Source organism: Mycoplasmopsis opalescens ATCC 27921 (genome assembly GCF_000712185.1).
GTDB lineage: Bacteria > Bacillota_I > Bacilli_A > Mycoplasmatales > Metamycoplasmataceae > Mycoplasmopsis > Mycoplasmopsis opalescens.
In genome coordinates this window covers 243,641-299,947 of sequence record NZ_KL544019.1, presented here as the reverse complement: position 1 = coordinate 299,947, position 56,307 = coordinate 243,641, and the positions used below count along the sequence as shown (strand labels likewise).

The window sequence follows — 56,307 nt, the reverse complement described above, 5'->3', positions numbered from 1 at the left end:
TGAAGGCTTAATATTTCACTCTGATCAAGGGTGACAGTATCAACATGCTTATTACAGAAGCAGATTAAAAGAAAAAGGGATTATTCAATCAATGTCTAGAAAGGGAAACTGTTATGACAATTGTATTATGGAGACTTTCTTTGGTAGAATGAAAAATGAGATGTATTATGGTTTTGAAAAAGACTTTGAATCTTTCCAATCTTTTTCAAAAGCTGTAGATGAATATATGGATTATTATAACAATAAAAGAATTCAGGCAAAAACAAAATGGATGCCTCCTGTAAAATACAGGAAAACATCCATTTGTGTTGTTGCCTAGTTAATAAATATGTGTCCAGGATTCTGGGTACATATCATTTTTTTGTGTTTTTTAATTTCAAATTCAAGATCTACAAAATATTAATATTCTCTTTGGCACATGATTCAATTACTTCATCTGGCCACAAACTAGCCTGCACTTCGCCAATATGTTTTTTTTCTAAAATGTACATACATAGTCGGCTTTGACCGATTCCTCCGCCGATAGTGAGAGGCAATTCATTGTTCAAAATTTGCATGTGGTATGATGAAAAAGCAATTGGATCTATATTTTTAAATTTAGCTTGATTTAACAATGATTCTCGATTAACTCTGATTCCCATTGATGATATTTCAATATTACGATCATTTAATTCGTCATAGAAGATTAGATCACCGTTTAATAGCCAGTCATCGTAGTCAAAAGCACGGCTAGAATGTGGTTTTCCATTTTTTAAATTAAATCCGATTTCACTTATAAAAACAGCTTTATGTTTTTTTACTATTTCATCTTCTCTTTGTTCAGGGGACAAGTCCGGATATTTTTTTTCCAGTTCATTTGTAGAAATGTAAAAAAGTTTTTTAGGTAGTTTAGATTTTAAGGTCGGGAACTCACTAATAATTTTGGATTCAACTTCTAAAATAGATGAATAAATTTTATCAACAATTTTTTCCAAAAATGCTGTAGTACGGTCATTTTTGTCAATTATCATTTCTCAATCTCATTGATCGACATAAATACTATGAGTATTATCAAGAACCTCGTGCTGGCGAATAGCATTCATATCCGTCCATATTCCCTCATATAAATTAAAATTATATTTTTTTAGCGCAGTTCTTTTTCATTTGGCTAAAGAGTGAACTATTTCCACTTGCTTATTAAGAGCCGGAGGTAAAAAAAGCACGGGGGTTTCACCGTTCAAACCATCGTTTATCTTGGATTCAGAGGTAACAAATAATGGAGCTGATACTCGAACTAAATTTAAGTTTTTATTTAATCGCTTAGTAAAATAAAATTTTAAATTTTGTATGGCTAGCTGAGTTTCTTTTATTGATAATTTGCTTTTATACATATTTCCTCCATAAAAAAATATTCCAGTTAGGAATATATTATAGTTATTTTTTTAAACTTTTATGTTTTTTTGGTTGATATTTAATAATTCCAAAAAGTATTGATGCATAAATTAATAATGAAAATGTTTGCCATATTATGGTTGAAATCAAAGCGGGAGTCAACCCTTTTATAGCCACCATTGAGAATCAATAGCAATTTCAAAACACATTTGTTGTTATAAATAATCCACACATTCATTCAGAAATACCATCAAATTTTTTATTTTGGAAGCCTTTAATTAAATGAGGGAAAAATGATAAAGTGGTAACAACCGGAACAATTTGAATTACAACTGTGAATATTTTTTCATTCATATGGAATTCGTAAACTATACCTATAATCGCCAATATCGAAGATGTTAGAGTGATTGCTACGGTAATAATTAGGGGAATATATCAGAATTTTCTTCGTTTTCCAGTTGAATATCTATAAAGAAAAATCATAGTTAAGGTGTAAATTAGGCCAGCTATAATATTTGTATATGCTGAAGCTAATAATTTTGGGTCTGAATAATCATATGAACCAATAAAAATTCAACCAATTAAACCTACATAAAAAATTCAATAAGAATAATAAGGTGTATTTGCAGATGTTTTTTTGTTTTTAAGAAGCACAATAAGTTGAGGCAACCCAATAAAAGCGGTTGTAAAAATAGCAATAACACCGAAAACGAGCGCTACAGTACCTTTTGAGTCATTATTTAAATTAAATAAATTGTAAAGCCACATTAGTACATTCCCTCTTTTTTAATAATCATAAAATTAACGAATTTACAAATTCGTGCTGCACCTTTATAAAACATAGCGTGCCCAAGATCATTTAATTCAATAAAATCAATCTTATATTTTTTAAGCAAATGAATATCTTCGCTGTAATTTGTGAAATTATCTTGCTTACTTAAAAAAACTGTGCAATTAGAAGTATTTTTCAAATATTTTTGCATAAATTTGGATACTTTAACACTATCCATTAGTTCTGTTGTCAACATTCTACTGAATTTTCTTGACCTCTCTTCAAAGAAGATTTTAGGAGTATTGAGTAGTCTATTTTTTGTTTCAGATGAAAATGATGATTTCCTTTCTTCCTCGCTAAAAAGTAATTCATATGTTTTCAAAAAAGATAAACCATCTTTAGGAAGCATAATATTGATTACCATTTGTTTTTCTTCATCATTTAAAACTTTTATAGTTAAAGGAGGAGCCACAAGGAATATATGTTTAATATTTTTTAAAGTTTTATTGCAGTAAAGACCACTATATAAACCCATCGAGTGAGTCATTATATAAATATTTTTGTCTTTAAAAACTTCTTGAATAAATAACGACGCAGTTTCTTGAAAATGCTGTAGCATAGGAGTTTTAGTAATGTTTGAACTCTCTCCACAACCAGGAAAATCTATAGCAAAAATTTGAAAATTTCTTTTGATTGGGAATAAACTTAAAGCCCTTTGGCTGTCATCCCCGAAACCATGAAAAAACAATAGAATTGGTAAATTGGAATTTTCAAATTCACCAATATAGTTAATTATCTCACCATTTATTTCTATTTTCTTTTTAAACATTCTATCCTAATAACAACTCAATAATTTCATCTTTTGTGACTGTGCCAAAGTAGTTTTCGAAATCAAATTTCTCAAAAATTTCTCTCAAATTAGTTTCCCTAAGGGGAACATTTTTAAACAATCCTTCAATGTCGTGAATATTTTTTTTCGATAAGAAGTCGCCTTCAAAGACTAACTCTTTAATTTCGCCTTCTTCAATATTTCCTTTAACAACCACAACACCTCCAGGGAATTTTGCTCCATTTTGGAAGGTAAAAGTAGCTGCTCTATTAAAAATTCAATCATCTTTTGAAAATTTTTCTGTTAATTCTTTTAATTTTGTTTCATATTTTGCATATGGAATTTCCAAAAATTCACCATTAGCGTGACTAACAAAATAATTAATAAGTTTGGTGATGAATTCTTCTGCGCTAATTTTCTCTTTTAACTCATCTAAAATATTGGTTACATGGGATCTAATCGATTGAATACCACGTGATTCATATTTGATTTTAGCTGGGTTTAAAGCTAATGAAAGCTTAGTTAAATCAACATCGAAAAGTAGGGTTCCGTGGCTTATTATTCTATTTTTAGCCAAATATTGAGCATTTCCACTAATTTTGCAACCGTTAACATGAACGTCATTACGTCCATGAAATTCAGCATTTAAGCCTAGTGAACGCAAGAAATCGATAATTGGAGCTAAGAATTTTTCATAACCTCCCTTATGATCATAGTCAGTAATGAAACTAAAGTTAATATTTCCTAAATCGTGGTAAACTGCTCCACCACCAGATAATCTACGGGCTAATTTAATTTGTTTTTCTTGAACATATTGGCGATTAATTTCTTCATATGCGTTTTGGTTATTACCAATAATTATGGCATTATCGTGTTGATAAATGAGCAAAATATCACCGGTTAAATCAGGGTCATTAGCCATTAGATTTTCAATAGGCAAAGTGATGTATGGACTTGTTTCTTTAACTCTAAAGATTTTCATTTTATATTCTCCTTAATGATTTTTTAATTATTATTATTTTATTATTTTTTTATATTTATAGCTTGTAAAAATGGAGTTTTTTAATATTTTTTTGTTTTCTAGGTTTAAAAAAATAGCAAGCTAGCTTGCTATAAAATTGGTTTAACGGCGTATTTTTTTCTAAATCAATCTGATCTCTTGATGTAATGAATTGTGATTGTCTGAATAATTTGTCATGTTGAAGTTAAGATTCAATAAACTTGAACACCACAAGAGAATGCTACAGACATAAATACAAACATAACCATCATAATATATTGCATTCTGTTGCTTTTGCGCATTGCGGCTTTTTCTTCCACTGTTGTACGCTGTTTAGCTTTTTTGTAAGTTAAAATTCTAGGCATAAATTGTGAAAGAACTTGAACAACTGCGGAAACAATTAGTATTCATAAATACTGCCATTCACCATTAAATAATTGTTTATATGATGTGGCTGAGAAACTCATTCCCAACCAGTGGGTTGATTTCATTTCAGGGATTGATTGAATAACCCGCCACATAGCAAAGAAAACAGGGAAGGCGATCAAGATTGATAAGAACGAATCAAATGGATTTACTCCATGCTTTTTATAAAGTTCCTGAATTTCCATTTGTTGACGTTGCTTCATTTGTTTATTGTTTTGGAATTCTGCGTATTTAGCATCAATTTTCGCTTTTTTAACACGCAAGTCTTCTTGTCTTGATTGAGTAACTGTTGCCTTTCAAGTGAAAGCTAAAACAATTATACGAGTTATTAAAACAGCTAATACTAAGGCACCAACTGTGGTTCAACCACCTGCATCTGCAGCATTTTCACGAAGAGAAGCAGTTAAGAAACCAATTGGATATGAGAATATCCAGAAGAATGGACCATATGGAAAAACAGATTTATAACTATAGAATGCTATTTGTTCAGCTTCCGAATGTGGCAATTTACTATCTAATTTGGTAAATTCATGACCAAACGAAGTTTTGTCTGGGTTAGCTTTAAGTTGTTCAAATCCAACATTTTTTAAATATGCATTTAAAGTTGTAATGTAATTATTTAAAGCATGATATTTATCAGGCGAAAGCTGATAAACATTTCCATCAGCAACACCTTTAATTAATTTGTTAATTTCTTCTGGTGTTCCCAAAACATCTGTGTAATAGGTATTTTCGACGAAAGTTTTCTTGTATAAAGTTTCCAAAATATCTCGAGCATAAATTAATGAAGGGTTATTAGCCGCTAATTCTGGTTTAAAGAAAACTCCAACAGATTTAACGTGATAAGCCTTTTCTTGGTCTTTATTTTCACTATCTTTAAATTTGCTTACAATAATGTAGTTATGACCTTGTTTTCGATAAGTGTCAGTTAACTTATCATAGTAGAAAAGGTTTTCGAACTTAAAGTTACTGTCTATAGTTTGGATATTGCTATAGTTTTGGTTATAAATACTTGTGTATTTAGTTGATGTTGAGTTTAAATATAAGTAACGTTTTTGTGCACCTTCGCCAAGTGCATAAATAGGTTGATTTTTATTTTCTAATTCTTGTTTTTCATTAACGAATTGTATAGCTGAGTTGGTTGATTTAATTTTTCCATATTCTCCGTCATCAGCCTTTGTTTGTTTTTGTAATGCCTCTAATTCATCTTTGAAATTTTTATATGCTAAATGATAGTTGATGTCAGTATTGTATTCATATGAAATAAATTGTCCATCTTTTAATTTAACATTGTGTTTTGTGGCTTTTTTGCCGTCAGTAGAAGGGCATGATGATTTGCTTTTTGTTGATTTTTGGTAAGAAGCAACTAAAGGAGCAATTTTTTCTTTGCTTGTATAAAATTCAGTTCCTGCACCAGTAAAACTTGAACTTCTAATCACAAACGACTGAACACAGCCTGTTAAAGTTAGAGCAAATAAAAGGACATAGATGACTACTTTTATTCAAAACCAGATTCGTTTTCATGTTTTTTTTGATTTTTCTTTTTTATTGGTTGACCCTGGCGTTCCACTATTAAAAAAGTTAAATTTTTCTGACCTTGTTTGATTCATTTTCAATTGTCTCTAATAAGTTTTTAACTATATTTTTTTTCTTTGCAAATTCTAAATTTAAAAAATCTTTACGCAAGATTACAACCATATGGAATTTTCAGTTATAAATATTGAGATCGTGAATAATTGATTTCATTTGCCTTTTGTAATAATTTCTTAATACCGCATTACAAAACTTTTTTGGCGTAACAATACCCACTTTAAGTTCTTTAGCAGGTAAAAAATAAATTATCAAGTGCCGGTTAAGAACTTGATGGTTTGTTTCCATAATGTTTGCGAACTCTCAATTTTTTCTTAAACGATAGATCTTTTTCATTTAAAACTCACTATTTGAAAATTATTTAGCGTCTGAAACAGTCAATCTCTTTCTTCCTTTTGCACGACGCGCTGCTAAGACTTTACGACCATTAGCAGTAGCCATTCTTGCACGGAAGCCATGAACTTTAATATGTTTTCTTTTGTTGGGTTGGTATGTTCTGATACTCATTGTTCCTCCTTATTGATGGTTTTGTGCTTTAACTCAAGTGCTATTATATAATAAAAAATAAAGTACAATAGTATATATTAAATTTAAATATATAAAGATGTAAAATATAACATTAGGAGGATCTATGTTGAATCTTAAAGCAATACTAGCAAATAAAAATTTATATCGCCAAGGATTGATTAACAAAGGAGTTGATGCTAAATTATTCGATGAACTTTATGATTTAGCTACCGAACGAGGAACTTTAATGTATGAAGCACAACAAAAAAAATCTGAGCTCGGTAAAATTAGCAAATTATTTGGAAGTTTTAAAAATAATCCAGCAAAGTTAAATGAAATTAAGTCAAAAAGTGCAACTATTAAGGCTGAATTTAACAAATTACAAGAAAAAGCAGAGTTAAACACGAATAGAATCGATGAACTACTAAATATGTTGCCAAATATCCCGGCCGAGGATGTTATTGTTGGAGCGGATGAAAACGAAAATAAAGTTTTAAAAACTCATGATAAATTAGGGAGAGGATTAGTTCGACACAACAAACACCATTACGAAATTGCTAATGAATTAGGCATTTTGGACACAGAAAGAGGTGTTAAATTAGCTGGTTCGCGTTTTGTTTTATACAAAGGATATGGAGCAAAATTGGCACGCGCCATTCAAAACTTTTTGCTTGATTTACATGAAAAAGACGGATACATCGAATATTCAGTTCCTGTGCTAAACAAGCCTAATATTTTATATGGAACTGGACAATTACCCAAATTCAAAGAAGACTTATATGAGGTTAACAATGGTGAATGATATTTAATACCAACAGCAGAAGTTCCATTGACAAATATTTATAATAATGAAATTATAGATTTAACCAATCCATTACGTTTTACAGCCTTTACAGAATGTTTCAGATCCGAAGCGGGTAGTGGCGGAAAAGATACTAAAGGAATAATAAGATTACACCAATTTAAAAAAGTTGAGTTAGTAAAAATTTGTTCTATTAAAGACGCTGAGGCTGAATTTAAACAACTTTGAGAGCAAGCTACAAAAGCATTAAAAATTTTAGAAATTCCTTTTAGGGAGCTAATGCTTTGTACAGGCGATTTAGGTTTTTCATCGCATAAAACTATTGATTTAGAAGTTTGATTACCAAGCGATATTCAATTTAGAGAAATTTCTTCAATCTCACATATGGGTGATTTTCAATCGCGCAGAGCAATGATAAGGTATAAAGATGAAAATGGAGAGAGCCAATATGCTCACACAATGAATGCCTCGGGAGTTGCAATTGATCGTTTAATTGCTGCAATTTTAGAAAATTATTACAACGAAGAAGAAGGTTCTGTTTCAGTTCCTAAAGCTTTAATTCCATATATGGGAATTAAAAAAATAACTAAACAATAAAAAAAGGCAATTTGCCTTTTTTTATTGTACCACAGTGTTTTTAGATATGATGTTGTTCATCGCCAACGTTTATTGAAACATCAGTTGGAATGCTAATTTTTTCAAATTTTATTCCAGCAGTTGTTAAAATTTTTCTTGCAATATCATCATCAAGAGTTCCAGTATATTTATCGTCTTCATAGATAACTTTTTCTATACCTGATTGCGCAACAGTTTTTGCACAATTAGAGCAAGGGAAAAGCGAGGTATATAAGGTGCAACCTTTTAATGACTGGTGGTTATTTAAGATTGCGTTCATTTCAGCATGGATAACATAGGCATATTTAGTTTTTGAACTATCCTCCCCTTCTCTTTCTCAAGGGAATGAATCATCAATACCTTTAGGCATGCCGTTATATCCAAGTGAAATTACCCTTTTATCTTCATTTACTATGCAAGCGCCAACTCTTGTTGATGGATCCTTGCTTCTTAATGCGGATACTTTAGCTAAAGCCATAAAATATCCGTCTCAATATAATGCATCTTTTTTCATAAAAAAATTATATTATTTTATCTTGTTTCTTAAATACTTGTTTTATGGTGTTTTTAGTTCCAAGGCTTTTAAATATTTTTATAAAAAAATAGTGCCAAACACTATTCATTTTCCTTGCTTTTTATAACTTTATATTCAAAATCTGTTGGGGTTTTTCTACCATAGTATTCGATTTCAACGGTTGCTCTTTGATTTTTTTCATCAACGTGGATGACTTTTCCTTCGTTGCCAATAAAAGGTCCATTATTAATTTCAACTATTTCGCCAACCTTAAATGTTGTTTCGTTACGACCGGCTTCGAAGTCCTCTCTAATTTTTTGCTCTTGTCTAAAGCTTTTTTTAATTTCTAAAAGAGGAACAGGTGTAGGTTTAGCCCCCTTACCAGAAGAACCAATCAAACCGGTTACATATTGTGTATTACGAACCACATATCAAGCCCTATCGGTCATATCCATATGAATAAAAATATATCCACTATACATATTTGCTCATTTAATTTTATATGGTTCACCATTTAATTTTTTAGCAGCTTCTTTTGGTGTTAAAACTGGTTTTTTAAATATTTTGAATGCTCCATCTTCCGTTGCATCCATATCAAAAGATTCTTCAACTTGCTCTGAAATAATTCTATTTTTTAATGATTCTACAACTTGATCTTCTTTGCCAGTGATGGTGCTAACCATATATCATAAATATTTTTTATCCATAAAAACCTCCAATTATTTAACTCCAATTACATTTCATAAAAGTGACACTAATGTTGAAAAAATTGTAACAACAGCAGTAAAAATAACTGCAAAAATTAGTATTTGAGCAAATGAAACTCAATTAGTCTTTTGAGAAGGATAACGAACACGTTTAATTTCTTTCACAAAACGTCTAATTCAATATTTACGTTTTTTATTTTTTACTTTTTCAACCTTTGTCATTATTTTTCCTCCTTGTGAAGTGTCTTAGCTCTACAATATGAACAAAATTTATTCATTACCAATCTTTGCTCATTTCCTCTGCTTTTATTCGTTACATAATTCATTCTTAAACAATTTTCGCAGCACAGTGTTACTTTTCTTTTTTCCATAAAACTATTATATATTTATTTTAATAAACTCCATTTGAAAAAGTGCCCAAGGCACTTTGTTATATTTTACATAATCTTTCTATTTTTCATTATAGAAATAATTAAATTTATTTTTAAAAGATTGTATTATTTTATTTTGTAGTTGTGCAGACATAAACCTACGTTTATTTTCATCTAAAACTAGGTTTAGTTTTTTTAGCAACTCAGGATTTTTTTTATTTAAAAATGATAAAAATAATTTTTTGTCCAAAAGCGCTATGGTACGGTTGATTTGCTGCAAGGAACTTTTATCAATAAATTCCTCATGTTCTAATTGTCTATAGAAAGATGTTTCGAATTTTAATTGCTTCTTTTGAAGCTTTTTGAATTCAGAAAAAACGAAAAATTTAATACTATTTTTAATATATGTTTTAAAAGAGGCGCTACCATGGTTATATGAAAATTTCGAACAAATTTCATGTGCCATTGATAAAAAATTATTATATAAATCTTCATCATCTAAGCAAAAAGGTTGGTTTTTAAAAAGTCAAAACTTTATATCTTGACGAATTGATTCGCCAAAAATTATATGAAAAAAATAAGCACAATATTTTTTAGGAATGCTATTTATAAAATAAGCGATATTTTGGTTTTTTTGAGAATAATCTCAATTAAAAAATGAACTAATTTTAAATTTTTCTTGTTGCCTCATAAAGGACAATGCCGGTCGCAACTGAAACGTTTAATGATTGCACAGAACCGAATTGTGGAATATGTATTAAACAATCAGATTCTTTTTCAACAGCTTTTGAGATACCTTTTTCTTCATTTCCAACAACAATAACAGCAGGTTTATTAAATTTTACATTTGAAATACTTTGTGATTTTTCACTTAAAGTTGTTGAATAAATTCAATATGATCAATCTTTTAATTTTCTTAATGCAGTTGCAATATTTGAAACTTTTATAAATTTAATTCCAAGAAAACCACCAGATGAAATTTTGAGAACTGTTGAATTAATGTCGGCCGCTCTATCTTTTGGGAAGATTATAGTGTCTATACCAAAAATATTGGCTGTTCGAATAATTGCCCCAAAATTATGGACATCTTGAATATGATCTAAAACTAAAATAGTTTCAGGCCTATGTTTATTCATTGCTTCTAAAGGATAAATTGGAAAATTTGTTAATTCAGCCACAATTCCCTGATGGTTGTCATTATTGGTTAATGCATCCAGAAACTGTTTTTCTTTGCTTACAACGCGACAAGAAACAGAATTTAGCATTTCTGTTGTGTGTGAAAAATTAGGTGTAACGTAAATGCAATTAATTTTTATTTTGTTTCTTATAGCATCAAGTACCGTATTTTTTCCACACATAAATAATTGTTTCATATATAAAACTCCAAAAATCTATTTTTTTCCTATTTTTTCCTAAATTAGATTTAGTTCCATTAATTTACTTCTCAATATATCTGCAGCTTCATAATTTTTAGACAAAACCATGTTTTGTCATTCAAAATAAGTTGGCAACTGTTTTAAATATGGCTGTAGGACAGCTAATTTAGGTAAAATGATATTTAAGATTGTATATATTTGTTTAGCTATTAAAATTGATGGGCTAATATTGTATTTTTTGATTAATCCATTAAATCTAAAGTTAAATTCACTGAAATTGTGGTCAGTTAGGGGGTTTATTATTTCGCAAATTTCTTTGTCTTCATTAGTTAATAATGGGTTATCTATAAAATTATCTTGATATTTTGTGATGAAGCTAAAAATTAACTTTTTATATTTATTTACAGTGTTTTTGGCATTATTTAAAATAGAATCATTAATATCAACAGGGGCTAACATATTTGTGTTTAAGATTATGGTTCGAAAAACCTCGCTGCCATGTTCTTTGATAAAATCCTTAGCTCAAATAATATTACCAAGAGATTTAGACATTTTTTCGCCTTTAAACATAATTTGGCCACAACGAAGTCATTTTTTAGCCAATGGCTTTCCAAAAAGAGCTCTATGTTGAATATTTTCGTTTTCATGGTGTGGGAATGTTAAATCAGTTCCACCCCCATGAATATCAACACCTTCTGATCCAAAATGCTTATTAATTAAAGCTACACATTCAGTGTGTCAGCCGGGTCTTCCATGACCAAATCGCGAAGGATATTTTACTCCGTCAACAGTATCCTTTCACAATGCGAAATCTGCTTCAAAGCGCTTAAGATTAGATTGTTCCGAAAATTCCATTTTGGATAGTTTTTGCCCGGACACTTCGCCGTAGAAATTGATATTTTTCTTTACATCAAATCAAACATTTACACCATCAACATAAGCAGATTCTTTTTTTACTAAAAAGGCTATATATCTTTCGATTTCATCGATATTGTCTGTAACTTTTTCTATATGGGTAATTGTATCAATACTTAATTGCTCTAATAATTCTAAGTATCCAGCTGTATATTTTTCTGAAATCACTGTTTCACTGACGTTTTCGTCTTTTGCTCGATTAATAATTTTATCATCTATATCCGTAATATTATTAATGAATTTGTATTCATGACCTAAGAAACGATGAGCTTTCATAATAAAATCAAAAGATAAAATTGGCCTCATATTACCAATGTGAACATCATTATAAACGGTTGGACCGCAAACATATATTTTAAGCATAATTCAATTATAAATATTTTATGCTTAATAAAATGAAAATTAATACTTTTAATTTATCTTACTATTTTACTTAAATAAATAATGTAATATATTTATATGATGCAAAAATATGACGAGTCAAGTATCCAACAATTAGTTGGATTAGAAGCGGTAAGAAAAAGACCTGGAATGTATATTGGTTCTACAGATGTTAATGGCCTACATCACTTAATTTGAGAGATTGTGGATAATTCTATTGACGAAGCATTAGCGGGATATGCAAATGAGATTAATGTTGTTTTAACAAAAGAGGGAAGCGTTATTGTTTCTGACAATGGCAGAGGCATACCGGTCGGTAAAACAAAAAGTGGTAAAAGTGCTGTAGAATTAGTGTTTACGGAACTTCATGCTGGTGGAAAATTCAATGAAGGTGCATATAAAACTAGTGGTGGTCTCCATGGTGTTGGTTCTTCTGTGGTAAATGCATTAAGCGATAAATTAATAGCAACGATAATGAGGGAGGGCCAAATTTATGAAACTATTTTTGAGCAAGGTGGCTCAAAAATAGTTCAACGTACAAAAGCTATTGGAAAAACAAACAAAAAAGGAACTAAGGTTGAATTCTGGCCAAATTATGAAACATTTAAGAATGCTAAGTTTAATTTTGAGGTTATAGCAGAAAGACTAAGGGAAAGTTGTTTTTTAATTGGCGGATTAAAAATAACCTTAGATGACTATAACACCGGCAAAAAAGCTGAATATAAATTTGAAAATGGCTTGCAAGCATTTGTTGAATTTATAAATGATTCTAAAAATGTTATTTCTCCAATTATTTATTTTAAAGAGTCAAGAAAAGAAATTGAAGTCGAAGTTGGTATGCAATACACAGACAGCTATAATGAAACCTTGCTTTCATTTGTAAATAATGTTAAAACAAAAGATGGTGGAACTCATGAGGCCGGTTTAAAAACAGCATTGACTAAAATTTTTAATGATTTTGCCGTTGAGGAAAAGGCTGTAAAAGGCAAGAATTCACTTGATGGAGAAGATATTCGTGAAGGTTTAACCATAATTCTAAGTTTAAAGATTCCTGAAAAATTCTTAGAGTTTGTAAGCCAAACCAAAGATAAATTAGGTACACCAGAGGCTAAGCCTGTAGTCGAGGAAATTGTAAGTAAGTGCGTACGCCAATGGATAAATGAAAATAGACAAATAGCTAAAAAAATATTAGAAAAAATTCGCAAAGCAGCTGAGTCAAGAGTTGCCGCTCGTAAAGCACGGCAAGAAGCGAGAAGTACCAAAAATGCATTAAAAGAAAGAGTAGTTTTATCTGGAAAATTAACTCCTGCACAATCAAAAAAAGCTGAAGAAAAAGAATTATTTTTAGTTGAGGGAGATAGTGCCGGTGGTTCGGCTAAACTTGGCCGAGATCGTAGAACACAAGCAATTTTGCCACTTCGTGGTAAAGTGATAAATACAGAAAAAGCTCGCTTATTTGAAATTCTAAAAAACGAAGAAATTTCAACAATTATTAATACAATAGGTGCTGGTGTTGGTGACGAATTTGACTATAAGAAAGCAGAATACGGCAAAATCGTTATTATGACAGACGCCGATACCGATGGCGCTCATATTCAAATATTATTACTCACTTTCTTCTTCAGACAGATGCGTCAATTAATTGAAAGAGGTATGATTTATATTGCTATGCCTCCATTATATAAGCTAACTTCTACAGGTTCTAAAAAACAAATTTTATATGCTTGAGATGAAAATGAACTTAGAAGCCACTTAAAGTTAAACTCATTTAAAAACGCAGATATTCAGCGTTATAAAGGGCTCGGCGAAATGAATCCAGATCAACTTTGAGAAACTACAATGAATCCGCAAACTAGAACATTAATACAAGTTAAAATTGAAGACGCAGCTTTAGTTGAAAGAAGAGTTTCAACTTTAATGGGAGACAATGTTGAGCCAAGAAAAGAATGAATTAATAAAAACGTGGAATTTTCAATGGAAGATGATTATTTAACTGAAATTAGAGGTATAGATGAGTAAGACAACAAATAAAATCAATGAGTTTATTGATAAGATTATCGCAGAAAATCTTGACTCGATTATGGCTGATCGATTTAGTCGCTATTCTAAATATATCATCCAACAGCGCGCGCTTCCAGATGTTAGAGACGGGTTAAAACCTGTACAAAGAAGAATTTTGTTTTCAATGTTTAATTTAGGTTTGCAATTTAATAAACCTTATAAAAAATCGGCTCGTGTGGTTGGTGACGTTATTGGTAAATATCACCCGCATGGTGATAGTTCTATTTATGAAGCTTTAGTGAGAATGGCTCAAGATTGAAAAATGGGTCATACTTTAGTTGAGATGCATGGTAATATTGGTTCTATTGATGATGATCCAGCGGCAGCAATGCGTTATACTGAGGCCAGATTAGCTAAAATTAGTGAGCTAGTATTAGGTGATATCAAAAAGAACACTGTTAAATTTGCACCCAATTTTGATGATAGTGAAATAGAACCAGTTGTTCTACCTTCAATGATTCCAAACTTATTAATTAATGGAGCAAAAGGTATAGCATCAGGGTTTGCTACAGAAATGCCCCCGCATAATTTAGGTGAAGTTTTAGATGGCGCTATAGCTAAAATTAAAAATCCAGCACTTACCTTGGAAAAATTAATGAAAATTATAAAAGGCCCAGATTTTCCAACCGGTGGCGTTATTTATGGCTCTAAAGGCATTTATGAATCATTTGAACGCGGAAGAGGTCGTATCACTTTAGCAAGCAAATACAGAACTTTTAAAGACAATAAAAATAAATTTATTGAAATATTAGAAATTCCATATGGAGTGATTAAAAATAAACTTGTGCATGATATTGATACAAAAATTAGCACTAATTCAATTAATGGTTTATTAGAAATCAAGGATCAAAGTGACCGTAATGGTATTAGTATTTTAATAACATGCGAGAAAGATGCAAACACCGATGCCATTTTAAATTATCTTTTCCAAAAAACAGAGTTAAAAATATACTATTCTTACAATAACGTGGCAATTTTAGAAAATTCGCCAAGATTATTAAGCTTGCAAAATTTACTAGATGAATACATTAAGCATATTAAAGATGTTAAGAAAAAAACATTACTTTTTGACTTAGCTAAATATGAAACTCGCTTAGAAATTGTCGACGGATTCATTAAAGTTAGTGAGATTACAGATGCAGTTATAAAAGTAATACGTGAAAGCTACGATTCCAAGAACGGAGTAATTCAAAATTTAATTAAAAGTTTTGATTTCACCTTAAATCAAGCAACTGCAATTGCAGAATTAAGATTATATAAATTATCAAGAACTGATAAAGAAGCTTTTTTATTAGAAAAAGAAGAATTGTTGAAAAATATTGCTCTATGTAAACTTTATTTAAATGATGAGGGCGAATTTAATAAATTTTTAATAAGCATTTTAAGTGAAATTAAAAGAGAATTTGCCACACCAAGAAAAACAGAAATTCTTGATGAAGAAATGCATATAAAAATTGAAGAATCGGAACTTATTAAAAGTGAAGTCGCTTATGTTTCCGTTACGAAAAGCGGCTATTTAAAGAGGTTTAATAAAAAAACATATGATTCAAATTCCTTAATTAATTTTGGAATAAAAGAAGATGATCAGTTAATTTATTTTGCAGAAAATAATACTATTAATCAGCTATTGTTGTTTACTAATTTTGGTAATTATGCACAAATTCCAGTGTATAAAATTCCTGAAAGCAAGTGAAAAGAAAACGGCTTACACATTTCAAGTTTAGTAGCTATGGAACCGGGGGAAGAATTTGTTTCAGTAGTTAACGTAACTGATTTCAAAATCAATAATTATATAATTTTAATGAGTAGTAAAGGCCAAGCAAAACGTACATTGTTAAGCGATTTTGAAGTGCAAAGAGCTAATAAAACATTTACAGCAATTGGCTTAAAAAAGGGAGATACGCTAGTTTCAGCAAAAATTAGTAACGGATATAAAGATATTTTTGTTATTAGTGAAAAAGGTTTAGCTTCACTTTATCCTGAAACTGAAATTCAAGTTTATGGCACAAAAAGCAATGGAACGATTTCATCGGGAATTGCTTCGTCAGATAAAGTTTCGGCCTTCGTTCCTGTTAATAATGATGATGAAATAGTTATGTTAGCTAATAACAAATTTTTAAAACGTTTAAAAGTAAACCAAGTAATTAAAATAGGTCGGAAAAATCGTGGTAAACCAGTATTTATGAGCAATAAATTTAATCAAATGATTATCAATGAAGTTGTTGCCAATAATTCTGTAGCACAGTTATTTTCGATAAATGATGCAAATGATATTTATAATGAAAAAATAGCAGATTATCCATTAACCACTAAAGAGGAAGGATTTAAAAAGGCTAAAAAATCCGACACTATCCAAATGTTCTTATTTGCAAATATGAGTACAGACAACCAAGAGACTAAAGTTGAAGAAGTAAGCTATGAAAAGCCAACACAAAGTGAAGAAAGGATACTGGAAGAAAATAAAAAAACAACAGAAAGCATTTTGGACTTGGATATTGATAGCATTCTTGCAAAGTTTAAAAAATAATAAATTTTAAATTGCCAAACAAGGCAATTTTTATTTTTGCTTATAGTCATAAAAAACTATGAAAATTAAAATTAAGAAAATAAAATTTTTTATCAAATTCCAAACTTATTTTTATTTTTTTGCATTATAAAAAAAAGACTTATCTATAGTAATTATGGTAATGTACAGTTTAAATTTTTTTATTTTATTATTTATCTTAGAAAATATTCACTTTTTAGTTTCGATGAATCATTTTTATATAATTAAAAAAAATTTAAGGGGTGAATTATGTTAATAGGCATAAGTGGTATGATAGGCAGCGGTAAAAGCGTTTTAACAAAGAAATTATTAAATCACTATACAAACTCAATGATGTTAAAAGAATTTGATGAAAACGATGAAGTTTTTAATCAATTTCTTGAATGGCTTTACAATAAAACACCAAATTTAACAATTGGTTTTCAGTCTTATGTTGTGGAATCTCATTCAACGAAACTATCTGAATTATTAGAAGAATTTACAAAGAAAGGTAAAAAACACTCAGAAAACCATGTTTTTATTGATAGATTTAGTATTGAGCACTACATTTTTGCTAGTGTAATTTTAAAATCTAAAGATGAAAAGTATTTAAAAGGTTATGATGCTATGTTTAATGAAATCATTACTAAAGATGAAACACCGGATTTAGCTATTTTCCTAGATATGAGTTTTGAGACATTTAAAAATAGACTTTTTTCTAGAGGTAGAGAAGTAGAAACTGAAAATTATGCTCTAAACGAAGAATATTTCAGAACGCTTCATAAAGCTTACAAAGAAACTTTTGAAATTCAAGCTAAAAAATTTAATATGGACTATGTCATAATAGATACAAATAATATGACTGAAATAGAAGTTTTTAAAAAAGCTGTAGAAATTATTGATAATTTTGACTTTTCAAAAAAAGAAAGATACAACAAATAATGGTTATTGGTATAAGTGGAATGATAGGGAGTGGGAAAAGCACTCTATCCAAAGCGTTGAATAAACACTATGAAAACTCAATTTTATTAGAAGAATTCGAAGCTGATGATCAAGTTTTTAATACATTTCTAAAGTGATTATATGAAAAAAAGCCAAATATTGATTTAGGATTTCAATCCTTTATTATTGAAAGCCTCTCAAATTCATTTCAGGACTGCTTGAAAAAGTTTGATGAAAAAGGATTAAATCACGATAAATATCATATTTTCTTAGATAGGTTCAACTTAGAGCACTATATATTTGCAATTGTAACCTTAAAAAATAAGCCTGAGAAATATTTAAAAGGTTTTGAAAAACTTTTTAAATATTTAGTTAGCGAAGAAGAAAACCCTAATTTAGCTATATTTATTGATATAAACTTTGATACCTTTAAAACTAGAATCTTAAAAAGAGGAAGACAAAGCGAGATAGAAAACTATAAAGAGAACGAAGAGTACTTTAAGGAACTACATAAAATATATAAAAGCACATATATTCGTTTAATGAATGATTACAATATACCTTATTTTATAATCAACGGCGATGATAAATCAGAAGGTCAGATTCTTAATGAAGCTGTTGATATAATTAATAATTTTAAAAAATAATTAACTAAAAATATTGTAGATAAAGGAAAAAATGCATAGAGGAAAAATTCAAAATTGACTAGAAGTCATAACAGGTCCAATGTTTTCAGGGAAAACAGAAGAACTTTTAAAAAGAATAAATACTCTTAAATGAGCAGAAGTTGAGACATTAGTTATCAAGCCAAGTTTTGACAAAAGATTTAGCGAGACTGAGCTGGTGAGCCGAACAGGAGCAAGAATTAAAGCAAAAACGGTCAATAGCTCGAAGGAAATTTTGCAGCTTTGAAATAAAAAATATAAAGCTATTGTAATTGATGAGATGAATTTTTTTGATAATGATTTGCCAGAGGTGCTTGAGGAGTTATTGGTTAATGATGTTAATATAATTATTTCAGGGTTGGATTTAGATTACTTACGCAAGCCTTTTGGTATCGCACCTAAAGTGATCGCTATGGCTGATGAGGTTCAAAAATTAAAGGCTGTTTGCGTGATATGTAAATCACCAGCTGGATTTTCATTTCGTAAGGTTTTAGTCGACGATTTGAATTATTTAGGGGATGAAGAGTATGAGGCTAGATGTAGACAATGCCACATAAATGGCGAAAAATCTAAAGAAAAATTAAAATAAAAAATGTTGCTTAAGGCAACATTTTATTAATTGAAAAAAAGCACTAAAGGATGATTTTACCTTTTTTAAGGGTCTTAGCAGTTTTTGCACTAACTCTAAGTGTAACTTTACGACCGCCAACATTGATAACCATTTTTTGTAAGTTAACGTTAAATCTACGTTTTGTTGCATTCATTGCGTGTGAACGTAAGTTACCAACCATAGGACCTTTTCCAGTTATTTGATCGTATCTTGCCATAATCACTCCTTTCAGTATGTTTCTTAAAAAGTGCTTTAATTATAGCATTAAAAAAAAATATTGTAAATATTTGAAAATAAACATTTAAGTATAGTTTTTTTACCAAAAATACTGTTGTACTGCCTTTTTGTAAACAAAAAAAATTGAAATATAAAAAAGACAGATTAAAAGTAATTGTCTTTTTCAAAATTATTTTATACGTAAGCTAGACGTTCAACCTTTCTTTTTCCTATAAAGGTTGTGGCTTTAACATGTTCAAGATATTGATCCCAATGAAGCATTGTGTATACAAATGTATATTTTTCTCATCTTCTTGCATAGTGAACTTTTGGGAAAAATTGGAATGAAATTAATCATAATGCGCCAAGAGCAATAAACAATCCTGCAGCTATTTGGTAAATAATGAATGAACTTTCACGTAGTGGTTCAAGAGATAAACGAACTAGACCATATCAAATAAAGTATAGTGATGCTGATGAGCCTGGTTTTAATAATCTCATCAAGTTAATAACTCAAACAATAATTAAGTAACCTGTGAAATTGGCTATTCCTTCATATAAGAATAATGGATAACGGTATAATCCGGCGACTCCATATTTATCAGAAATAGCATCATTAATGAAGAAGTTTTGGGCAAAACTTTCTCCAAAAATCTCTACAGATCTACCTGTTCAATCGACCTTACCGAAAATCTCATGGTTTGCATAGTTACCTCAACGACCTATAACTTGCCCAATTAAAATTGTTGGGATAATAATGTCTACAACTTTACGAATATCAACTTCATGTCGCTTATTGTAAATATAAATTAAATCAACTATTACGGAAAGAATAACTCCACCTTGAATTGATAATCCACCTTCTCAAATAGCGTATCAACGTTTTCAATTATAATTTGGATTATAAATTGCCTCTTCTACTAAGTCTCATAGACGAGCTCCAATTAATGAACACGGAACAGTTAGCAAAATAAGGCTATATAAATATTCTCATTTATATTTTTCACGTTGCCAAAAAAGTACAACAGTTAAAATCGCAGCTAAGAAACCAAAAAGTAAAGTTATTGAATATGTATAAACAGAAAAGCTACCAATTCGAAATAAAATACCTGGCGTGCCTGCTGGAATTCCGCTTTCAAAATGAAATTTATAATTTTGCTCATTAAGCATTTTCACCACCCTTCCGACGATTAATTTCTCTTATTATATCTAATCCTTCTTTTTTAGCAAGATAAGAACTTACAGCCGCTTCTATTAATGATGCAGCCGAAAAACCCTGTTTTACAGGTATTTGGATCTTTCTGATGCTCCCGTTTAAGATTGGATATTTTTGATATTCAATACATAAACGGTCAAAATTATGAAATGTATTATCCTTAATTGTAACTAATTCAACAACTAAATGTATCACGCTACCTTCGGTAACTGATCTAATTCCATAAGTGAATTTAACATCGATCAGACCAATTCCACGTACTTCAATAAAATCTTTTGTTATTTCTGGACTTGTACCGTAAAAGTTTGATCCTATTTGTTTGATTAAAACACTGTCGTCACTAATAAAAATATTGCCCCGTTGAACTAAGTCTAAAGTTGCTTCTGATTTACCAGATCCACTTTCACCTACAATTAAGACTCCAACACCACCAACCGAAACTAACGAACCGTGAACCATCTCTTGATTTGCAAAATAATCACTTAGATAAGTCCCGATTGAAGTAACAACTTGTGAGGTTGACATTTTAGAAAAGTTAACGGGAATAATATATTTATTAGCTATTTTTAATACTCATTCTTTAACTTTTTCGCTTACTCCTTTAGAAAGGATCATAAGCGGTGGAACTTGGGTCAAAATATTTTCGATCTTAGCTAATGCATCCTGTTCTCCTGCTTGTTCAAGGTATACGCTTTCATTGGTTCCTCAACAAATAATATTTCTATTGTATAGTCGAGCAGTTTTTACTCCAGCTAATTCTAAACCTACACGCTTTATTGCGGGCTCATATATACTATGGAATTCTGTAATGAAATCCTTATTAATTATGTCAAGGTTGAATTTCTTAATTATTTTAGTTACTAGTATTTCTTTATTTTTAGCCATAATATAAATTAAATTATATATTAAAGATATTAATGTGTGCTAAAATAACTTCAGCTAGATTCTTATTTATTTTTTATAATGATATGTTAAGAAAGGAAGATATGTCAAATAAAATTCCTACAAAAATTATTCCAATTGGTGGTGTACAAGAAATTGGAAAATCAACCATTTTAATGGAGCATGGTGACCAAATTTTAATTATTGATGCAGGTATAAAATTTGCTGATACAGCACAATCAGGAATCAAGGGAATTATTCCTGATTACTCTTATTTACAGGATAAAAAGAAAAAAATAGAAGGCCTCTTTATTAGCCATGGACACGAAGACCATATTGGTGGAGTTGTGCATTTAGTTAAGCAAGTTCCTATTAAAAAAATATATGCACCGAGAATTGCAATTCAATACTTGAAGCTTAAATTTGATGAGAATAAGATAAATCAAAAAATCGAATTTATCGAGCACCAAAAATCTGATGTTCACCGTTTTGGTGATATTGTTGTCGATTATTGAACTGCGCAGCATTCAATACCCGATGCATTTGGTATTAGAGTTAGAACTCCTAATGGAGCTTTACTTTACACCGGTGACTTTAGGTTTGATTATAATCCAATTGGACAAATTTTTACTGACTTTACAAAGATAAAACAAATGGGCGAAGAGGGTGTAACGATTTTATTAAGCGATTCAACAAACGCTATGCGTCCTTTTCATTCTCCGAGCGAAAATGACATCTTAAAGGACATTGAAAAATACATTGTACAAGCAACTAAAAAGACTATAATCACGGCGTTTGCGTCAAATTTAACCAGAGTAACGGCTATTATCGAATTAGCTGCAAAACTAAAGAAAAAGGTTGCTGTTTTTGGTCGTTCAATGGTTCAAGGAATTAAAATTGGACGTAAATTAGGCTATATAAATGTCGATAGCAGCGTTTTCGTTGATAAAAAAGACGTTGCAAATGTTCCAGAAAAAGATTTATTAATTTTAACTACAGGTAGCCAAGGTGAACAATTAGCTGCATTGTCGAGAATGTCTTATGGTAAGCACCAAAGTATTAAAATCAATAAAAATGATATGATTATTTTCTCTTCAAGTCCAATTCCAGGTAATAGAATGGTCATTGAGCTTTTAGTCAATAGATTAGCGAAATTAGGGGCCGTAATAAAGGAAAATGGTGTTGATGGTTACTTGCATACATCAGGGCACGCTTATAAACATGAACATGATAAAATTTTTCAATTAAGCAAACCATCTTTTTTCATGCCTGTTCACGGTGAATATCGAATGTCTATGGTGCATGGTGATAGTGCTGTTAGAAATGGAGTAGATCCTAATAATGTTATCATTCCCGAAATGGGAAGAGTTTATAATATGGTTGACCAAAAAGTCTATGCTACAGATGAATTTATCGATTTTGGTCCAATTTATATTGATGGCTTAAAAACATTAAATGTTAATGCATCAATAGTTAAAGATAGAATAAAATTATCAGAAAATGGATTTGTAAATATAAATTTTGTTATCGATAAAAAAACACGAACAATAATTGGACGTCCTATAATAGTTAGTCGCGGTGCATTTTATGTAAAAAATTCTCTAGCATTAATTGAAGAAGCTAGACGAGTTGCCAATGGTGCAGCTTTATATTACATAAAAAATACTGAAGGTGACATTAACATTATAGAGTTAAAACAACTAATAGTGGATCGTCTAGAATCGTTCTTCTACAGGGCTAAAAGAAGAAATCCAGTAGTTATTCCTACAATAATTTTCACTGATGAACAAAACGATGAGGCATTTGAAAATTCAAAAGTTCAATTCGCTACAAAGGTAGATCCTAAAAAAGCAAAAGCAGTTAAAGATTTATTGGACAGTGTGAACGAAGACGTTTTTGGTGACCAAGCCGAATTAGAGTTTGATATCGATGAAAAAGATGAAGAATAAATAAAAATAACTCCATAGACTTATAAAGAATAAAGCTTTAATTTGAATGAATATTAAATTTTGTCTATATTGCACATAAATATAATTAGAAATTTACAATATTCCATACATTAAATAAGATATAAAAGTAAGTGAATATATTTTTAAAAAATTTTGAAAATTCTTAAAAAATAATTAAAAATTATTATGTATGTACAATTTTTAATATTTTATTTAAGAAAATACTATATATTTTAATCACAAATAAAACACATAGGAGATAACTATGACATTAGTTAAAAACAAAGCGGTGAACTGAATAATTTGAACATTGTTCACTTTATTATTAATCTTAGCCTCATTCGTTTATATCTATGCAACACATATCTACGATATTATTTTTGTAGACAAACATGAAAGCATTAAGGCATTTTATGAAGCACTTCATAAAGAACCTACAGGAATTGTGGTTGGTTTCTATATCTTACTAGCTGCCATCATTATTTCAATAATAATTACATTTATTGTTCAAATTGTTTTTGTTAAATCGGCAAAAAAACACAAAGCTTTTAAATCAACTTATACCTTAGCTGTTATTGGATTCTTCATTTGACCAATCTTACCATCTATTTTCACCTTGATTGGTTCATGAGTAGCTTTATCAGTTAAAAAGCTTAATATGGAAAATAAATAACTAATTATTAGTAGTCAAAATAATACTTCTAAAGTATTATTTTTTTCATTTTTTTTCACTGTAATACCTGTAAAAAAGTTAAATTGCCTAAAGTTAAAAATCTAAATAGAATAATATGGTATTAATTCTAATATAATAATAATATGAAAAAATTTACTAATCTTTATAACACAACCCATTACTCATTTTTGGATTCGTTAATTAAGCTTGAAGATTTATATGAAATAGCTAAAAAAAATAATTTAGATGCCGTAGTTTTAAGCGATCATAATAATCTTTTTGGTTTAGGTGAACACCTTAATTTGTCTAAAAAGTACGACATTAAACCAATTATTGGTCTTGATTTAGATGTTGGTGAATATCGGTTTATTTTATTAGCTAAAAACTATTTAGGATATCAAAAATTAAATAAATTATCTTTTTTAAAGAGTAAAAATGAAACTATTACAGTCACGGACATTAACGACAATAATCTTTTTATTTTGGATCATCCAATTTATGGCTATTATGCTAAAGAAAAAAAGATCTTGCCTATTTTTAAAGACAACTACTTTATAAATTCATCTGATCCAAATTTGCCTAATTCTATTGTGCTAAAGGTTAATAAGTTAATTTTGGCAAGTGATTGTGATGCCTTAAATGTAATTCAAGAAATTGGCAATAATGAAAAAGATACAATTTATTATGATTATGAAAATGATATATCAGTTGATGAAATTATCATTGATAGGATTGATAAAATCATAGCTGAATGTAATGTTATTTTTCCTGAAAAGCAAATGCATTTAGCAAGCTATGAAAATAAAACTTTAGAAGAAAATATCGAATACTTTAATAATCTACTAGAAGCTAAAATCATTGAAAAACAACGGGAATTAAGCAAATATCCTGATTATCTTCAACGTGTTAAATATGAAAAAAAAGTTATTATTGAGCAAGGTTTTGTAAATTACTTTTTAATTATTCAAGATTTGGTAAATTGAGCTAAAAATCAAAGGATTTCAGTTGGCCCGGGTCGTGGTTCAGCTGCTGGATCATTAATTTCTTATTTATTTAATATCACGACAATTAATCCGCTGCAATATAATTTATTATTTGAAAGGTTTTTAAATCCTGCGAGAAGCTCGTGGCCAGATATTGATATTGACTTGCAAGATAATAGAAGAATGGAAGTTTTTGAATACTTAAAAAATAAATACGGTTCAGCTTATACGGCTTTAATTTCAACTTTTCAAACTGTTGGAGCTAAAACGGCTATTCGTGATGCGGGTAGAATTTTAAAAATTCCGCTTCCGATTATTGATAGAATATCAAAAAGCATCAGAATAAATGAATCTTTAGATGAAGCTTATTTAAAAAATAAAGATTTCAAAATTGAAATTAGCCAATATCAAAATTTATACCAAATAGCCCGTAAAATAGAGGGATTAATCAGACAACAAAGTTATCACCCTGCTGGTTTTATTATAGCTGATAAACCTATAATTGAGTATGCACCACTTTGTTTAAGTGGGGATGAAACATTTAATCAAGTTCAATTACCAATGGACTATGTTGAAGATTTTGGCCTAATTAAAATTGACTTATTAGGCTTAAAGACATTAACAGAAATCCAAGACATAGAAAGCAAATTGGATAAAGAATTGCACTTTGAAAATGTTCTCCAAAAATTTCCGCTTGATATTCATGATCCCTCAACTTTAAATATGCTAAATAAAGGCTTCACTGAAGGTATTTTTCAACTTGAATCTGCTGGAATGAAAAACACAATCAAAAAAGTAAATTTAGATAGCTTTGATGATGTATATGCTTTGATTTCTCTTTTTAGGCCCGGACCAATGGCTAACATTGATATTTATGCAAATAATAAAAAATATCCATCAAAAATATTGAAAATTCATCCGGCTTATGACAAAATTGTTGGCTCAACTTTTGGCATAATTGTTTACCAAGAACAAATAATGCAAATAGCACAAGAAGTTGCAAATTTGAGTCCTGAAGAAGCAGATTTCTTGAGACGTGCAATAAGCAAAAAGAATGAAGATAAAATTAAGCTTTATAAAGAAAAATTTTATTATGGTGCTTACCAAAATGGACTATCTATAGACTTAATAGACAAAATATACTTAAATATTTTGCGTTTTGCAGAATATGGTTTTAATAAGTCACATGCAGTTAGTTATGCCTTTTTAACTATGAAAATGGCTTATTATAAAGCTAGATATGCACATTTATTTTATTCTTCACTTATAACTAATGCTAATGGTTCACAAACAACAATTTTAAAATATGTTAATGAATTAAGAAAAATTAAATATCCATTTCTATCACCGAATATAAAGTATTCGACCAATGAATGCACATTGAAAGATAATGCAATAGTTTTACCGTTAAATATGATTAAAGGTTTTGGCAATGAATCTATTAATAAAATTATAATAGCTCGCAACAACCAAAATTTTGATGATAATTTAGCTAAAACATTACTCAAATTGCGTTTTGCTGGTATTAAAGATGCTGCAATGGAAACTTTAATAAAAGCAAACACATTTAGAGATTATGGTAATGTTAATTTTGTTTTAGAGGCAGATCATGTAACCAAACATATTTATAATATGTTCGCAAACTACAAAACCTTTGAAGAAGCAGAAGAGAAAATTAACCAAAATGGCTATATTACAATTGAATTCGACACAACAATTGAACAAGATATAAAAGCTGAATCTGAATATGAAAAACAATTATTAGGTGCATGCTTCAATATATTCAATACTACCGAATTCGAAAAAAGATACCAATATAGATTATTGAAAATTCCAAATAATACAACAGTATTTGTGGCTGCAGAATTAATTGCAAAGAAAGAATTTCCAGGTAAATCATATGGGTTGCTGGAATTTCAAGATAGCAGTGGAACTAATGGTTTTTTTGTAAGCAATAATGAATACAAAAGATCATATGCACATATGAATATCGGCTCAATTATTGAGCTTGAAATTGAAAATAAAAATAATAAGCTACGCCTTTTAGGCTATAAAACAATTAATTAGGATAATTATGGAAAATAATAATTTTTTATTAGTGGATGGAAACTTGTTACTTTTTCAATCTTTTTATGCGTCCGCAGCAACAAATAATACAATAATGACAGATAAAAACGGAAATGTAACAAATGCTGTTCATGTCTTTTTCTCAACATTATTTAAGGTATTAAAGGAAATAAGGCCAAGCTATTTGTTTATTGCTTTTGATGCCTCTTCTAAAACAAAACGCCATGAATCGTTTGCAGATTACAAAGCAGGCAGAGCTAAAGCCCCACAAGAACTATATGATCAATTCGACATAGTAAAAAATATTTTAACACAAGCTAAAATCCCTTGACTTGAAAAAAACGGTGATGAGGCTGATGATCTAATAGCAACACTATGCGCCCATAACAAGAATACTTTAAACTTTATTTATTCAAAAGATAAAGACTTGTTACAACTAGTCAATGAAAACACAGCAATATTGAAAAAGAATTCAGGTGCTAAAGCTTATACCGAACCATTTGAATTAATTACTCTGGGTAATTTCTTTTCTTTGTATGGTATAACGCCAGAACAAATTCCGGATTTTAAAGGGTTAGCTGGAGACAAGAGCGACAACCTCAGAGGTATAAACGGTATTGGAGACAAAGGGGCTATTAAATTAATTAATGATTTCGGCACACTAGAAAATATTTATGAAAATCTAGATAAACTATCTGCAACAATTACTAAAAAATTATTAGCTGATAAAGATAGTGGTTTTATGTGTAAGGAATTAGGTAAATTAAATAAAAATGTTGATATCAATACTAATAAAGAACAATATTTAATTACTCAAATTAACTATGAAGAAGGCATTAAAGCTTTTGAATGTTATAATCTAAATCAAAACTTAAGCAAGTTTAGGGATTTTTTTAAATCATTAGCTAAAAAATAATTATTTTTACCAAAACAGCTGTAACACAATTGTTTTGGTTTTTTTAAATAAAAAATGGCCAAAGCCATTAATTAAAATTATTATTTCTTTTCTTTGTGGTCGGTGTGTTTTTGGCATTTCTTGCAATATTTAGCTAATTCAACCTTTTCAGGGTGATTCTTTTTATTTTTCTTGCCAATGTAATTTTCCATTTTGCATTCTTGGCACACAAATGTAAATCCTTCTCTAGCCATTGCTCCTCCTTCAAAGGTAAAATATTTTAATAATTATATAAAATAAGTTTATTTTGTTAAATATAATTCACTTATAAATAAGCGAGTTTATTTTACCACTAATTGGCAATTTTTTCTTCTATCTTTTCTAATTTTTTAATAGCCTTGCTTACAGCATCATAAACAGCCGATCTTGTTGTAGCAAAAATATCCGCAATCTCTTGATAAGATAAATTTTCATGAAAATAAAGTATAAAAGCCTGCTTTTGCGTTTGAGTTAAAAAAGAAGCATATTTTTCAAAAAGGTCTATATAGTGCTCATATTTGTCAAAATCAACTACATTATTTATCGTCATGGATTAAGTCCTTTGTGATAGCATAAATAAAATTATCTAAATCAAATTCGCATAAATCGTCAAGGCCTTCGCCTAAACCTAAATACTTAACATTCAAATCAAATTCATCTTTAATCGAAATTACTATTCCACCCTTAGATGTTCCATCCATTTTAGTTAAAATAATACCTGTTGGCTTAGCAACTTCTGAGAAATGTTTAGCTTGGCTAACTCCATTTTGCCCTGTTGTGGCATCTAAAACAAGTAAACATTCGTGGGGTGCACCATCTTGGAATTTTGCTATAATGCCATACATTTTTTCTAATTCAGCCATTAAATTAACTTTATTTTGCAATCTTCCGGCTGTATCGATTAGTAGCAAGTCATAGTTTTCGGCTTGAGCTTTTTCTAAAGATCTATAAACAACAGATGAAGGGTCAACACCTTCTTTTTGAGGCTTCACAATATCAGCACCAGCTCTATTGGCTCAAACTTCTAATTGGCTTACGGCGCCTGCTCTAAAAGTATCTGCTGCCGCTACTAAAACTTTTTTACCAATTTTTACGTATTTATGAGCAATTTTGGCAATTGAAGTTGTTTTGCCTGAACCATTAACACCAATGAAAACAAAAATATTTAATCTGTCATTTTTAAAATTTAAAGTTGTATCAACAGTGCTTTTATTGGTGTAAATAACAAACATTTGGTCAGCAATTAACTCGCCAATAAGTTTCGGATCTGTTAAATTTCTAAGTTTAACCTCATTTTTGATGTGCTTAATTATTACATAAACCAACGAAGCTGAAATGTCAGACATAATTAAAATTTCTTCTAGTTCATCAAAAAAATCTTCATCGATTTTCGTGTGCTGACTTTGCAATTGTAAAATTTTTGCACCTAAAGAACTAGCTTTTTCGAGTCCAGTGCTATATTTTTCTAGCTTACCTGATTCAAGAAGTTTTTCATCTTCTTGTTTTTCTAATTCTTGTTGTTTTTCTAAAACCTTATCTTTATTTTTTTTTGCAAATAATTTTTCTTTTAAATAACTAAAAAATCCCATATTAATCTAATTTTACATTAAATATAAATATTTTTATTTTTTAATACTACTATACTTATATATCGATTTTTTTGAAAACAATATATTTAATATACATTAAACTAAAAAAACTGTATTACAGCATTTTTAGTAAATTATTATTTTTTTATAAAAGAAAAGGATGCTTTTGCACCCTTTAAGAAGTTAGATTGTTTTAATAACTTCTTCTTTCGATTTATGTTGCCCTTTGAGGTTATCTCTAAGCACATGGATGATTTCCACTTTTTCATTAGCTAAAGTGTGTTCCCCATATTTTTGTTTACGACGGAAGCTTAATACCATCCCTTCAAGCTCATCAATATCGTTAGCTTGCGCAATTATTTCTTGATTGGCAAGTAATTTTGCTTTGTACTTATACATAAATCTCCTCATAGTAGTACAATATAATACTACTATAATTATTTTATTACTTTATGAAACAATTGAGGTAATAAAATAATTTATTCAGCTTTTTTTCTATTATTTTTTTATAAAATAACTAAGAAAAAAATTTTTTATTTTATCCAAAAACACTGTATTTGGCTGTTTTTGGATAAAAAGAATTTTAAAATTAAAAAATACCCACATTGCTGATGGGTATTTAATAAATTATTTAGCTTCCGTTGCGTCTTTTGATTCTTTTTGAATTTTTTGTAAAGCTTCTCAAAGTTTATCGAATGCGCCATATGAGTGTTCTCTTGTTCATCCGCCATACATAGCATTACCTGGAACTTGAACATTAAATTGGTGTCATGTTGCGTCTGTAACTGTAACAACTTTGTCTTTCTTCTTAACAATGATACCCATTGAACCATTAATGTCTGTAAATAATTTTTTAGCTTTTTCGTTTTGATCTAATCAATCATTGTTTGCTTTATTGCTTTTTAGATGTTTATATGCATCATCATAGAAGTCATTGAAGTCGTCTCCAACTCTCATAATAACTTTAGTTACAACTTTATCGCCTGAACCTTCTTGGCTAGCGCCGAAGTTTCAACCTTCTGTGTTTTCACTTACAGCATTCATTCTTTGGTTTTTACTTGTAACTTTGCCTAATTCTTTTAACTTATTTTGATTAGCAGGGTCATTGAATTTTTCTATAGCTGTTTTTCAAGGTGTTTTGTCTGGGGATTTACCTTCTTTATCAACTGGATCAACTCCTGAACATCAAAACATTCAGTCTTGAACATATTGTTGTTTAACACCTAACTTAATTAAGTTGGCTTTAATTCCTTTAACTGATGCTTCTAATTGTCTTATTCCTGAGTTGAACATTACGATCCCACCGTTTTCAAAAACGTGGTTTATAAACTCAATTGCACCAGGTACAGCTCTTCTGTTTCCTTTAGCATCAACGGCATCTTTGTGTTCTTCCACAAATTTACCATTATCATTTAATACTAAGTTGCTTTCTGAATATTCATTAACTAAAACTGTTTCATCGATGTCCATAAATACGACCGGCACAGCTTTATCTGAATCCGGATTAGAAACTTTACCTGAATCTTTATCAACTTTGCCGTAATCAATATTATCTTGACTTGCTCACTTAGTTTTTAAATTATCAAAAGCTACAGTAGCTAATGTGTAAGCTTGTGTAGCTGCTAATCTTTGTTCAGCTGATGTCATATATCAAACGATTGCAGAAGTAATTCCAGCTCCTTTGTTAACTGCTTGAATTAATTTACCTTTTTCTTCATTTGTTAAATTAAGCGATTGAATTAATTTAACTTTTTGCTCTGTAGATAGCTTTTTAACTTCAGCTTCTAAGGTTTCTAAAGTTATTTTTTGCTCTTGAGTTGGTGTTTGCTCTTGTTGTTGTTTGTCATTTTTACATGATATTGCTAAAGCAGGAATCATAGTAACTGGAGCTAATCCAGTAATTAAAAATCTTAATTTTTTGCTCATTTTTCTTCCTTTATTTTTTGTATCGAACCAATTATACATTTTTTTACGAAGCTTATTATCAATATGGAATTATTAATGTAATTATTCTATTTTATTAGGCATCACTATATACGTTAATAAAAGAAAGCTTTTGGTGATTTATTACAATTTTGTAAGCTTTTATAATAAAATAATGATAGAGAAAATATTCTCGTCCGAAAATTAAAAATAACTAATAATTATTAGATTAAGGAAAACAATGGCTAAAAATCCACCTAAAATGGTTTTTCCACTTTTGGGTTCAATTATTAATGTTCAAGCTTACAAATATAATGGCGAATTATATAAGCAATGAAATGGCGTAAAAGTCTTAAGAAACACTGATAATCAATATGTATTATTTTTACATAAAACTCGTGTGGCTGAAACTAGAAAAAAATCGTGAACTTATCGAGAGCCGGCAATTTGATTTATTCCAAAACACAGCGATTACAATGCTTTAGTTCTCTTGCGTTCTAAAAATAATTACATTTATGTAAATATGGCTTCAAAACCTATTTATGAAGATAATACTATCAAGTTTGTTGACTTTGATTTAGATGTTAAAAATTATCCGCGTCGCGAAATTCAAATCGCTGATAAAGATGAGTTCCGCATCAATTCAAAGTTATATAAATATCCTCCGAAGCTTATTAAAAAAATTCAAGATTCATTAGCTGAAGTATTATCTTTAGTTAGCGCTAATCGTTACTTTTTTAATGATAAAATTGTTGAATACTATGTTAATGAACTTAAAAAAGACAAATCTCTAATGAATGATTTTCGCATTACTCCCAAAAAATTTATTAATGATGATTCAGCTGATAAACTTCTTGAAGGTATTGAATAAAGGCACTTTACGTGCTTTTATTATTTAATTTTTAAACAAAAATAAATAAAGCACAATCAAAAAAAGTGGATACGCTAATAATGCTAGTCCACTTTTTATTATTTAATATTTTACCAAAACTACTGTACATTAGGCATATTGATAACAACCATTGGTTCTTTATCAAATGTTTCAAAAATCTTTAATATAAATTCTCTAATTCTGGAATTAAAAAAATTATAAAATAGCATTTATAATTTTTTTAATTGTATCAAAATCAAGTCTTTTTCTAAAGTGGCCTGTTCTACTTACACCTTTAAAGGATGCTCATAAATAATCACAATTGTTTTCCCTTAATTCACGTATTTTATAATTTAATTTGTCTATAAATTGTGGAGTTATTTCTTTATTTTCAACTAAAAGCTTTACCTTGTGCCTATCTGTTTGCTTAACATCATTATCATTTTTTCAATTTGAAGCATGGAACATTATGTTGGTTTTATCTCTCGTATTATCTCCAGTATTAATACATAAGTTTCCACCTTTAACATTAAATTTAATGGATAATTTGTTTTTAGACATTAATATTTTTTGGTTAGTTGTTGTTAATTCCTTATAGGATGCAATTAGATTGCTATGCTCATAAATTAAAAAATCATCAGAGTTTTTTTGGTTATCAAAGTATCCAATTGCTACAGGGTGCTCGGTATCATTAAAGTTTTCTTTAGAAGGTAATAATTGAAAAATCAAAAGTTTATCTAATAAATTTTTGTCTATTTTTCGGTTGCTATTTATTAATGTTGTTGGAATTATTGCGATTGTAAAACGTACATTTTTAATGCACCTATCTAAAGATAATTTATATAGATCATCATAATTTTCAAAGTCAACCTCTATATTTATTCGTTTCGATGAATGCTTTGATAGGTAAGGCGGATTGGTTATGACTAGGTCGAAACCTTTATAAAACCAATTTTTTATACTGTCATTAAACTGTACTTCTTTACTCTGTGGTTCAATATCATAAGAAGAAAAAACAATATCACTTTTATATTTTTTTAAAAAATTAATAAGATTATTTTTTCCAGCAAATGGTTCTAAAATATTAGCTCCTCATAAATTGTTTTTTTGCATGAATTCAGTAAAAATTAGGTTGTTCTCAAAAACATCCTTTTCAGTAAAAAATTGACCATGTTTAATTTTAGACACCAACAACCACCTTTATTTTTTAATTTTATAATATTATTTACCTTTATTCTTTTTTTGGCTTAAAAAAATAAAAAACAAAGTCTAAACTAACTTTAAAAAGCCTTCTATATCACATAAAAACATCAGTTTTTTTTGTAAATAAAAAAGTAGTTTTTTACTAAAACTACTGTACATTAGGCATATTGATAACAACCATTGGCTCTTTATCAAATGTTTTAAAAATCTTTTTACGAATAACTTGTCTTAAGCGATTATGAAAATCTCTTATTCCTTCAAATTCCTCGGTATCCATTGTTTTGATTATTAAACTTTTAATTAATTCGGTTGCTTCTTTCTTAGAATCTTTATCAATCACACCAATAAAATTAATATGCAATGAGCCAACTAACTTTTTAGAAGTTGCATTATAACGTGTAGTCACAATTATAACCCCATCACGACCTAAAATTTCTCTCTCATTTATAACTTCAGTTGAAATATCGCCTACTCCATAACCATCAACTATTGTATCTCCAACTTGTTTGATTTTTGCTTTACTTGCAGTATATTTTTCATCAATGAAGTGGGCAATTTTTCCATTTTGCATCAAAATTAATTTATCTTGTTGGTACTTTAATTCAGTTGAAATATAACGAACACAATCATTTAAATACCTGTAGAGACCCATGATTGGGATAACATAATCTGGTTTTAGGGTATCAACAAGATTAATGATATCTTGGCGAGCTGGGCGGTGGCGATAGTATTCAGTTGATGTAACATCAACTAATTTTGGCGTCACACGAGCAATATCATCTAAAGTCACTGCTTCCATACTTTCTAAACCATTAATTGCAGGAGCAATCATAATAACTGTATCTGTTTTATTGATTTTTAAAAAGACATCATTATTATTTGCAATTCTTAAAAAGCGAGAAAAAATTCTTTCAGTTGATCCGGTAACTAAAATAACAGCATTTTTGGTTTTATTTGCATAGCGATAATCAACTAATTCAGGTCATTTCATTTCTGGATGTGCTTTTTTAATAATATTAAAAAGTTGTCCATATTGCTTGCCATAAGTAATTACAGGTCTATTTGTTTGCACTGCTAAATCTAAAATTTGGTGAATAGCCACCATCTCTTCATCATAAGCTCCAACGATAATTCTTTCGTTTGGTTTAGCTCTTAAAAACACATCTTTAACTGATGAAGGCAAACTAATTTTATCAATTGCTCTCCCAGCATAATTGCTACGTCCCGAATCAACAATTAAAGCTAATAATTTGCGTTTTGTAAAATGTTTTTTAAGTTGTTGATAATCTAATTTTCCATAAATTCCTAAATCGCCTTCAACAAAATTAGCTATAAATAATATGTCTCCATCCGGAGTCACAAAATCTATAGCTATGTGACCGGGCATTGAACCAGCTAACTCGAGTGGTTGTACAAAAATTGGACCAATTTTAGTCATTTTAGTTAATGCAATTATTTTATGTTGGCGATTTGGAATGTTATATTTTGCTAGCCTATCACGTATTAATATTTCATTAAATTTTGAAGTATAAATTGTTAGGTTTGGAATTTTCATTAACAATCATGGTAAAGCTGAAAAACTTTCATTTTTGACATCAGTAATAAACATGCCTTGAATTCTTTTTTTATTTTTTTCTAAATAATCAAATGAAGGAATTAAAGTGTCAACTCCATTTACTGCATTAATAGGAATTTTGACGCCACTATTAATGATGTAAATTTTTTCATTGAATTCTAAAACATAACAGTTTTTGCCATTTTCATCTAATCCGCCCAGAGCGAAAATATTAATATGATTCATATTGCTCCTTATTATTTATTATTATTTTGAAATAAGTATAGTTTTTTTATTATTATACATTATAAAGGATATATGAAATATATGATATTAATATTCTAATAATTATTTTAGAAATAGTTTTGTTAACATTTAGCTAATTTAACTGTATTATTGCGGTTTTAGAAACAAAAAAGCAAATAAAAAAGCAATAACTTGCCAAATTATTATTGAACTTTTATCTTAGAAAATTTTGCATATTTATTTACTTTTTCATGTTTTAGCTTATTCCTTTTCAGCACTAAAGTGAATTCACCTTTAATGATTTGATCCTTAAAAAAATCTATTAGATTTGATGCAGTTCCATAATAGTGTTTTTCAAACATTTTAGTTAATTCTTTGGCTAAAAAAATTGTTGCTTCATCATTAAATGTGGCGGCAATATCTTTTAAAAAATTGATCAATTTGTGTGGTGCAACAAAGTATATATATGCATCATCAAAATTGTGATTTAACAATGCTTTTTGTCGTTGTGATGATTTCTCATTTGGGAAACCCATAAATGTAAATGTGGATGATAATCCACTTCATGCTAAGGCAGTAATTGAAGCGCTGACTCCAGGTATCATCGCAACTTCTAAATTCATTTCTCTTGCCTGTTTTATTAGTTCAAAACCAGGATCGCTAATTAAAGGCATACCAGCATCACTTATTAGAGCTAATGTTTTTTCATTATCTTTAATTTTGTCTAAAAGTGCTGTAGCACTTGCTTTTTCGTTCATTTTATGATAAGCAAACAAGGGTTTATTAATATCATAATGCTTCAATAACTTTCGACTAGTTCTTGTATCTTCACATGCAATAAAATCAACTGATTTTAGTGTTTCCAAAGCCCTTAAAGTAATATCTTTTAAATTGCCAATTGGTGTGCCAACGATAAAAATTTTAGACATAATTCTCCATTAATTCGATAATTAAATTTTGCATCTGTAAAAATTGATTGAATAATTCGTTAAGATTAGATAGATACTTATCAGTCGCTTTATACCAACCCAAATAATTAATTTTTAGCTTTTTAATATAATTAAAATCATCTAAAAAATCAGTTTCAATTTGTTTTTTTGATAATCAAGATCAGGAAGCAATGAATTGAATTATTCTGCAAATATATTCAAAAGTTTTTTCAGTATCTTTCTTGGCATATTTGTGTAAAAAAATTGCTAAATTATATTTATTTTCAACAGATTTTTTTATTGCTTCTAAAGTTAAATTAAACAGGTTTCAGAAATCAAAATTATGAGCTAGTTTAATATCATTTATATCTCTAAAAACGCTACTGTATAGTCATATTTGTGTACTATTAAATCCTTCAGCATCGAGAATATTTTTAATACTATCATCATTTACGTCAGGAATATTTAACACAAGCGAACGACTTTTAATCGTTTTTAAAACTAGCGAAAGTTTTTTTGTTGTTAGCAAAAAATAAACATTTGGTGATGGTTCCTCAATCGTTTTTAATAATGCATTTAATGCTTGTGGCGATGCCTCTTCGACATTTTTCAAAATAATAATTTTGGGTGAATTATCTTCTAAAACAGAGTATGCGCTACTGTCAAAAATTTCAATTATTTTTTCTTTAGTTAATTGTATTGAATCTTCACCATCATTAAAAATTTTTACATTAATTGGTTGATCAACTTTTAAATCAACAAACTTGCTTTGCATCAATGTGTTAACAAAATAAAGCACTGCTTCATCAATGCTTTTATTATTATTCCCTTTAAAAATGTAGCAGTGCGCAAAATTTTGTCTTAAGTATGAGTTATCAATAATTTTTTTAATATTATTAGCTAGCATTATTTAACTCTTTGTTCTTTTTTTTGAGTCACTGCTTGAGTTTTGGATGAGCCAAAAGTTTTTTAAAGGTTTCTTCAAAAACTTCATCAATAGTATTAGCTGCATTAACGATGATAAATCTATCAGGATCACTAGATATTAATTTTTGGTAAGCATCATAAACTTTTTGGTGAAACTCGACTGTTTCGGTATCCATACGATCTTGAATCAGTCTTTGTGTTTTTAAACGCTTCTTGCTTTGTTGTGGAGTTATATTTAGAAAAATTGTAATGTCAGGCATCGTATTATCAATAATTAAATTGGTCAAATTTTTTACAAAATCAATACCTAAATTTCTAGCATACCCTTGGTATGCATAAAAACTATCTACATATCTGTCACATAAAACTAATTTATCATCCTTAAGAGCAGGTCAGATAATTTTTTCTAAATGAATTCGACGACTAGTGCTATAAAGCATTGCCTCCGCAACACCTGAAAGATTGCTTTCTTTGTCTAAAATAATTTCGCGGATTTTTTCAGCTTCCTTTAAACCTTTGCCGCCTGGTTCACGAGTTAAAACATATTCTAAATTTGGCATAATATTTAACAGTTCACTCATTAGACGAGTTATTAAAGTTGTTTTACCGCTTCCGTCCGGTCCTTCAAGTGTTATAAACATGCTGCTCCTTATTTGTTTTCATTTCTGTTTTTTATCGCTTGTTTAATAGTAAATTGGTCTAAATAATCAATATTTGAACCCATAGGCATGCCTATTGCCGCGCGAGTAATTTTTATTTTGGTGTTGCTTAGTAATTTAAGTAAATGGTTGGTAGTAATTTCACCTTCCAATGTTGGTGAAATTACTATAATTATTTCTTCAAAATTATGTTCTTCAACATATTTTTTAAGATGTAAATATTTAAATTTATCATCGGTTAAGTTTTCTTTTGTATTGATCAAGTAAGGAAGCACGTAATAATAGCCATCAAAAAATTCGATTTCTTTAATTCTGTTAACAATATTTGCATCTTCAACAATCATTAAAATATCATAATTTTTAGGTTTATCGCAATTGTTACATTTATTATCTTCTTGGTATAAATTACACTTTGTGCAACGATTTATTCTTGACCTCATCCCGTGAATTGATTCAACTAAATCACCTATAAATAGATCATTTTCATTTAATAGGTAGGTTGAAATTTTATCTGCAGTTTTTTTAGTTATGCCAGGAATTTGTTTGAGTAAAACATTTAATTTTTCTTTACTTTTAAACACAATTAAAATCCAAAACCTGCAGGTAAGTTAGGCATTAATTTTTCTTGTTCTTCATCAATTTGATTTTCAAGTTCATTAATTGTTAAAACAATTAAGTCCTCTAATGTTTCAGGATCTTCGGGATCAATTAAAATTTCATCTTTAATTTTAATTGAAACCATTTTTTTATTTCCTTTCATCACAATCTCAATTCCTTGCTTCTCTAGTGTGAATTTTTGATCTGCGAAAACTTCTGCCTTTTCAGAGTAATCTTTTTGAAGTTTTTGCATTTTTCTTAACATTTGTTGATCCATAATTTCTCCTTATTTAATTGCAGCAATTTCATCAAAAATTAATTGTGCATTAGTTTGTCCCTGAGTAATAATTGGGCCGAGCTTTTCGACATTGTCTATATTTATTTCTTCATTTTGAAACTTAATAGCTAAATCTTTTTTGGCTTCCCTATATAAATCTATATTATTGATAAAAAATAAATGTTTTTTTGAGTCGGTTACATTTTCCATTAATTCCTGCACCGCTACACTATAAGCATTTTCCTGTAAAAAAATTAAAGCTGGTTCATCTTCTGAGTAGAAAAGCAAAAAATCTTCATTGCTAGTTAAAATTTTCTTCATTCTGCTAAATGCTAAAACTAAGTCTTGATATTTAGGGATGTGCTTGTATTTAGAAGATATTCAAAGCGACTTAATTTGTTCTACGTGAATAGCCTTATATTCGTTATCTGAAAGTAATATTAATCTTTGAATAGATTCTTTTGTTTCTTTTGTTTCAAATTTAAGCTGGCTATAGTGTTTTTCATCAAATTTTAATATCTGGATATTATTTGTTTTATTTTCTATCTGCCGAGGTTCTTCCTCTTCAGCAGAATCAATATCATCTAATGAAAACTCGCTAGTTGTAATTAGTGAACTTTCTAGGCTCGTGTCTAGTTGAGAACCAATTAAATCATTGTTAACTTGATTATGTTCCGCAGTATTTTCATTATTATCTAAAATAAATTCTTGAGTAGTTTCGAGAATTTTTTTTACTTTATCATCTGGATTTTTATTAAACATATTATCCTCTTTTCTTTGTATTATTTCTTCATTAGTTAATTTAATTAATGCGATTTCAATTAATTGGAAAGGTGATTCACTAAAAATTAACTCTTTACTTAACTGATAAAGCTTATCTACAGCATCAAAAGCAAATTTTAATGATAATTTAAGCTCTTTCATTTCTTCCTCAGAAAGCAATTCGCATAAGCTAAGATCATTAGATTTTTGATAAATTAAATAATCTTTAAAAAGCAGTTGAAAATTTGTTAGAAAGTTTGTTGAATCAATGCCCGATGCCCTTAAATCATTAAAAATTTTTAATGCTTGTTTAACTTTACCGAGATATAAATCGTTTGCAATTTCAATTAACTTATCACTGCTTGTTATGCCAAAAGCATAAACAATATCTTGCAAACTAATTTTACCATTCCCATACGCAATTGCTTGGTCAATAATAGAAAGAGCATCCCTGAGGGCACCTTGCGAAAGTCTCGCAACGTAAGGCACAATATTTGGTTCGTAATCGATTTTTTCGCTTTCTAAAATAAATTTAATATGCTGCTGCATATCTAGATAAGAAATTTTGCGAAAATTATACCTTTGAACTCTCGAGAGAATAGTCACGGGAATTTTTTGTGGATCTGTAGTTGCTAAAATAAAAATAGCATGTTTCGGTGGCTCTTCTAAAGTTTTTAATAAAGCATTAAAAGCACCTTTTGAAAGCATATGAACTTCATCGATTATGTAAATTTTATATTTTCCGGTTGCCGGCGAATGCATTATTTTGTCTCTTAGCTCTCTAATTTCATTTACACCATTATTTGAAGCCGCATCCATTTCAATAATGTCAAAATTATTATCTTGATTAACTTTGCAATGTTCACAAATCTCAGTTAAATCAGCTGAATGTCCACAATTTAACGCTGCAGCAAAAATTTTAGCTAATGAGGTTTTGCCAACTCCTCTTGGCCCTGCAAAAAGGTATGCATGCGAAACTCTATAATTATTGATGATATTTTTTAAAGTTTGCACAATATAATCTTGGCCGCACACTTCAGCGAAGGATTTAGGTCTATATTTACGATATAATGCTTTATATTCCACGATTAAAAATCCTCCTCAGATTTGCTTAATGTTATTTTATTATAATTTAGAAATATATCTTAAATTATGGGCAATATTTTTATTTTTTAAGGGCTCATTTTGCGTATTTTTTAATAGAAGCCAGAATAATTTTCATAAGTTTTAAAGCTAAAATAAATAATTAATTTCACCGTGTGATAAATGTAATAGAATTAAATAGAATTAGAGAATAAAGGAGTAAATATGAAAAAAACAATACTGATTGTCATTGACGGATTAGGTTTAAGAAAAGAAACAAAAGGTAATGCATTTGCCATGGCTAAAACACCTTTTTTTGATAAGCTTTTTACTGAATATCCCAATTCAATAATTCAAGCATCAGGTGAATTTGTTGGTTTACCTGAAGGCCAAATGGGAAATAGTGAAGTTGGACATATTAATATCGGAGCTGGTAGGGTAGTTTACACAGGTTTATCACTAATAAACCAAGCATTAAAAATAGGCGAATATGACCGTAACACAGTGTTTTTAGACACATTTAATCATGTAAAAAAAACAGACAGAACATTGCATTTAATTGGTTTATTATCCCCTGGCGGAGTTCATTCATTAGAGGATCATTTATTTAAATTATTGGACATGGCACACAAAAACGGATTAACTAAAGTAATGGTGCATCCAATCGGAGATGGGAGAGATGTTGCTCCAAAATCAATGCTTAATTCACTTTTAAAATTAGAACAAATTTGTGACCAATATGGCTATAAAATTGCCAGTTTGGGTGGAAGATTCTATGGAATGGATCGTGATAAAATGTTCGACAGGGTTGAAAAGCATTATGAAGCAATGCTAGGTAAAACTGAAACTAAATTCAATAAGGCTAGCGATTACTTGAATAATCAATATAATCAAAACATAACCGATGAATTTTTAATCCCAGCATTTAATGATAATGCATTACCAGTTTGTGATGGTGATTCAATTATTTTTTTCAACTTTAGACCAGATAGGGCACGGCAATTATCACATATGTTTATTGGTTCAAAAATATATGATTTTGTTCCTAAAAACGCTGTAAAGATAGCTAAATTTGTCTCAATGATGAAGTACGAAGGTATTGAAACAAATATTGCATTTGAAGAAATGAAAGTGATTAATCCAATTGGCGCCGTTTATGAACAAAATAATATTAAGCAACTTAGACTTGCGGAAACACAAAAGTATGCACATGTAACCTACTTTATGGATGGGGGAATAGATATTGTTTATAAGAATTCCGAAAGAATAATGGTTCCGTCATTAAAGGTTGAAAGTTATGCTACTGCTCCACAAATGTCTGCTGTTGAAATTACTAATGAATTAATTGCAAAAGCTAATGATTTTGACGCAGTTATTATGAATTATGCAAACCCAGATATGGTTGGTCATACGGGCAACCTAGAATCAGCTATAGCAGCTGTTGAGTTAATAGATAAACAAATTCAAAGAGTATTTGAATTTGCCCAAAACAATGGATTTACAGTGTTTGTAACCGCAGACCATGGTAATGCTGAAGTAATGTTAGATGACCAAGACAAGCCAGCAACTAAGCATACATCAAACCCAGTTATGTTGATTTGCTCAGATAAAAATATAAAACTTGAAAATGGAAAATTATCTAATATCGCACCTACTATTTTAGAATATATGGGCATTAATCAACCTAAAGAAATGGATCAAAAATCACTAATAAGTCATGAATAATAATGATTTGAATTTAAAACCTACTATTTTTGTCCACGCCAACGGTATCGTTTATTTGCTTGATGATAACAATAAAGTTAAAGAAAATGCTTTAAAATTTCTTCTTGAATTTGAGAAAATAAAAAAAGAAAATGAATTTTCACTAATCTTTTTTGATAATTCAAATTCAAAAATTATTCATGAATTTCTTGAACAATATAAGCCTGATGCAATTATTAATTACGAAGAAGATTTTAAAAAGTTTTGTGCCGAAAACAGCTATATTATAGGTGTTTCGGATACTGAAATGTATTACAAATATTGAGCTATTAAACTAAACAACCATCCTGACTTCACATGTGTAATTGGCGCAGAAAATAATGATATTCTACCTAAGCACAAAGTTAACTATTTAACTCCTGAACAAGAGATTAATAATACAGACGAACATTTATATACAAGTTCAATACATCAAAATGCTTTATGTGAAGCTATCGAAGATTTTCTTTATCGTATAGAAAAACCTTTATCAATATTAATTAAAGAAAAAGAAATTAATAAGTATTATGAAAAGAGACGCTAGTTTCTTTTCATTTTTACTATAAATGGCTGTGCACAGTGTTCTTGGTAAAAATGGATTTGTTAAATAATCAAAAATAAGTATATTTATTCTTGACCCCTTACACTTTTTAATATTTATATTTAATATTAGTATAAAATTAATAGCATGGAGTTATTTAATTTTAAAACAACAGAGATGCGTATAGCGGAAAAAACATTAAAAAGAATTAATGATTTTGAGCCACTAATAGCTAAATTATCTGACGAAGCTTTGCAAAATAAAACTGTTCAATTTAAATCTAGAATCGCAAATGGCGAAAGTTTGGAGTCGTTGAGAGCTGAAGCTTTTGCAGTCTGCAGAGAAGCAACCAAAAGAATTTTAGGAAAAAGACCATATGATGTCCAAATGATTGGGGGAATTTTATTAGATTTAGCTAGTGTTGCGGAAATGAAAACAGGTGAAGGTAAAACCATTACATCTATTGCGCCAGTTTACCTTAATGCTTTAGAAGGTAAGGGAGCTATAGTTTCTACGGTTAACGAATACTTATCTGAACGGGATGCTTTGGAAATGGGACAAGTTTTCAACTTTTTAGGTTTAACCGTCGGTATTAATAAAGCACAGATGGATCCGAATGATAAAAGAGCTGCTTATGCGTGCGATATAACTTATTCAGTTCACTCTGAAATGGGTTTTGACTATTTAAGAGACAATATGGCTGAATCGATGGCTGAAAAAGTTCAGCGTGGTTTACATTTTTGCTTACTTGACGAGGTCGACAGTATTTTAATTGATGAAGCTAAAACGCCATTAATTATTTCTGGAGGCGATAAAGAAGATACGAGCGATTATTTTATCGCTGATCAATTTGTTCGTACATTAAATGAAAATGACTATGAAATTGACGAAGAATCAAAAGCTATCGCTTTAACTTTTAGCGGTATAAATAAGGCAAATAAGTATTTTAACTTTGAAAATTTATACCACATTGAAAACTCTGAAATAGTGCACCGTATACAAAATGCTCTTCGCGCTCACAAAGTTATGAAAAATAATATTGAATATATTGTGCGGGATGGAAAAATTGAATTAGTTGACGCCTTTACAGGTCGTATTATGGAAGGTAGAGCTTATTCAGAGGGTTTACAACAAGCATTGCAAACGAAAGAAAATGTAGAAATTGAGCCAGAAACAAAAACTTTAGCTACCATTACATATCAAAACTTTTTCCGTATGTTTGATAAACTATGCGGTATGACAGGTACAGCTAAAACCGAGGAGCAAGAATTTATTGATATTTATAATATGCGTGTAAATGTTGTTCCAACTAATAAACCTTTAGCTCGTAAAGATTTGCCTGATTCAATTTATGTGACATATTTAGCAAAATGAAAGGCAGTAACAGCTAAAATTCGCGAATTATATGATAAAGGGCAGCCAGTTTTAGTCGGTACTGCACAAATTGAAGATAGTGAAATTCTCCACGAATTTTTAAACCGCGAAGGAATACCGCATACAGTTTTAAATGCAAAACAAAATGCATCCGAAGCTGAAATTATTGCAAATGCTGGACAAGTCAAAGCAGTTACGATTGCAACTAATATGGCTGGTCGTGGAACAGATATCAAACCTTCCTCTGAAGCATTAGCTTTAGGAGGATTGTATGTTTTAGGAACTGATAAAGCCGAAAGTCGCCGGATTGATAACCAGTTGCGTGGGCGTAGTGGTCGTCAAGGTGATGTTGGCGTTTCTAAATTCTTCATTTCGCTTGAAGACCAACTAATGTTGCGTTTTGCTAACCATGAGGAATTCAAAGCTTCTTATGCGCATATGGGTGAAAAAGAAATCACTGATAAATCGCTTTTAGCTGGCTTCACAGCAGCACAAAAGAAAATAGAAGGATTTAACTATGATTCACGTAAAAGTGTTCTACACTATGACGATGTTATTCGTCAGCAACGTGACTTATTCTATACACAGAGAGATTTAATTTTAGTTAATGATGATGTTGCTTTTATTGTAGAAAAAATGTTTAAAAATGCAGCCAATACCATCGTAACTAATCCTGAGTTTAAAAACCGTGTAGGTGGCTTTATTTATGAAAAAATAGTTAATTATATTAACACTGATTTTATAGGGTATGGGGTTAGAAACAAACTAGATTTAGCAGAAGTTAATAAAATCCATGATTCATCATTAAAAGAATATTTAATTGAAAAAATCATGAATTTTTACCATGTTTGACGTGAAACAGCAATCAAAAACACTGATCTTTCTTATGTTTCGTATATTGAAAAAAGTATTGTGCTTGAAGTTGTTGATAAATTTTGGCAAAACCACATTGACACAATGGATAAGTTACGTTCAAATGTTAACCTTGTTCAATATTCGCAAAAAAACCCTTATCAAGTTTATACTGATGAGGGGACTAAAAAATTCGACCAAATGCTTGCAAATATTGCTACTATGGTGGCACGAAGAATCCTTAACGAAAGAATCGGTATTGAATCTATTATTCCGATTGAAATCAAAGCTGATCCATTATTCCAAAGTCTTGCAGAAACAATTGATTTTGGTTCATTAGACATGACTACAGATGAAATGGAAAAAATGTTATTACAAACATATCAAAATTTAAAACAATCATTGGCCGATAACGAAAATAAATCTGATGAAGGTTCTTTATCGAGTGTTGAGTCTGATTTAGAAGCAAATAATAATTAATAATAAAAAAATACAACTTAATAAATGTTGTATTTTTTTATTAATTTGCTAGAACAACTGTGCTACAGTGTTTTTAGCAGAAACATTATAGAATATATTTTTTTATTGTTTTAGCTAAACCGCCATTTTTATATTCAAACTCACTGACTATTGAAGCAACTTTTTTAAAATCATTATCTGCATTTTTCATAGCTATAACATTTTTAAAATATTTAGCTGTGCTTGCATCATTCATTGAATCACCGATGTGGACGCATTTGTCTAAATCTATATTTTTCATTTCAGCGAATAACTTATTAGCTAAACCCTTAGATGCATCTATTGCTGTTATTTCAAAATATGTAGCGTGGCTATCACCTGTAATAATATTGATTTTATCGTTATATTTATTTTTTAAATAGTCAATTACTTCATGTAATTTTTTTGTGTTTTTCGATCATAATATGACTTTGAAAATTTCTTTATTTAAATCAAGATTTTCAGGTTTTAGGCGTTTACCACCTTTTAATTTAATAATCATTCTGGTTATTAAACTTTTTGTAATAGTTAAATGTCTAAAATCAGAGTTTAGCACCATAACTAATTTATTTTTTTCTGATTTTTCTAAAATATCAGTTACAACTTCTTTTTCAATAGCTGTTGACTTAATTATTTTATTATCTAATTTAATTTTTGCACCATTTCAAGCAACTAAATTTTTATGGTCATTGAGTTGGCTAAGAATTTTATCTGTTCGACTATTTATACCTCTGCCAGTTGAAACAATTACTTCAATTCCATTTTGTCTGCATTCTTCAATTGCTTCGATATTTTCATGCGATAAATACCTTTGACCTCTTCTTTTTTTATCAAGTGAAGTTCCATCAAGATCGATAAATACCATTTTAATATTTTCTAATTTCATAATTATATTTTAGTATAAAACTATTGGTTTAAAACTGTAAAATGATAAGTTCTTGTTAATGTGTTCCCTTTTGTTTTTACTTTAACTACTAATTTTAATGTCTTATCATCGTCTGATCAATTATCTTCTACATCTATTTTTAGTAGTGGAACTTGAACATGTTTGGCTATTTTATTAACGATGAAATAAACAATTTCCTTGCTAATTTTTGGTTCTGAATTTTCATAATTAATGAAATTGTATACTTCAGGTTTTTTAATTTCAGGAAAAACATCATCGTATGTGGCTCCTTCGTATTCTATGATTTCTTCTATTGAAGAATTTGTTCCTTTTTTGCCTGTATTATTGTTATTTTGGTCATTTTTATTGTCGTCCGGAACTAAAAATTCACCTATTTTATTTCCATTACGGTCATATTTTATTTTTATTTTTTTATGGTTGTTATCTTTAGTTAAATCTTTATCTTCGTTTTTTTTCTTTAATGATACAACCGTAATTGGTACTGCTATGGCTGAGGCAATAACAATTCCCAAGGATATACCTAAAATTAATTTATTTCTTTTATTCATTATTAACCCTATACGTTTCTAATTCATTGTAGTTTGAAATTTTAAATGTTAATAATCTTTTGATATCTTCCTCGTTTAGTGAAATAAATTTATCATTTAAGGCGACAATTCCATTATTATTGTGGTCTAATTTCGCATCATTAACCTTATAATTCAACTGTACCATTCCATTTTGCGGATCAAGTATTGGTTTTTCAATTGAATATGAATTCGAAAAATTAATTAAATATGGTTCTGCATCTTTACTTGGTTGATAATAAAAAATAACATCATTTCAATATTTACCACTAAATGCAGGTGATATTTTTAATCCCGCTTTATCAGCATGACCCTTGACCATTTGTTTGCTAGTTGCGTCATAAACTAGCCTATCATTAGAGTAAAAGTTAAATTCAGCCATTCGTGATTCAAAAATATTATTGATATTTTCTCTATAAACTCCAATATTTCCTAGTGTTTCAAATGCTGTACTTTTCATCGCTAAAATCCCATAATTTGGTGTACTTTGGTTTCGGTGAAATGCCCCGTAAATATTGTGATAAACAACGGCTGATTTAATTACTGCTTCAGTGGCTTTTTTAAATGGATAATCATCTTGCGTGCTTTTTAAATTAAATAGTTTATTTGTAGTTGATTTATTATCAATATTAAATGAAGTTAGTTCGTTGTTTAAATATCCAACTCTTCTTTTGACTTTGGTTTCTGGATTAGAATAATAGTCAAAGTCAAAAGAATAGTAATATGGTATTTTAATACTTGCTTTATTTTTGATAAATTCTTTAGAGATTAAAGATGGTTTATTATTATGTTTTTTAACCATAATTGACCGTGGAATGTTTTCACTTTCATTAATTCCAACAGTCAAAACTAAATTATCAAAATCTTGAAATTTTATTCCTAATGTGCGGCTAGAAATCAATATATGGTGAAATTTAAACTTATCTCATTTTACATTTGGATAATCAGGGTAGCTGAAAAAGTTAAATCCATTATTATCTTTTGCTCCTTCGTAATCTTCCGGAAAATAATATGAATAAGCTAACTTCTTAAACTGGTTTGGTTGCAATAATTTATCATTAACAACTATAGACTCTGTATAATCACTATCTTTAAGATGCTTTTCATGAATTGGTACACTATAAGTTATAACTATATTAAATTCATCGCTCCCAAAATACTTTATAATTTCTGCCCTTGCTCTTAAAATAACATCTGGTGATTCATGCGGAAGATACTCAATTGGTTCAACAAAATCTTTAGTTGTATTGGGTTTATCAAATACTGAAATATTTTGAACTTCAAAGGTATAGGGTTCTAAAACAACTTCATTTTTTATTTCATTATTCTGATCTTTACCTATTATGGGTTCAATATTTATATTGCTTTTATCCTTATTTGCATATCTTTTTGAAGCTTCAAATTTATAAATGTTTTGTGACGAAAAAGCCTGTGTTTGGGCATTATTGGCAACATTATTAACTAGAAACATATATGTTAACTAAGTCCTTCATTGCTTCATTTCTATATTTATAAAATGTTGCTCGACAATATTTGTCTTCATATCAATATTTATCGGATTTAGGTTTATAAAATTCATTAATAATTATTTCTTTGTAAGCAGGCTTAAGATAATTTATTGATCTTGTTAGCTTAGATGGCGGTATAACTAATTTTTCATCATTATTTAACCTGCTCTCTTTAATACATTTCGTTAAAAATTCCTTTTTAATCAAGCTTTGTCGCTTCATTTCTTCTTTACATAACCTAATTATTAAATGTTTTAATTCTGTTGTATTCATGTTTTTGCTTTCTATTTTTATGTCATTCATTTTTTTACCTCCACTTACTTATGACGAAAATAATAAAAAAAATCTATTTTTGGAAAAAAATAGACAATTTATTATTTTTAAATAGTTAATAATTAATTATTGTGGCAATTTATTAACGCCAAAAGACATTATTTTTTTTCACTCAAAAGGCCATTTTACAGGTGTTTTGGTCGTTTTTTGGATAACTATAATATAGGATTCATCATTTTGTGAATTAATATATGAAAAGACTTTAATATCTTTTTTTATTTCAGGAAAAATATGAGAGATTTCTTTGAGTTCTTGCTTATAATTTCTACCCTTAGGCATGATAAAAAATCCATTAGGTTTTAGCAAGTGGTGAGCAAGCATAAATAAATTTTTAACACTAGTTACTGCTCTGGCTGTGATTAAATCATAATAACAATTTCTATTTTTTAGCCTTTCAACTCGTTCATTAAAAACATTAACAGATAAATTTAATTCAGTTGTTATATTTTTAAGGAAATTAACTCTTTTACCTAAGGATTCAACAATTTCCAAATTAAAATTATCATTGTAAATTTTTCAAGGCATAGAGGGAAAACCTGCTCCTGCACCTATGTCTAAAATAGTTTTATCCAGAAAATCATAACCATTATTTTCTAGAGTTTTACGAATAAGGATTGAGTCTAAAATGCCTTGTTTATAGATATCTTCGTGATTTTTATAGCCAGTTAAATTTGATTTTTGATTGCCTTCAAAAATCAAATTGGTATATGTAGATAATTTATCATTTTCATCTAAATTTAACATTTAATTTCAGATTCAAATTCTTCATAAAGCGAAGAAATTGAACGTCCTTCAATTGAAGCTAAAATAACATTTCCAAGGAAGAAACCTAATGAAACAACATCTAGCTTAGTGAATCTATTTATCATGTCTGAATGATCAATGGAGTCAGTAATTATAACTTTTTCTATGTTTGGATTTTCTTCAAACATTTCAAAGCCTTTCGTAAATAGTCCGTGAGTGGCTGCAACTATAACTTTTTTAGCTCCGTTTTCTTTTAACGTATTAACGGCTTTGATTATTGTACCTCCGGTATCAATAATATCATCTATAATCACAACATTTTGGCCTTTAACATCACCAATTAAACCCATAGCCTCTGCTTGGTTTGCGCCTGTACGACGTTTATCAATAATAGCTATTTTTACTGTATTAGCTATTAATTCAGCTAATTTACGTGCGCGAATTGTTCCTCCATGGTCTGGTGAAACAACCGTGAAACGATCTTTACTTTCGCGAATTCTTTTAGCTAAGGTGTAAGCCCCTCTTAAGTCATCTACTGGAATATCGAAAAATCCTTGAATAGCTGGGTTATGTAAATCAACAGCAATAATTTTTTGCACCCCTGCTTTTTCTAATAGGCCTGCAACTAACTTTGCACTGATTGGTTGACGTCCTGAAGATTTTCTATCTTGACGAGCATATCCATAATAACTTAAAACAACATTAATTGTTTTAGCAGAAGCTCTTTTTAATGAATCAACAAATAATAAAAGTTCCATTAAGTTTTGGTTCACCGGCATATGAGTGCTAGCGACCACATAAGTATCTTTACCACGAACGCAAGCTTCACTAACTAACATTGCTTCCCCATCGGCATAAACAGTTCTTGAAATTGGTGAAAGAGGAATTTTAACAATATCACTAATTTCATTACCTAAATTTTGGCAATTAGGCATAGCGAATAAAACTACATTTGAATCTTGTTTCATAATTAATCTCCTATTTAACAATGAATAAATTATATATTAATATTATTGTTATATTTATAAGTCTAACTGTAAAACTAAAAATTTTTAAAATGTAAAAACAGCCTTTTTTGGCTGTACTACAGTATTATTGTTTGCCTAAAGGTTTAATGATAATTTTGCCAATGAAATAATCAACTAGATATGAATTATCTTTTTTTACGCTTCCATCTATGATTTTATAAGCCAATATCGAATCTACATTGTTTTGCAAGTATCTTTTAATCGGTCTAGCTCCAAATTGATGATTATATGACATGCGAGCTATATAATCAATTACAGAATCGCTAAATGATAATGTAATATTATGGCTTTCTAAAACTCTTTGACTAACTTTAGAAGCTTCTAAACAAACTATTTCAATGATTGATTGCTCATCTAGCGGAGCAAATTCTATAACTTCATCAATTCTATTTAAAAACTCTGGTGTTAAAAATTTAGTTAATGCATCACGCAAATTCTTCTGTGCTATAGGCGTTTTGGCAACACTATCATTAATATTTAATGGATCGAATTCATCTTTAGCATTTAAATTTGATGTCATAATCACAATTAAGTTTCTGCAGTTTATTAATCTGCCTTGACTGTCAGCAAATGCACCATTATCTAAAATTTGAAGAAAAATATTTAAAACTTGTTTATGTGCTTTTTCTAATTCGTCAAGCAACAGAATTGTGTAAGGACTTTTTCTAATTTTATCAGCTAATGTATTGTGATCATCATAACCAACATACCCTGGGGGTGCTCCAATAATTTTGGCCACTGAATGAGATTCCATAAATTCACTCATATCTAATCTTAACATTTGCTTTTCACTTCCAAAAAGTAATGAAGCTAATTGTCTAGCTAATTCAGTCTTACCTACACCGGTTGGTCCTAAAAATAAGAAAGAAGCTAGTGGTCTATTTGGATCATTAATGTTAGCTTTTGCTCTTAAAATAGCCTTATTTACTACGTTAATTGCATCATCTTGCCCTTTTATTTTTTTCTTTAATTCTGCTTCTAAATTTAATAGTTTTGCTTTTTCATTTTCAAGTAATTTATTGACTGGGATATTGGTTCATTTGGAAACGATATTAGCTATTTCTTCGCTAGTTACAGATTCTTTGACCATTTTTACTTTGCTATTTTCGATTTCTTTAACTAATTTTTCAATTTTCTTTTCTTGTTCAGGAATATCTACATATAGCACTTTTGAAGCTTTTTCATAATCAGTTTCACTTTGATAAATTGTTAGTTTATGTCTTAAATCATCTAAATTATTACGGTATTTTGAAAGAGTTTCTAGTCTACTTTTTTCAATATTTCATTGAGATTGAATAGAATTTATTTCAGTTTCTAGGTGATTAACTTCTTCATTAATCTCGACCAAACGAGCTTGAGTTTTGGCATCTTTTTTGCTTGATAAAGCGATTTTTTCCATTTGTAAGCGAGCTAATGATTGTTTTGCTTTATCTAAAATTTCAGGTTCAAAATTCATCTCTGTCTTAATTGTTGCAGCTGCCTCATCTACCAAATCAATAGCTTTATCGGGTAAAAATCTATCTGAAATATAGCGACTTGATAACTTAGCCGCCGATACTAAAGCGTCATCATCAATTTTTACATTGTGGTAGTTTTCAAAACGATCTTTAATGCCACGTAAAATTGTAATTGTGTCTTCAACACTTGGCTCATCGACAATAATTTGTTGCATTCTTCTTTCTAAAGCAGCATCACTTTCAACATATTTGCGATACTCTGTAATCGTTGTGGCACCAATTAAATGCAATTTTCCACGCGCCATAGCTGGTTTTAAAATATTTGCAGCATCCATCGAACCGTTGGCATTTTTTCCTGTCCCAATCAAGGTGTGAATTTCATCAATAAATAAGATAATTTCCCCATTTGACTGTTCTACAGCATTAATAATCGATTTTAATCTTTCTTCAAATTGTCCTTGGTATGATGCACCGGCAATAACAGATGCTAAACTAATTTCAATAATATCCTTATTTTTTAAATTTTCAGGCACATTGCCTTCAACAATTTTTCTAGCTAAACCTTCAACTATGGCTGTTTTACCTGTTCCAGGTTCTCCGACTAAAACGGGATTATTTTTAGTTTTACGTGACAAAATTCTTATCATACGTCTAATTTCATCATCGCGGTTAATGACCGGATCTAACTCATTTCTAGCCGCTAAATCTGTCAAATTTCTACCATATTTTAATAAAACATTTTCTTTATTTTGTTGTTGATTGTTTGGCTCAAACATACTAAAATCAAAATTCATTCGGCCTCCTGTTTTTTTTATATATTCATATTTTAGCACTCTTATTGGTTGACTGCTAAAATATTTTATAATTTTTTGAGTTTTGATAAAATGATTTTATGAGATTAAGAAACGATTCAAAGGCACCTGAAAAACTTAAGGCATTTAGTAATTTTATTGATAAAAATCAATATCCACTTCAATTAAATAGCAATATTATAATTGAAATTGGCATGGGTAAGGGCGATATGCTTTGTGCATTGGCTGAAAAAAATCCTGATAAAACATATATTGGATTAGAAAAATTTGCTACTGTTGCGGCAAAGGCTGCAAAAAAAGCCGATAAATTAAAATTAAAAAATCTTTTTATAATATGCGATGACGCTGAAAACATTAACGAAATCTTTCAAGGAACCTGCAACACTATATGACTAACTTTTAGCGACCCTTGACCAAAAAAAAGACATTTAAAAAGAAGGCTAACATATAAAACATTTTTAGAAAAATATTCTTCTATTATGAATAATGATTCTATTCTAATGTTTAAAAGTGATAACGATGGTCTTTATAATTACTCTCTTGAATCGTTACAAGAAAATAAATGGCAAATTATTGATTCTGGCGATAATCTGCACCAAAGTAAGTATTCCGGCAATAATTGTATGACTGAGTATGAACTAAAATGATCATCTCAAGGAAAAAATATTAATTATATTGTATCCAAAAAGCCTGTGGTATAGATATTTTGTCAAAATATAAAAGACACAATTATGTATCTTTTATATTTTTTTAGCTCTTCCTAAACAATAATAAATGCATTAAATATTGAAGTTTTATATTATATTTAGAATTTAAATTAAACTTAATTTATTGTAATATTGTATTTTACAAGTTCTAAAATTAATTAATTTAAATTCTAAATATAAATAAAAAAAATAACTGTTTGCAGTTAATTTTTTTATTTTAATAAATCAGTTTAGCTTGAATTCTTGACCTTTTTAAGTCGATATCAATGATTTGAATTTTAACATTATCGCCAACCTTTAAAACTTCAGAAGGGTGCTTAATAAAGTGGTTTTTGTCTTTTTTCATATTTGAAATATGGACTAAAGCCGCTTCCTTAAGCCCGATATAAATAAAAGCACCAAAATCTGTGATGTTTAAAACACTACCTTCCAAAATCATTTCAGGTTTTAGGTCTTCGATTTTTAAAATGTCTTTTTTAAGGATATAACCATCTTTACCATCCCTAATATCTTTAGTTGGATTTAATAAAGAATCAATAATTAATTGAATATCATAAGTATTTGAATTTAATTCTTTAGCAAGATGTTTTACATCTTGTTTTTTTAATAATTCTTTATCAATATTTTCTAAGTCTAAATCAATTAATTTCACTAGCTCATAGGCTAATTGGTAACTTTCAGGGTGAATTGATGTACGATCAAAAAAGATTTTTGAATCATGAATTCTTAAAAAACCTACTGACTGCTCAAAGGCTTTAGCTCCTAAACCTTTAACTTGTTTAAGCTGATTGCGGTCACTAAATTTGCCTTGTTCTTCACGATAAGCAATTATGTTTCCAGCTAATTTATTGCTTAAACCTGAAATAAAAGTCAAAATTGTTTTTGTGGCAGAGTTAAGATCAACACCAACCATATTAACAACTTTATTTACTTTGAATTCTAAATTTTTACTTAGTTCTTTTTGGTCAACATCATGTTGATATTGACCAACTCCAATGGCTTTAGGATCAATTTTAATTAGTTCATTAAGTGGATCTTGGAATCGACGACCAATATTTATGGCTGATCTTTCTTCAACGCTAAGTGATGGGAATTCTTCAATTGCGATTTTTGAAGCTGAATAAACAGAGGCACCAATTTCGCTTACAATTGCGTATTGCGTATTAATATTTTTATTAATTTTACGACGCAATTCTAAAAATTTTGCGATAAATTCCTCAGTCTCACGTGAAGCTGTACCATTACCTATAACGATAATATCGATAGGATATTTATCGCATAATTTTGCTAAAATGCCTGCAGCTTCCGCTTTTTTGTTTAATGGTGCATTTGGAAAAATAATGTCTTTTTCTTTAAAACTGCCTTGTGGATCAAGAATAGCAACCTTGCATCCATTCACATAAGCTGGGTCAATGGCTAAAATCCATTTATCCCTAACTGCGGGTCATAAAAGCATATTTTCTAAGCTTTCGCCAAAAAGAATTATGGCTTCTTTTTCAGCTCTTGCAAATAAATCTGCCTTAATTTCTCTTTCGATTGAAGGGTAAATTAGTCTATCTAGCGCATCGATTAACGAAGCTTGAATTATTTTTCCTGTGCGAGGTATCTTGAAATATTTATTGTTTAAGTTGTAAAGAATTGTTTTGGTTTCGTAGGCAAAAGAATATGAAAGAATTTTTTTATCTTCGCCACGTGAAATAGCTAAAACACGGTGGTTTGGGATGCGATTTGCTCTTTCTTGAAAATCATAATATTGAGCAAAAACTTCTTTTTCATCTTCGGCATTTTTCTTAATTTTAGTTACAATAAAGCCGCGATTATAGATATAGTCTTTAACATATTGTCTGGTTGTAATATCTTGTGAAATGATTTGAGCAATAATAAATTGGGCTTGTGTAATTGCAAATTCACGGTTGATAATTTTATCGCCATCAACGTATTTATCAGCTTCATGGTATGGATTAAATTTTTCATCGGTGCTATTCATAATAGCTAATGCTAATGGTTCTAAACCTAAAGCAATCGCTTCGCTTGCTTTAGTTTTTTTACCAACTTTAAATGGTTCATAAATATTTTCAACTTCTGCCTTAGTTTGTGCTTGATTAATTTTATTTTCAATTTCAGGATTTAATAATCCCTTATCTTTTAAAACAGAAATAACGTATTCTTTACGTTCAATTAATTCGGTTTCATAATCAAACAATTTCCCAATTTCTTGGATTATTTCTTCATTTAATCCACCCGTTTGACCTTGACGATATCGTGCAATAAAAGGCACAGTTGAGCCTTCATTAAGCAAATTTAAAACTGTTATAACTTGCTGGTTATTAATATTTAATTTTTTGGCAACTAGATCGATTGCTATAGACATTTTTTCTCCTTTTTTGGTATTTATATATTTTACTAAAATAAAAATTTATAGAAATTTTTGTGTAAAAATTAAAGCAATTTTTCTAACTAAAAATACATTCTAAAGACTTGTTTTTATTAAAAAATAGTTTTATTTATGAATTGTTTTTGTCTAATATCAAAAAACATAAAAGTATAGTTTTAAGTAAAAATAATACAAAAACTAAATTTTTATAATTTCAATCATCCATTAATAAATGAATGTCTAAAAAAAGCAATTCATAATATAATTTAAAATATTTTAATACACATATGAATTGGTAAAATCTAGAATATTGAGAGAGGAAATATGCTTTTTGATAAATTACA

The 56,307-nt window shown here is 29.3% G+C and carries 55 protein-coding genes (1 of these 55 running past the window's edge); 17 read left to right on the top strand and 38 right to left on the bottom strand.

The features are described from left to right. On the top strand, positions 1-319 hold a 319-nt coding region (locus T385_RS03520), incomplete at its 5' end, for an IS3 family transposase (RefSeq protein WP_036450864.1). Positions 320-389: 70 nt separating this feature from the next. Here the strand turns inward: T385_RS03520 and T385_RS0103100 are convergent. The 7 genes from T385_RS0103100 to rpmH form a co-directional block, all read right to left on the bottom strand. After that, positions 390-1,370 (bottom strand): aspartate--ammonia ligase, encoded by a 981-nt coding sequence (locus T385_RS0103100; RefSeq protein ID WP_029906452.1) that lies wholly within the window; start codon positions 1,368-1,370, stop codon positions 390-392. Positions 1,371-1,413: 43 nt separating this feature from the next. Then, on the bottom strand, positions 1,414-2,139 hold the full coding sequence (locus T385_RS0103095) for a hypothetical protein (protein WP_029906450.1): 726 nt from the start codon (positions 2,137-2,139) through the stop codon (positions 1,414-1,416). Then, positions 2,139-2,972: an alpha/beta fold hydrolase gene (locus T385_RS0103090; RefSeq protein ID WP_029906448.1), complete on the bottom strand. Its 834-nt coding sequence runs from the start codon at positions 2,970-2,972 to the stop codon at positions 2,139-2,141. The genes T385_RS0103095 and T385_RS0103090 overlap by 1 nt, the downstream gene beginning before the upstream one ends. A 1-nt stretch (position 2,973) precedes the next feature. Further along, complete coding sequence (locus tag T385_RS0103085) at positions 2,974-3,954, bottom strand: lipoate--protein ligase (RefSeq protein WP_029906446.1); 981 nt, start codon at positions 3,952-3,954, stop codon at positions 2,974-2,976. A gap of 128 nt (positions 3,955-4,082) precedes the next feature. Then, positions 4,083-6,008, bottom strand: a complete 1,926-nt coding sequence (gene yidC, locus T385_RS0103080) for a membrane protein insertase YidC (RefSeq protein ID WP_029906444.1) — start codon at positions 6,006-6,008, stop codon at positions 4,083-4,085. After that, positions 5,980-6,324 carry a ribonuclease P protein component gene (gene rnpA, locus T385_RS0103075; protein WP_029906442.1) on the bottom strand — a complete coding sequence of 115 codons (345 nt, stop codon included), beginning with the start codon at positions 6,322-6,324 and terminating at the stop codon, positions 5,980-5,982. Before rnpA ends, yidC begins: the two co-directional genes overlap by 29 nt. Positions 6,325-6,345: 21 nt before the next feature. Next, entirely contained in the window at positions 6,346-6,495 is a 150-nt protein-coding gene (rpmH, locus tag T385_RS0103070; RefSeq protein WP_029906440.1) for a 50S ribosomal protein L34, read from the bottom strand. A gap of 124 nt (positions 6,496-6,619) precedes the next feature. On the opposite strand from rpmH, the gene serS reads away from it, so the two are divergent. Beyond that, positions 6,620-7,894, top strand: coding sequence for a serine--tRNA ligase (serS, locus tag T385_RS0103065; RefSeq protein ID WP_029906438.1), 1,275 nt, complete (start codon positions 6,620-6,622; stop codon positions 7,892-7,894). Positions 7,895-7,934: 40 nt separating this feature from the next. Here serS and T385_RS0103060 read toward each other — a convergent pair whose 3' ends face one another. The 7 genes from T385_RS0103060 to T385_RS0103030 all read right to left on the bottom strand — a co-directional run bounded on the left by T385_RS0103060 (position 7,935) and on the right by T385_RS0103030 (position 12,158). Then, positions 7,935-8,426 carry a deoxycytidylate deaminase gene (locus T385_RS0103060; protein ID WP_029906436.1) on the bottom strand — a complete coding sequence of 164 codons (492 nt, stop codon included), beginning with the start codon at positions 8,424-8,426 and terminating at the stop codon, positions 7,935-7,937. A 101-nt stretch (positions 8,427-8,527) separates the two neighbouring features. After that, positions 8,528-9,133, bottom strand: a complete 606-nt coding sequence (gene nusG, locus T385_RS0103050; RefSeq protein WP_029906434.1) for a transcription termination/antitermination protein NusG — start codon at positions 9,131-9,133, stop codon at positions 8,528-8,530. A 12-nt stretch (positions 9,134-9,145) separates the two neighbouring features. After that, positions 9,146-9,355 (bottom strand): preprotein translocase subunit SecE, encoded by a 210-nt coding sequence (locus tag T385_RS0103045; RefSeq protein ID WP_029906432.1) that lies wholly within the window; start codon positions 9,353-9,355, stop codon positions 9,146-9,148. Then, on the bottom strand, positions 9,355-9,459 hold the full coding sequence (rpmG, locus tag T385_RS03645) for a 50S ribosomal protein L33 (protein WP_408633463.1): 105 nt from the start codon (positions 9,457-9,459) through the stop codon (positions 9,355-9,357). Before rpmG (T385_RS03645) ends, T385_RS0103045 begins: the two co-directional genes overlap by 1 nt. A 124-nt stretch (positions 9,460-9,583) precedes the next feature. After that, complete coding sequence (locus tag T385_RS0103040; RefSeq protein ID WP_029906430.1) at positions 9,584-10,195, bottom strand: hypothetical protein; 612 nt, start codon at positions 10,193-10,195, stop codon at positions 9,584-9,586. Beyond that, on the bottom strand, positions 10,173-10,877 hold the full coding sequence (gene rlmB / locus T385_RS0103035; protein WP_029906428.1) for a 23S rRNA (guanosine(2251)-2'-O)-methyltransferase RlmB: 705 nt from the start codon (positions 10,875-10,877) through the stop codon (positions 10,173-10,175). The genes T385_RS0103040 and rlmB overlap by 23 nt, the downstream gene beginning before the upstream one ends. Before the next feature lie 39 nt (positions 10,878-10,916). Then, on the bottom strand, positions 10,917-12,158 hold the full coding sequence (locus tag T385_RS0103030; RefSeq protein WP_029906426.1) for a class I tRNA ligase family protein: 1,242 nt from the start codon (positions 12,156-12,158) through the stop codon (positions 10,917-10,919). Between the two features lie 99 nt (positions 12,159-12,257). Here T385_RS0103030 and parE point away from each other — a divergent pair, with 99 nt between their 5' ends. The 5 genes from parE to T385_RS0103005 all read left to right on the top strand — a co-directional run bounded on the left by parE (position 12,258) and on the right by T385_RS0103005 (position 18,957). Further along, entirely contained in the window at positions 12,258-14,195 is a 1,938-nt protein-coding gene (gene parE / locus T385_RS0103025; protein WP_029906424.1) for a DNA topoisomerase IV subunit B, read from the top strand. Beyond that, positions 14,188-16,764 (top strand): DNA topoisomerase IV subunit A, encoded by a 2,577-nt coding sequence (gene parC / locus T385_RS0103020; protein WP_029906422.1) that lies wholly within the window; start codon positions 14,188-14,190, stop codon positions 16,762-16,764. The genes parE and parC overlap by 8 nt, the downstream gene beginning before the upstream one ends. Positions 16,765-17,031: 267 nt before the next feature. Then, positions 17,032-17,703, top strand: a complete 672-nt coding sequence (locus tag T385_RS0103015) for a deoxynucleoside kinase (RefSeq protein ID WP_029906420.1) — start codon at positions 17,032-17,034, stop codon at positions 17,701-17,703. Next, positions 17,703-18,350, top strand: coding sequence for a deoxynucleoside kinase (locus T385_RS0103010; protein WP_029906418.1), 648 nt, complete (start codon positions 17,703-17,705; stop codon positions 18,348-18,350). Before T385_RS0103015 ends, T385_RS0103010 begins: the two co-directional genes overlap by 1 nt. A gap of 31 nt (positions 18,351-18,381) precedes the next feature. Then, complete coding sequence (locus T385_RS0103005) at positions 18,382-18,957, top strand: thymidine kinase (RefSeq protein WP_029906416.1); 576 nt, start codon at positions 18,382-18,384, stop codon at positions 18,955-18,957. A 43-nt stretch (positions 18,958-19,000) separates the two neighbouring features. On the opposite strand, the gene rpmB is transcribed toward T385_RS0103005, so the two are convergent. The 3 genes from rpmB to hprK form a co-directional block, all read right to left on the bottom strand. Further along, entirely contained in the window at positions 19,001-19,195 is a 195-nt protein-coding gene (gene rpmB, locus T385_RS0103000; RefSeq protein WP_029906414.1) for a 50S ribosomal protein L28, read from the bottom strand. 194 nt (positions 19,196-19,389) lie between these two features. Next, positions 19,390-20,364, bottom strand: a complete 975-nt coding sequence (gene lgt / locus T385_RS0102995; protein ID WP_029906412.1) for a prolipoprotein diacylglyceryl transferase — start codon at positions 20,362-20,364, stop codon at positions 19,390-19,392. Then, positions 20,357-21,295 carry an HPr(Ser) kinase/phosphatase gene (hprK, locus tag T385_RS0102990; RefSeq protein WP_029906410.1) on the bottom strand — a complete coding sequence of 313 codons (939 nt, stop codon included), beginning with the start codon at positions 21,293-21,295 and terminating at the stop codon, positions 20,357-20,359. The genes lgt and hprK overlap by 8 nt, the downstream gene beginning before the upstream one ends. 101 nt (positions 21,296-21,396) lie before the next feature. On the opposite strand from hprK, the gene T385_RS0102985 reads away from it, so the two are divergent. The 4 genes from T385_RS0102985 (at position 21,397) to T385_RS0102970 (ending at position 27,880) form a co-directional block, all read left to right on the top strand. Then, complete coding sequence (locus T385_RS0102985) at positions 21,397-23,241, top strand: ribonuclease J (RefSeq protein ID WP_029906408.1); 1,845 nt, start codon at positions 21,397-21,399, stop codon at positions 23,239-23,241. 265 nt (positions 23,242-23,506) lie between these two features. Then, positions 23,507-23,914 (top strand): hypothetical protein, encoded by a 408-nt coding sequence (locus T385_RS0102980; RefSeq protein WP_029906406.1) that lies wholly within the window; start codon positions 23,507-23,509, stop codon positions 23,912-23,914. A gap of 143 nt (positions 23,915-24,057) precedes the next feature. Continuing rightward, positions 24,058-26,964: a DNA polymerase III subunit alpha gene (gene dnaE, locus T385_RS0102975; protein ID WP_029906404.1), complete on the top strand. Its 2,907-nt coding sequence runs from the start codon at positions 24,058-24,060 to the stop codon at positions 26,962-26,964. A gap of 7 nt (positions 26,965-26,971) precedes the next feature. Beyond that, the gene (locus tag T385_RS0102970; protein ID WP_029906402.1) at positions 26,972-27,880 is read left to right on the top strand and encodes a 5'-3' exonuclease; all 909 of its coding nucleotides are present in this window, start codon (positions 26,972-26,974) and stop codon (positions 27,878-27,880) included. A gap of 80 nt (positions 27,881-27,960) precedes the next feature. On the opposite strand, the gene rpmG (T385_RS0102965) is transcribed toward T385_RS0102970, so the two are convergent. From rpmG (T385_RS0102965) to T385_RS0102945, 5 genes are all read right to left on the bottom strand, one after another. Beyond that, the gene (gene rpmG / locus T385_RS0102965) at positions 27,961-28,113 is read right to left on the bottom strand and encodes a 50S ribosomal protein L33 (protein ID WP_029906400.1); all 153 of its coding nucleotides are present in this window, start codon (positions 28,111-28,113) and stop codon (positions 27,961-27,963) included. Between the two features lie 98 nt (positions 28,114-28,211). After that, the gene (locus T385_RS0102960; protein ID WP_029906398.1) at positions 28,212-28,448 is read right to left on the bottom strand and encodes a sigma factor-like helix-turn-helix DNA-binding protein; all 237 of its coding nucleotides are present in this window, start codon (positions 28,446-28,448) and stop codon (positions 28,212-28,214) included. Beyond that, entirely contained in the window at positions 28,435-29,487 is a 1,053-nt protein-coding gene (gene ftsY, locus T385_RS0102955) for a signal recognition particle-docking protein FtsY (protein WP_029906396.1), read from the bottom strand. Before ftsY ends, T385_RS0102960 begins: the two co-directional genes overlap by 14 nt. Before the next feature lie 183 nt (positions 29,488-29,670). Beyond that, entirely contained in the window at positions 29,671-29,886 is a 216-nt protein-coding gene (locus T385_RS0102950) for an MAG6790 family protein (RefSeq protein WP_029906394.1), read from the bottom strand. 228 nt (positions 29,887-30,114) lie between these two features. Next, on the bottom strand, positions 30,115-31,413 hold the full coding sequence (locus tag T385_RS0102945) for an HAD family acid phosphatase (RefSeq protein ID WP_029906385.1): 1,299 nt from the start codon (positions 31,411-31,413) through the stop codon (positions 30,115-30,117). A gap of 238 nt (positions 31,414-31,651) precedes the next feature. On the opposite strand from T385_RS0102945, the gene T385_RS0102940 reads away from it, so the two are divergent. Continuing rightward, positions 31,652-32,281: a DUF402 domain-containing protein gene (locus tag T385_RS0102940; RefSeq protein WP_051677978.1), complete on the top strand. Its 630-nt coding sequence runs from the start codon at positions 31,652-31,654 to the stop codon at positions 32,279-32,281. A 216-nt stretch (positions 32,282-32,497) separates the two neighbouring features. Here T385_RS0102940 and T385_RS0102935 read toward each other — a convergent pair whose 3' ends face one another. From T385_RS0102935 to dnaX, 8 genes are all read right to left on the bottom strand, one after another. After that, complete coding sequence (locus T385_RS0102935) at positions 32,498-33,469, bottom strand: Eco57I restriction-modification methylase domain-containing protein (protein ID WP_029906381.1); 972 nt, start codon at positions 33,467-33,469, stop codon at positions 32,498-32,500. 163 nt (positions 33,470-33,632) lie between these two features. Beyond that, positions 33,633-35,285 (bottom strand): ribonuclease J, encoded by a 1,653-nt coding sequence (locus T385_RS0102930; RefSeq protein WP_029906379.1) that lies wholly within the window; start codon positions 35,283-35,285, stop codon positions 33,633-33,635. 203 nt (positions 35,286-35,488) lie between these two features. After that, positions 35,489-36,214 (bottom strand): 16S rRNA (cytidine(1402)-2'-O)-methyltransferase, encoded by a 726-nt coding sequence (rsmI, locus tag T385_RS0102925; RefSeq protein WP_029906377.1) that lies wholly within the window; start codon positions 36,212-36,214, stop codon positions 35,489-35,491. After that, complete coding sequence (locus T385_RS03595) at positions 36,207-37,121, bottom strand: hypothetical protein (RefSeq protein ID WP_051677977.1); 915 nt, start codon at positions 37,119-37,121, stop codon at positions 36,207-36,209. Before T385_RS03595 ends, rsmI begins: the two co-directional genes overlap by 8 nt. Beyond that, complete coding sequence (gene tmk / locus T385_RS0102915; RefSeq protein WP_029906373.1) at positions 37,111-37,782, bottom strand: dTMP kinase; 672 nt, start codon at positions 37,780-37,782, stop codon at positions 37,111-37,113. The genes T385_RS03595 and tmk overlap by 11 nt, the downstream gene beginning before the upstream one ends. An 8-nt stretch (positions 37,783-37,790) precedes the next feature. Continuing rightward, the gene (locus tag T385_RS0102910) at positions 37,791-38,381 is read right to left on the bottom strand and encodes a toprim domain-containing protein (RefSeq protein WP_029906371.1); all 591 of its coding nucleotides are present in this window, start codon (positions 38,379-38,381) and stop codon (positions 37,791-37,793) included. Positions 38,382-38,383: 2 nt separating this feature from the next. Continuing rightward, positions 38,384-38,674, bottom strand: a complete 291-nt coding sequence (locus T385_RS0102905) for a YbaB/EbfC family nucleoid-associated protein (protein ID WP_029906369.1) — start codon at positions 38,672-38,674, stop codon at positions 38,384-38,386. A gap of 9 nt (positions 38,675-38,683) precedes the next feature. Then, positions 38,684-40,522, bottom strand: a complete 1,839-nt coding sequence (gene dnaX / locus T385_RS0102900; RefSeq protein ID WP_029906367.1) for a DNA polymerase III subunit gamma/tau — start codon at positions 40,520-40,522, stop codon at positions 38,684-38,686. Between the two features lie 222 nt (positions 40,523-40,744). Between dnaX and gpmI the strand changes: the two genes are divergently transcribed. From gpmI to secA, 3 genes are all read left to right on the top strand, one after another. Continuing rightward, entirely contained in the window at positions 40,745-42,244 is a 1,500-nt protein-coding gene (gene gpmI, locus T385_RS0102895; protein WP_029906365.1) for a 2,3-bisphosphoglycerate-independent phosphoglycerate mutase, read from the top strand. Beyond that, the gene (locus T385_RS0102890; RefSeq protein ID WP_029906363.1) at positions 42,237-42,806 is read left to right on the top strand and encodes a hypothetical protein; all 570 of its coding nucleotides are present in this window, start codon (positions 42,237-42,239) and stop codon (positions 42,804-42,806) included. Before gpmI ends, T385_RS0102890 begins: the two co-directional genes overlap by 8 nt. A 144-nt stretch (positions 42,807-42,950) precedes the next feature. Beyond that, entirely contained in the window at positions 42,951-45,509 is a 2,559-nt protein-coding gene (gene secA / locus T385_RS0102885; RefSeq protein ID WP_029906361.1) for a preprotein translocase subunit SecA, read from the top strand. A gap of 85 nt (positions 45,510-45,594) precedes the next feature. On the opposite strand, the gene T385_RS0102880 is transcribed toward secA, so the two are convergent. The 7 genes from T385_RS0102880 to T385_RS0102850 all read right to left on the bottom strand — a co-directional run bounded on the left by T385_RS0102880 (position 45,595) and on the right by T385_RS0102850 (position 52,864). Next, positions 45,595-46,413 (bottom strand): HAD-IIB family hydrolase, encoded by an 819-nt coding sequence (locus T385_RS0102880; RefSeq protein ID WP_029906359.1) that lies wholly within the window; start codon positions 46,411-46,413, stop codon positions 45,595-45,597. A gap of 20 nt (positions 46,414-46,433) precedes the next feature. Then, on the bottom strand, positions 46,434-46,982 hold the full coding sequence (locus T385_RS0102875; protein ID WP_029906357.1) for an MHO_1590 family protein: 549 nt from the start codon (positions 46,980-46,982) through the stop codon (positions 46,434-46,436). After that, positions 46,975-48,471, bottom strand: coding sequence for an MHO_1580 family protein (locus T385_RS0102870; RefSeq protein ID WP_029906355.1), 1,497 nt, complete (start codon positions 48,469-48,471; stop codon positions 46,975-46,977). The genes T385_RS0102875 and T385_RS0102870 overlap by 8 nt, the downstream gene beginning before the upstream one ends. Further along, positions 48,458-48,811, bottom strand: coding sequence for an MG284/MPN403 family protein (locus tag T385_RS0102865; protein WP_029906353.1), 354 nt, complete (start codon positions 48,809-48,811; stop codon positions 48,458-48,460). The genes T385_RS0102870 and T385_RS0102865 overlap by 14 nt, the downstream gene beginning before the upstream one ends. Before the next feature lie 96 nt (positions 48,812-48,907). Continuing rightward, positions 48,908-49,585, bottom strand: coding sequence for a 16S rRNA (guanine(527)-N(7))-methyltransferase RsmG (gene rsmG / locus T385_RS0102860; protein ID WP_029906350.1), 678 nt, complete (start codon positions 49,583-49,585; stop codon positions 48,908-48,910). Further along, entirely contained in the window at positions 49,579-50,553 is a 975-nt protein-coding gene (locus T385_RS0102855; protein ID WP_029906348.1) for a ribose-phosphate pyrophosphokinase, read from the bottom strand. The genes rsmG and T385_RS0102855 overlap by 7 nt, the downstream gene beginning before the upstream one ends. Before the next feature lie 124 nt (positions 50,554-50,677). Continuing rightward, positions 50,678-52,864, bottom strand: coding sequence for an ATP-dependent Clp protease ATP-binding subunit (locus tag T385_RS0102850; protein WP_051677976.1), 2,187 nt, complete (start codon positions 52,862-52,864; stop codon positions 50,678-50,680). A 98-nt stretch (positions 52,865-52,962) separates the two neighbouring features. Here T385_RS0102850 and trmB point away from each other — a divergent pair, with 98 nt between their 5' ends. Further along, the gene (gene trmB / locus T385_RS0102845; RefSeq protein ID WP_029906344.1) at positions 52,963-53,583 is read left to right on the top strand and encodes a tRNA (guanosine(46)-N7)-methyltransferase TrmB; all 621 of its coding nucleotides are present in this window, start codon (positions 52,963-52,965) and stop codon (positions 53,581-53,583) included. Between the two features lie 223 nt (positions 53,584-53,806). On the opposite strand, the gene T385_RS0102840 is transcribed toward trmB, so the two are convergent. Beyond that, positions 53,807-55,960, bottom strand: coding sequence for a helix-hairpin-helix domain-containing protein (locus tag T385_RS0102840; RefSeq protein ID WP_029906343.1), 2,154 nt, complete (start codon positions 55,958-55,960; stop codon positions 53,807-53,809). 327 nt (positions 55,961-56,287) lie between these two features. On the opposite strand from T385_RS0102840, the gene T385_RS0102835 reads away from it, so the two are divergent. Continuing rightward, positions 56,288-56,307: the beginning of a hypothetical protein gene (locus T385_RS0102835; RefSeq protein ID WP_029906342.1), read on the top strand. It continues 823 nt past the right edge of the window; the window shows 20 of its 843 coding nt (coding positions 1-20); it begins with the start codon at positions 56,288-56,290; its stop codon lies beyond the right edge, outside the window.